This is a genomic window from Algibacillus agarilyticus, assembly GCF_003286125.1.
In the GTDB taxonomy this organism is placed as follows: domain Bacteria; phylum Pseudomonadota; class Gammaproteobacteria; order Enterobacterales; family Alteromonadaceae; genus Algibacillus; species Algibacillus agarilyticus.
Genome location: NZ_QMED01000001.1, coordinates 1 through 57,671 on the forward strand (window position 1 = coordinate 1; position 57,671 = coordinate 57,671).

Below are 57,671 nucleotides of genomic sequence, written 5' to 3' on the forward strand. Positions count from 1 at the left end.
CGCGGGGACTATCAGCGTCGCCGCTAATACGTTTACCGATGCGGCCGGTAATGCTAATACCGTATCAAACACCGATACTTTAACCATTGACACCGTTATTCCGACTATTGCCATTACAAGCTCGGTGCCCGATTTACAATCAGGTGAAACGGCAACCCTGACCTTCACGTTAAGTGAAAGCGCGACGAATTTCACCATTGACGATATCACCGCAACCGGTGGGTCACTCGGTTCATTATCCGGCTCAGGTGCCAGTTACTCTGCCGTATTTACGCCAACAGTATCAAGCACGACCGCCGCGAGTGTGAGTGTTGCAGCTAGTACTTTCAACGATGCTGCCGGTAATGCCAATACCGTATCAAATACATTAGGATTAACGGTTGATACTGAAGTGCCAACCATCGCTATCACCAGCACTAGCAGTGCCCTTAAATCAGGTGAAACAACAACTATCACATTCACCTTGAATGAAACCGGCGCAAGCTTTGCCCAAAGTGACATTACCGTGAGTGGTGGGTCGTTAGGCTCACTTTCTAATTCAGGTAATATTTATACTGCGACCTTTACACCGACCGCCTCAAGCACAACAGCTGGTAGCATTAGCGTGGCCGCTAATACCTTTACGGATGCAGCCGGCAATGCCAATACCGTTTCAAATACCTTAGGGTTAACCATTGATACCGTCGTTCCTACTATTTCGATTGTTAGTTCAGATTCAACCTTGCAATCAGGTGAGACATCGACCCTGACCTTCACGCTCAGTGAAAGTGCAACTGATTTTACTATCGGGGATATCACGGTAACTGGGGGCACATTAGGCAGTTTATCGGGCTCAGGTTCTAGCTATTCAGCCGTCTTTACACCAACGGCGTCAAGCACAACTGCGGGCAGCATTAGCGTTGCGGCTAATACTTTCAACGATGCTGCCGGTAATGCGAACACCGTATCAAATACCGTCGCGTTAACGGTCGATACTTTAGCTCCAACAATTACCATCACAGCTGATGACGCAGCATTAAAAATTGGAGAAGTTGCGAATTTAACATTCACGGCTAGTGAGGATATAACAGGCTTTGATCAAAGTGATATTGCATTCTCGACCGGTAGCTTAAGTAACTTTACCGGTTCAGGTTCTGTATACACCGCTACATTTACCCCAAATGTGACATCGAATACACTTGTTTCTATTAACATCGCTAGCAACACTTATCATGATGGCTTTAATAATGCGAATACAGATAGCGCTGATTTGACAATATCTGTCAACACGTCAATTCCGACGATCTCTATCTCATCTAATGATTTACAGCTGGTTATTGGTGACACAGCCACCTTAACTTTCACTTTAAGTGAAAATAGTACTGATTTTACAGCTTCAGATATCACTGTAACTGGCGGCACCCTGAGCAACTTTTCAGGCTCAGACACGAGTTATACCGCATCATTCGAGCCAAGTGCTAATAGCACGACAAGTGCAACAATCAATGTATCGGCAAATGTATTTACCGATAGCGCGAGCAATAATAATAGCGCGGCGACTGAGTTAAGCTTAGCGGTAGAAACTACGATCCCAACCGTGACTATTACAACTAATGATAGTGCCTTAAAAACAAACGAAACAGCGACTTTAACTTTCACATTGAGTGAATCAAGTAGTGACTTTACAAATAGTGACATTGTCGTTACGGGTGGCGAATTATCAAGCTTTAGCGGTTCAGAAAATACATACACGGCTATATTTACGCCTAGCTTAGCGAGTGTCGAAAATGCGACGGTAAACGTTGCAGCAAATTTATTTACCGATCAAGCGGGTAATCAAAACAGTGCAGCCAATGAATTATCATTTAATGTCGATACGATAATACCGACTATCGCCATTACAACGACTAGCACCGACTTGAAAATAGATAGCACATCAACACTTACATTCACTTTAAGTGAAGATAGTAGCGACTTCATTAGTTCGGATATCACCGTGACAGGCGGTACAATTTCGGATCTTACCGGTTCAGGTGCTAGCTACACCGCAATTTTCACACCGACTCTATCAAGCACGACTTCAGGTGAAATAACGGTTAACGCGAGTCAATTCACCGATGCAGCGGGTAATGAAAATACGGCATCTAATACGGTCAGTATAAACATTGATACAATTCAACCAACAGTCACCATTACCAGCGATGATGCGGCTTTAATAACTGATGATATAGCAACAATTACCTTTACTTTAAGTGAAGCGAGTACTGACTTCACCGCAGCTGACATAACCGTTGCTGGGGGTACATTATCGAGTTTTGCGGGTTCAGCTACGACCTACACCGCTAGCTTTACACCAACGGCATCAAGCACAACAAATGCCACAATTGATATCGCAGCCAGCCAATTCACGGATGCAGCCGGAAATAATAATGCCGCAGCGTCACAAATAAGCATGACAGTCGATACCATTAAACCAACGATCACGGTTAGCACAGATGACAGCGCGTTAAAAATAGGCGATGTCGCTAATATTACCTTCACGTTAAGTGAAGCAAGCACCGATTTTGTTGAAGCCGACATCACGACTACAGGTGGAACGCTGACTGACTTTACTGGGTCAGGAACTAGCTATACCGCTAGCTTCACACCAACAACAGACAGTACGGTAGATGCAACTATCGATATTGCCGTTAATACATTTACTGATGCAGCAGGAAACGATAATACAGCAGCAACGACTTTAAACATGGTGGTTGATACGCTCGCACCGACTATCTCAGTTACAACCAATGACACCGCATTAAAAACAGATGATGTAGCAACATTGACGTTCACTTTAAGTGAAACAAGCACGGACTTTACTGAAAACGATATTACGGTGACGGGTGGCACATTATCAGCCTTTACAGGAACTGATAACATTTACACCGCTAGTTTTACACCAACCGCATCAAGTGTTGTAAGTGCAACAATTGATGTGGCTGCCAGTGTATTCACTGATGCAGCAGGTAATGATAATTCAGCGGCTGCACAATTAAACTTAGGCGTGGATACCACTACACCGTCAGTATTAATAACCTCAAATGACAATGAACTAAATGCGAATGAAGTCGCCACATTAACCTTTACGTTAAGCGAAATAACGACCGACTTTACCGCGGAAGACATCACCGTAACAGGTGGGGAACTCTCATCATTTAATGGTTCAGGTATCGATTACACGGCGACCTTTACCCCAGCAGAATCAAGCAATGAAAATGGGACTATAAATGTGGCTGCCAATACTTTTGTAGATGCGGCAGGTAACGGTAATTCAGCCGCGACAACCTTGAGCTTAACCATTGATACGATCGCACCTACTGTTACGATTAGCTCAAACAATACCGCTTTAAAATCGGGTGAAGTCGCAACACTAACCTTTACGTTAAGTGAAGAAAGTACGAATTTTGTTGGTACAGACATCACCTTTACAGGCGGTACGTTGTCTGACTTTACGGGTTCTGGTAGCAGCTATTCGGCTAATTTCACCCCTACAACATCAAGTGTAGTCAGTGCAACCATTGATATTGCCGCTAACACCTTTACCGATGCGGCAGGCAATAACAATACCGCGGCAACACAATTCAATCTAGGGATTGATACCACAGCGCCTACGGTTGCTATTACCACTAACGACAACGCTTTAAAAATAGGTGATGTTGCGAGCTTAACCTTTACATTAAGTGAAACAAGCACCGACTTCACTGAAGCCGACATCACAACGTCTGGCGGTTCATTATCCGCATTCAGCGGCTCAGGCGTTAATTACACGGCAAGCTTTACGCCGTCAGAAAACAGCACTGAAACAGCGATAATCAATGTTTCCGCTACTTTATTTACAGATACAGCCGGTAACAGCAATACAACAGCAGCTCAACTAAGCTTATCTGTTGATACACTTGCACCGACTATTACGGTTACCTCAGATGATGACGCTTTAAAAACGGGGGATGTTGCGACCTTGACCTTTACATTAAGTGAAGGCAGCTCAAATTTTGTAGAAACCGATATTAACGTTACCGGTGGTGTTCTATCCGACTTTGCTGGTTCTGATTCACTATACACCGCTAGCTTTACACCTACTGAATCTAGCATTGTGAATGCAACTATTGATATTGCAGCGAACGCCTTTACTGATGCAGCTGACAATAACAATACCGCGGCAACCCAATTAAGTATTAATGTTGATACAGTAGCTCCTACTTTAACTAGTAGCTCACCACAGCATCAAGTAACAGCAATAAATGTTAACAGTTTTAAAGCCACGTTAACCTTTAATGAAGATGTGCAACTAGCGCAAACAAGCGACATCATCAGCTTAATATTACTATCCGATAGCTCGACGGTTGAATCAATAAGTTCAGATGCCATCTCGATTAATGGCTCGGAAGTGCTTGCCACATTCAGTCAAACACTACTACCTAATGTGTCTTATGGCTTATTAATCAGTAATTCTGTTATCACCGATTTAAGCGGCAATGCATTTGCCGGTATCGCGAGTAATGAACTTAACTTCTCGACCTCAAATGAAGCGCCAATCGCGACAGCAGATAGCACGACAACTGCTGAAGATAATGCAATACAAATAGATGTTCTGGCTAACGATAATGATCAAGAAGGTTTCTTACAAGCGGCAAGCGTTACGTTAGTGACGGAACCAACTAAAGGCTCAACAAGTATTAACACCGCCAACGGGGTTATTACCTATACACCATTTAGCAATCAAACGGGTTCAGACAGCTTTACCTATACCGTAGCTGATCAGCAAGGCAGCGTGTCAAATGAGACGAACGTTGCCATCACGATTACAGCAGTGAATGATTTACCGATCGCCAATAACGACACAGCATCAACCGCCGAAGATACCGCCGTTATAATCGATGTAACTGCAGATGACACAGATGTGGAAGATGCAAAACCAACAGGCGAAATTACGATCACAGTCGATGCAGCCAATGGTTCAGCTACAGTTGTCGATGGTCAAATCACTTACACACCAAACGCCAACTTTAATGGTTCTGATACCTTCAACTACCAAGTTGCCGACAGTGAAGGTGGCGTTTCTAATGCGGCCCTTGTTACTGTTTCAGTGTCTAGTAGTAATGATGTTCCAGTCGCAGTGAACGACACCGCGACAACGGATGAAGATACAGCGGTGACCTTTACGGTATTAAATAACGATACCGATATTGAAGATATGAGTTTTGATGCAACTCAACTCACGGTCGTAAATACCCCAACCAACGGCACTGTTGTCATTAATACTGACTCGACATTAACCTACACCCCCACCGCAAATACCAATGGTACTGATACATTCACCTATACAATCACCGATAGTGATTCAGGGGTATCAAACGAAGCATCCGTGACTATTACCATTAATGCAGTAAACGATGCGCCTATAGCGGTCGACAATAGCGTATCAAACGTCAGTGAAGACACCGTTTACATCATAAATGTATTAGGAAATGATTCAGATATAGATAGTGAACTATTACCTGAAAGCGTCACCATAAAAACAGCACCTGAGAATGGAACGGCTACGGTTAATAGCGATGGTCATATTGAATACTTACCAAGCAACAATTATAGCGGTAACGATGTACTTACCTACACGATAAAAGACAGCGACGATTTAGAGTCTAATATCGCGACGGTCAATCTAACCGTATTAGCGGTTAACGATGCACCACTCGCTAATAACGATGGTCCAATAACACTCAATGAAGATGGCGTTGTGACGATAGATGTATTGAGTAATGACTCTGACGTTGACGGCACACTTGATGAAACACAAGTTACCATTACAACCGCACCATTATTTGGAACAGCGGTTGTTAATAGCGATGGAACCGTCACCTATACACCAAATAAAAATGTTAATGGTTCAGACTCGTTCACCTATTCAGTGGTTGATGACCAAGGTTTAGCGGTTGAAAATGATGCGACGGTAGAAATTCAAATTACACCGGTTAACGATGCACCTACAGCAACAAATGACACTGATATCCTATTCGATGAAGACACAGTTGCTATCATTAATTTAATCAACAATGACTCTGATATTGATAGTAATCTTGATAACACCTCAATAAAAATCGTGACTCAAGCTCAATTAGGTGTTGTTACAATTAACGATGATGGAACAATAACTTATACACCAGACTCCAATGAGAATGGAGCCGATACCTTTACTTATACAGTGCAAGACGAAGAAGGGTTAGCATCGGCGGCCGCGACTGTTTCATTAACGATTGCAGCTGTAAATGATGCCCCAACCATTGCAGGCACCGCTAATACCAGCGTAAACGAAGATACTCTATACACCTTTACCCCAACCGGTTCAGATATTGATAGTGAAAACCTGTCATACAAAGTAGAAAATCTACCGAGTTGGGCAATATTTGATACAAACACAGGTCAAATAACTGGCACACCGGGTAACGATAATGTAGGTAATTTCACCGACATCACCATATCAATTAACGACGATGAACTAACCACAACATTAACGCCGTTTACTATAGCCGTTAACAATGTAAACGATGCCCCTTTTATTTCCGCTAAATTAGATAATATATCGAGCACAGAAGATGATGCATTTACCTATACATTTGATTCTGGTTTATTTAGTGACGTAGATACGAATGATCAATTAACCGTTAGCGTAACTAATTTACCGAGCTGGTTAAACTTTGATAGCAGTTCATTAACGTTCTCTGGTACGCCAAATAACGATAACGTCGGCACACAAACATTAAATGTGAGCGTGTCAGATTTATCCGGCGTGGCGGTTAACGATGAAATCACGCTTACCGTAACCAATACTAATGATACGCCTATTGCTAATGCCGATACTTTTACCTTAGATGAAGGTGCTAGTGTAATCATTACACCTGATATGGGTGTGTTAGTTAACGATAATGATGTAGATAGCCAAGACACACTCAGTGCTGTTTTACTTTCTCAACCAGCCTTTGCAAGTGACTTTATATTTAACAGCAATGGTAGCTTTAGTTACACACACAATGGCTCAGAAATAAATACAGATAGCTTTACTTATCAAGCGACAGACGGCACCGCAAGCAGTGATATAGTGACGGTTAGTATCAATCTAAATGATGTAAATGATCAACCTACATTCACTAGCACACTGAATAACTTAGAGTATCTACAAGGTAGCCGTATTAGTTACTCTGTTTCTACTTTTGATGCGGATAATCAAGTTGCCCTAACCTTACAATCAGCACCTGACTGGCTAACACTTAGTACCTCAAATCAACTGTCTGGTGACGTGCCATTTAATTTTGTTGGTGATACTCAAGTAAGCTTATTAGCGTCAGATGGTGAGTTAGAAACTGAACAAAACTTCACGATAACCGTTGTTGAAGGTACTTTAGCAACAGTTGCATTAACAACGGCTTGGGATCTAACTTCGGCTATTGTAGAAGAACCCGTGACCTTAACATTAAGCACCCAGTTAAATACCGCCATAGAGTTAAGCGATGGAACCGTAATCACCCAGTTAAACGGTAATGTTTCAATCAATAGCCTGCCCGAAAACTGTACCGCTGCCGAAAGTGTTATCTCTTGTTCACTTTCGCTTTTAACCAGTGAGCAAAATAATATTGATATCACTGTGACACCAAATGCAATTGGCGATTTATTAGCGACCATTTCGGTATTAGACAATGAATCAAATAACACATTAACGATTCAAAGCACGGATATAAATGTTAGTGTAATTGCGATTAACGTCAGTAATGAAGCGTTTGCTTTAGAAGATGCAACCAGTATCGCGGTGGCAGATATCATATCGACCAGTGAAAACAGTGAGTTTGTAGCAGGTACGAGTCTTGAGCAGCCTATTCAAATATTGTCATCAGAGACTGACAACATTAACAATGTATTGGCAACGATTGATAATCTAGGTAATACAATCAAAATTTTTGCTCATGACTTTGACAACGACTCAATTATTGATGTGCTAGCGATAAACGATTCAGGTGAAGATTCAGCTCATTACCGCAACAATAGTGACGGAACGTTTACACTTGTAACGAGTACACCGCTGGGCACATCAATTGGCGCTTATATTGTAGATTTCAATGCTGATGGATTCACCGACTTAGTTACCTTCACGGAAGGTCAAATTAACTTCTTTAGAAATAATGCAGGTAGCTTCTCTACTATCCCCAGTATCGTAAACTGGAATGATTCAATCATAAAAGAAGTTGTACTGAGTGACATAAACAACGACAACATTGATGACTTAATTATAGGTATGGGTGAAAAGCTTCAAACATTATTTGGCTTTGGCACATTGCTATCAAGTTCAACACAAGCAAGACCCGTTCACGAAGTTAGAGCAGCGGCACATATTCAAACCTCAATACTTGATATTAGTAGCTTGTTATCTACTGAAATTGCAGTCGATAGCCTCAATGATTTGAAAGTTGCAGATATAGACAATGATGGTGTTAATGACATTGTGATAGTAAATAACACTCAAGTTTCTGATTCACAAGTGATCGAGGTTGCAGCCGTTAATATTATTACTTACCAGCAAGCGGAAGATAAGTTGTCGGTCATTGAATCTTTCGGTACGGCCGATTCACATAGTGTTGAGATATCTGATTTAAATAATGATGGTTCTCTTGATTTACTTGTTGGTAATGCAAATGGTGTATACCAAATTTATAAACGAAATGAGCAATCTTCGGAACAAAGCTACGATTTAGCTGACGAAGTTATTTCAGAATCAGGCTCAATCGTCATAACAGCCGATATTGATGGAGATAACATTAGTGACGTTGTCGCTTATAATGAGTCGACTAGCCAACTCAATTTGTATGTTTCAACTGATGGTAACTTTATTAGCTTGAGTGATATAAACTTAGCGTTAACTAAATCAAACATCGCGCTGGAAGTGAATTCAGCCGCAATCAATAACCAAGTAACCGTTTTAAATAACGGCCCACTCAAAGCAACGAATGTCGTCGTGAGCTTCAACTATGAAGGTAGCGCGGTTCAATTAACATTTGATGATGAGCATTGTAGCTATACATCAATACATCAAGCTGACTGTATTTTTGCAACACTCGCCAACCAACAAAGTATAGAAATTGATTACACCGTGTTTGCTAATGCAACAACGGATCAAGATGTCATCGTAACCGTTACTCAAGATCAAGTTGATTCAACATTAACCGACAATACTGCGAATCTAATACTGGATATCAACAACAAGCCAATCGCGATAGAAGATGTTGCAACAACAAACAACAGAACGTCTATCACCGTTGATGTGTTAAGTAACGACTCAGATAGCGACAATGACAACATAGTCTTAGAGTCAGCGGTTGCAAATAGCGGCAGTGTAAGCATAACGAGTGATAATCGATTAACGTACACTCCAGACCCAAGCTTTATAGGCCAAGCAACCATCACCTATATTATCAATGATGGTAGAGGCGGTCAGGATCATAATACAGTTGCAGTAACGGTTGAACGCTACGAAGAAGTAAATGTTAAAAGTGGCGGTTCAACCTCTTGGTTTATATTATATTTATTGATGCTTAGTTTATTAATTAGGAATAGAACATTGAGCGTAATACGATAAAAAGCAGCTCAACGGGTTACCACTAACATCTAGAGCTAAGGGACTTAAGCTACATCTCATCTAATCACTTCTAAGGGGCTTCCCCTTAGAATTGATTAAATGATTAGCAATAAAAAAGTTATACCACTACCCTTTATTACTTATACATTAACCTATGGTAAAACGCCCAAATAATAACTACTATGTTAAAATAATAAATAGAATTCAATCGGTTAGATTGATTCAATGACATAGGCTCGCAGCATGCTCAATGAGAAATACTTAGTCCCTTGTGCAACGTCTATTATTCCTGGTAATAATTGGTTAGTCATAGCCCCACATCAAGATGATGAACTTATTGGAATGGGAGGCACAATACTAAAGCATAGGTCTAAGCTGCAAAATATAACGATTGTTTATGTAACCGATGGTTCAAAAGGTGGGAAAGAAGCAATTCGTAATGCAGAAGCAGTTACAGTCTGTGGACATCTCAACGCCAAGCCAATTTTTTTAGAATTCGGCGATCGAAGTTTACCTGCCAAAGAATTAAAATTAGCTATATTAGCGCAAATAGAGCAACACAAACCCGATACTGTTTTTGTTCCCTCACCTTTAGATTATCATCCTGATCACAGAGAAATAACAGCATGTGTTTGGGATATTGCTAAAGAAAGCACCACTATCTTCAACTTGATTAGCTATGAAATAAGCAATCAAGGAATGAGTAACATCTTAGTCAACATAACTGATGAGATTGAAGAAAAACAAAACCTCATATCTATTTACGAATCTCAACTTCTTAATCAACCTTATGCCGAATATTCACAAATTGGTAACCGATTACGCTCATTGACATTAGGTCCAGATATTCGTTTTGCTGAATCATTTTACCAATTCGAAAATGTATCAGGTGATATAGCAAATGCAGTCACTCAATACTTTAATAATTTTACGTTTGGTGCAACGGATGCAAACTATGTGGAAGTTACGCTTTTTTTTATAATCAATACAAAAAATGAAATTAATAAAAATTCAACCTTAGAGTCGTTATCACGTTTAAATTACCCAAACTTGAATTTACAAATATTATCCCAAAATGCACAAAACATAGATACTGATTGGCTTTTGAGTAAATTTAACCGAATAGATAAAATTGACATTATGCCATCGGAAAGTTGTTATACAATTCTTAATCAGCAATTGGAAAATATTGAAAGTGATTATTGCTTATTCCTAAAAGATGACGACCCAATAGAGACTGACCATATAAAAACGTTAGCAAAAGATGCAAATAATCATGAAAGCCACAAATTATATTGTTCAAACAAACCGTCAACTCAATTCAATATCACAAATGACGTAAATATACCTGACTTTTATTATGATCAAATACTGCCGTTATTTACATTACTCATTCCACGAAGAATATACTCTGTCATCAAATTTGATACTCAACTACCTAATGCAGCAGAATGGGACTATTGTCTGCAGTTAATCCAATCTAATCAATTTCATTTCATTGAACAAAATGGTGCTTTAGATGAAAAAAATAAAACGCAATTAACACAATCAATAAAAAGCCGCTTACAGATCAAATGGTTATCTACCCTAGCGAATTTAGTGCTTAATAAATTTGATAATTCAAGCGCCCTGCTTGAACTATGTAATTTATGTGTAAATCTTGATCAAATTAAAGCTTCTATACAAATATGTGAATATGCAAAAAATACCAAAATAACTGATGAAGTCTGCGATGAGTTATTAGCTCAATTGAAACCAAGACTTAATGATAATTTACAGCACACTAAAAATAACTAATTCACGTTTATCACAACATAAAAACCCAGCGTTTTTAAACTAGTCATGTCCAGATCGAATAACTCAGATAAAGCATTGAACCGATCGGGTAAACTTGTTTGTTGTGCGGGATGCACTTCAACATCATCAAAGCCCATTTGACTAAACCATTCTACGATTGTTTTTTTAGTAAAAAATCGAACATGAGTCACACATAACAATCCGATAGGCACATAGTCCCAACGTCCAGCCAGTAAACTTTCAATAATAGAATGGTGACCAATATTGGGTAGGGATAATAAAACGCGGCCGTTTTTATTTGTCAACGATACCATTTTTCTTAAAAAATCATGAATATTAACTTGATGTTCCACTACATCAGCAGCGATAACAACATCAAACTTTTCTTCAATCGAACAATCTTCAAAATTACCTACATAAACATGGTCTAAAGACTTCTCAGCTATAAGAGCAACATCCGGATTAATTTCAACACCAAAAATTTTACAATTTAATTTATTACGAAAAATACGACCAGAGCTACCTTCGGCACAGCCAATATCCAATATTGATGCTGTATTTTGGGGTATATAAGGTAATAAGTCATGTCTTTCACTCCCATAATAATCAAAAGAAAGATAAAGCCCGGTAGCAAGAATTCGTTTAGGTAATGAAGGTAAAGGGTTTATATGCCATTCTTGTAATTTAATGCTCTCGCGATCAATCTTAGGTAAATCTAATAGAGAAATGACTGCTATCTTTTTATTTTCAGGCACAGAAAAAGCGATCCCAGAATTGAGGATCTCTCGCTCACAGTCTTCATAATTTTTTAAAGAGTGGATAGCAGTAATACATTCAGTTGGCACATCTTGTAAGGCAGTCAAGTAACAAATATTTGCATTGTGACGAAGCATATTAATAAAAACAGTTCGTAAACTAAGCTCAGACAAATATATTTGCTCATGTTCTAGCATTAATAAATAGTCAGCATTGGCAACACCTTGCTGATCTTCCAGCCATACGACATTACCGAAAACTTTACGCATATTATACATAAGTTGTTGTCTTGCTAATTGAACTTCTTCAGAGTTATCAATCTTAGACGAAGCGTTTAAATATATACCAATTGTTAGATGTCTTGCCGAATATGTATAATCGACTAAATTTTGAAATGCGACTTGAAGGCGGGCTTTAGCGTTTTTATGCTTAAAACGTTCAGCTAACGCCAATCCGAGTTGTTTAGCTTTATTCCATTTATCTGGGTTTGTTAATAAATTTAATGCCGTATTGGCAAATTGTTCAGGAGCAGTTGGATCGCACAACGGGTGTAAGTTGTTTGTCATATATCTTACAGAAGGTATATCGCATGCAGCAGCTGGTATTCCACTAGCCATTGCTTCGAGAAGCGGCAATCCAAAACCTTCAGCGTCAATTGACGAGAACAGGATTAAATCACACTCTCTTATTGCATCCGCAACTTCATCCGGCACTATATTATGTAAATATTTGTCAGGAACGAGTAATTTTTTTTCATCATCGGAGAGTGGGTAAGCAGAAATACGAAGAACCCTACATTTAAACCCACGAGCCCTAATTAGATTGATAGCTTGTAGTGCGATAGGGATATTTTTAAAAGGTGCCTCAAAAATACCTGACACGCAAATCCAAGGTTCGTCGCTAGGTAAAACTTTATCATTAGCGCTGAATGAGGCGTCAACCATTGGTGGTAATAAAAAAGCATCCCGATTATAGCGTTTTTTAAGGTCACTCTGTAAATGTGGCGTAATGGTAAGTGTCGGTAATTTTAATTGATAAAATTCATCAATAGTTTTTAATTCATGCTGTAAATGTTCAAAGTCAGCCTCTATTCCTTGGCAGTAATGTACAACAGGGCCAATATTCAATAATTTTGAAAAAGGATACGTTGTATAGTAAGTACAAATAACGAGGTCTTGACGAGGGATAACAGGGGATTCATTTTTGTAATCAACATAAGGCCCTTCATAGTTTGACCATTCAGGTTGCTTACCTTTGGCGAGAATACTTACATTTTGCCCTTGGTTTCTCAACATTTCTGCATATTGAAATACTACTTTTACACCGCCATATAAACCAGGTTCATCAAGCACAAAACAAATATTCATGGCTGCTCACCTGTTTTAGCAAAAGAACACTTTCGACATATATAATCATCTGGAGCTTCATCGACCCCATCGGTCCAGCGCCTTATTTGCTCAAACTTCTCTGAATGTAAAACATCAGCAACAGATTGAGAGGTTAAATTACCAATGACATATTTCTCGTCGTAATCTTGGCAGCAAATAACACATTTACCTTCTGCAGTAATGTGCAAATGGTTAAGTGTTCTAGAGCCCATCTGTTCACATCCACGTAAGGATTTATGATGAAGCTGACCCCCGTTTTCGTTATCAAAATAGTGTGCACGATCTGAAGCGGTATGTTGTTCAACCTCAAACAAACTGTCTTTATATTTTTCTTTGATCGCTCGATAATTAGATTCATGAATCAAGTCATCTTGTCCCAATACGACTATTTTCATAATGCCTGCAACCCGTTTATTTTGCATATAGTCAATATTTTTAATCACCTGTGTTAAATGGTTTTTACCCCTATCCTCTATATATTGCTGCTGATCTAATGTTGATAAATTGATGGTTAATAACCCCAACCCTCCTACTTTTAACAATTGTTCAACCTTCCTAGGGGTCAATCCAGAGCCATTACTTAGTACAGCAGGAACTAAACCATGTTGCTTTATTAAATCCACTTGCTGAATAAAATGCTTATCAATGCTAGGTTCATTATACTGGTTCATGAAAACAGCATCTAAAGTGCTCCGATAGTTAGCAAGCTGCTCTATAATATTTCGGTATAGGTTCATATCCATAACAACTGGTTTGCGTGGTGCAACAGAAACGGGACAAAAATAGCAAGCTTGATTGCAGGATGAATGAGATTCTAAAGAAACATATCGGAGTAACTTGTCGTCATAAGTACTAGTTTTCATTGTCATCATTATAAAAAGTCCGCATCACCAAACGTTAAAAATAAATTTTGATACAGAGAATTATAAACCTCTTTCATTTCAGGCGCGCTCATACTCGTTAATCCAGAACCAGCAGCTGGCGCAGGACTGCTTTGTGAAATAACAACAGCTGGGTTCATTTGTATTATATCGGTTGAAAATTGCTTTGTTATCCCCATTTTTACCACTTCACATTGGTTTTCATCCAATAGCTTATCGGCACAGCAATGAACAACAGTCCCAAAATAATCGTGTGAGCAGATAACATCCATTATCAACACTTCATTATTCATTTTTTTGATAACAACATAAGCGATATTACCGGTTATGACATGGTCGACTCTTAAAAGCTCATATTTTATTTGTGGATGAGCAACATATCGCTGACGTATAAAATTAGCATCACGTATCCCGATATAACTATGCTTATAAGCTTTACACATATTTGACCAACACTGGTTGAGCAAATTCAATTGCGCATGATCAAATGGAACGTAGCTAACTTGATAACTTTTAACTAATTTATGATTGAATTTTTCTCGCCATTCAAGCCAATAGAACTCATCGATTAATGTATAACCAGAAGTCCGTTTTCCTAACTTCATCGCTCGCTGATTCGGGAAACCAAAAAAGAGATGGCAAGCCTCAACATTTTTTTGAAAGTATTCAATATAATTATTAAATATTTTATTAAACATACTATGTGTTAATCGGCCTCGCATGTGTGGCGCGACCATAACATCACAGGATTGTAAGCCATTCAGTATTCGGTTTTTATAAGTAAAGTTACGTTGCATAAAACCATAAAAACCAACCAGTTGCTCATCTATTACCGCACTGTTTAATATTGAAAGGCTATTTGAAAATTTCCAACGGAACATATTGATATCAGTTTCATGTTCAAAAACTTGCAAAAATAATGATAAATATTGTGATTCGTAATTTTCAATACTAGTAAGTGGTTTAATATTTGGAGTTATCAATTTTGGTAGTCTCAGTTAACCTATTAACAGAATAAATAATGTTTTTCTTAGCATTAAGTTCTCGAATTCACGATAAACGATATTAAAAATAGAATATCAATAATATGTATCAATGACAGCCGAACCAAACAAAACTTGAAGGTTGAACCGATCCAAATACACCGTTAATAATAGTGTGGATTTTATAAATAAACATAAATAGAGGCGGTATATTTATAAATAGTCTATAATATTCATATAGATAAGATATTATAAAGTAAAAAATGTTCAACATGCCAAACGAGTACGTTCATAAATGTGCTCATAATGCCGTAGAAAACGCTATTTTTATTATAGGCACGATGAGAAGTGGTACAGGCTTTTTAGGCTTAAGGCTGAATGAATCATCATCCATTATAGGTTGCCCTTTTGAACTTCGTAGGATTTGGAGCAATGTGGGTAATGTAGCAATTGCGTCAGATGTACAGGGCACCGAATGCCCTTCACTCAACCAAAATAATATAAACCAAGTCCCTATCCCCTCTCTAAAACACGCATTCTCAGAAGAAATTATAAAAAATATAGGATCCAAACCAGTCAATGAAAAAATCCGTTTTCTCAATAAAAACCCTCATTTGTGTAACAAAATAAATTTAGTCGCCGCTTTATTTCCAAAAGCCAAGTTTATTTGGACAATCAGGTCGCTTGATAAAGTAGTCTGCAGTTTAAAGAACTTATTTGAACGACCAGGAATGCAGCAAAGGGGGATTCAGCATGTGTGGCCTAAAACAAACGGAGATAAACAGGCTCGATGTTTTAATGTAAATAAAAATGCATTGAAATCACCACAAACGGGAGAGCGAGTATTCCCCGGCGGCAACATTCGCTATTTAGCCGAATACTGGCTAGAAAGTAATTGCTCTATGATGAATTTTGCAAACCAGCAAGCAGATCGTATTTTGATTGTTCCACAAGATAAGCTATTTACAGAAACAAGAAGAACAACTAAAAAGATAGAATCATTTTTAAACTTAATGGACAATTCATTGTTGAATTTGGAAAATAAGATTGAATACGATTCGATTGAAAATTGGCCATCTCCGTTAAATTTATCAGAGCAGAACACACTAAATGACTTTATGGTTCAAAACGCTTACGAACTAAATCGCATACAAAATTTAATCAACAAAGAGTACACATAATTGATTGTCTCATTAAGAGAGTTCTTTCTCGTCAATAACTTACGTCAAGCAATTGAGTCAGGTGATCTAAAAGACATTAAGCAAGCGAGAGAAATCATACGAGAAATAAAATTATTACAGCTTGAAATTAAAGCCATTCCTAATGATGCTCAAATGCTTCAACTATTAGAATGTATGCATTCCGCAAAGAAAAAAGAGCTAAAAAGCATAGAACAACTTATATCGCAAGCTCAAATGATAGAGAGCACTAAAGAAGAATGAAACTGGCTTTTGTATTCGTCTGCCAAGGAGGAGAGCTAGCGCCTCAAGCTTCTTTATTAGCGGCTTCATTAGATTACTTCCTTCGCATCGATGCTGAAGTTATCGCCGCAGTCCCTAATTACCCCGAAGTATTCCCACCTTCAAAGCAAGTCATTCAATTCTTGAAAAAACTCAATGTTCGGATTGAATATATAGATAACCACATAGACCGAAGATATTTAATTGCCAATAAACTCTCGTGTTTTAATATACAAACGGAAGCAGAACAGCTGATATTTTTAGATTCAGATATTATGTGTATGCGTGAATTTCGTGAAGAAACAAAAATAACCAATGCAGACTTTGCTGCGAGGTTAACTGACTTATCTGACCTAACTCAACTAGAGTGGCAAAAAATATATCAGTACTGTCATTCGGATCTTCCACATTTTAGTTTTAAATCAAGTATTTCCAATGAGGATATGCCTTTATGTTTTAATTCAGGGATTATTGTTACGACAAAAGCTAAACAGCTTTATGCCAAATGGGTAGCTTATGCCAAACATTTAAATAAACCGAGCCTTTTTCCCAAATGCAGGCCTTTCTTAGATCAAATTTCTCTCCCCTTTGCCGTATCATCTTTAGGGTTAAGTTGTCATTTATTAAATCAAGACTTCCACTGGTCTTTACCTTTGCTACCTATTAATAGTCACAAACTGCCACAATTTGTACATTACCATGAACCCATACACTTGCTAGGCGATGATGCATCAACAGGTATAGCAAGGTTATTAATCAAAACATACCCAGAATTAAAGTCTATAATTAGTTGTGATCCCATTTTGTCTTTACTCAATAAACCGAACATAGATTAAAAAATGCAGCCTAAATATAGTTTTAGATTTGTTTGCCAAGGTGGCGGATTAGATATTAAGTCCGCTGTTTTAGCTGCATCTTTGAAACAATACTTACGGTGTTCATATGAAATCATTGCCTGTATCCCCCAAGGTGAACATGTAGCACCTCCACAACCCCGTATATTGAATTTTTTCTACTCTCTAGGAATCAAATGCCAACCAATTGCCAATCCATTAGCAGAAGATTATTTGATAGGCCATAAATTAGCTTGCTTAGCCGTCGCCACTAATTGCTCATGGAAAGTTTTTTTAGATTCAGATATTGTCTGTTTAAAAAACATTGACTCTTTTCATGTTGATGAGAATGTTGACGTTTTTGCTAAATTAGAAGATATGGATCATCATAGTAATGATGAATGGCAAACACTATATACAAAGCTTGAACTTGGACCCCCAGATAAAAAATATAGATCAACGGTGCTCAATCAAGCCATGCCGTTATATTTTAATTGCGGGGTATTAGCAATCAAAAATGTAGTCAACAATTTTGCAGAAGACTGGATAGCTTTAGCTAGAAAAATAGACTTATTTGATAATTTACCTCGGAAACGCCCTAATCTAGATCAAATGTCCTTTGCTACACTAATTATCAAAAATAAAATTAAACACGCACTTTTAACAGAAGCGTTCAACTTTCCAGGCGAATTAAGAACAATAGATCCGATAAATAAACCTTACATTTGTCATTATCACAATCCTATATATTTATTAGCCGATGAAGGCATAGCTAATGTTGTTTTTTCACTATGTGAAGAATATGGCGAGCTAAAAAATATACTAGAAAAATCTGACTTTTGGGTATGGAAACAACTAGCAAAGTAGCCTTATTAAATTAATTAACTAGATTGCCATTTGATGCCCTTTGATGTCATTTCGATGTTTTTATGATAAGCATTTAAAACAAAATCAATGCTATGTTTTAAAGGAATGCAGGGACTCTCCGAATGTTCCCAAGTTGCCTCATATTGATAATTTAAGATAAATGGCTGCATAAAAGGCTTTAAATGCGTGACGTCACTTGATAGAAACCAATTTTTCCAATCACCTGATTTAACTCGTCGCTTACCATAGGCATGTTTCTCTGGAATACTATACTGCCCATGACTATTTAACCCTAACTGGTCACGTAAATCTTCAATACTATTTTGTATAAACATCTCATATTTAATGCAAATACAGCGTTTAGAGAAACACAATACTTCATCAACTAATTTAAGGTCCGTGCTAACCTGCTTGCATACTTTTTCAACCGTCCAGCCAGGGTAAATATTAGCAATCAGATCAAGAAAAGGGGTTTCAATTGGGCTCTCTGACTTTTGTTTTAAATGGTGCAAACGCCTATCTAATTCTTCTTTATCAACACCGTGCATTGCGAACAACATAGAACTAACTAAACGATCTCTCGGATCCCGCACTAAAACGATCACATGATCAAATTTTTCAATCAGAGGGGATAAGCTTTCCATACGAGAAGAGTCAATTATAACCTTTGCTATACATTGGGAAGGTAAGTCTTTTAGTTTTAATAAATCAATTGAAGGTTCAAAAATTTCGAGCGTGCTCTTAGGCATCTCAGCTAAGATTTGATAATACAAAGCCGTACTACCACTGCGGCTTAATGATAAAATTAAAATTCGCATATTGTTACTTTCCCTAATGACATAGCTAAATTCAACAAATACAGTAAATTCGCATACCAAATAAATTGATATATTAAAAATATTAAACTAAGTTTCAATAACTTACAAAAAATAAAACGGCGTTTAAGTTTAGCTGGTTATTGATATTTTTATCAAAAATATGCTTATGAAACGTCCATATAACAGCTCTAATAAAGAGCATGCTTATATACCCTAGTGACTTTAAAAACTATCGATTAATTACAATGATAAATAAAAAAAATAATAAAACACATTTACCCATGCTTACAGGCCAGCGATGGCTGATTATCTTCAATAATTACAGTCATTTATTTCAAATAATGGGTGGAACATTGCTGCATAATCAAGAATTTTTAGACGAACTGCATTTAGTCTTTTTATTTGATGAAACCAATAAAACGACGACAGAAAGTTTTAACATCGAAGAAATTAAAAAACATTTACAAGCTGAAATTCATTGTTTATATACTTGCATGGGTGAAAAATGGACCAAGCCTATTCAGAAAAATTTAATTGATTTAATTAATTCAAAGCAAATTGATACGATTTTTACTCCTGCATTAATAAGCTCTCATAATCAAGAGAAAACAGTAACGATAAACACTTGGCAGTTAATCAAGCAGCATAAGATCCAGTTAAGTCTGTATGCTTATATGGAAAAACATCAGGGAATAAACAATAAACTAGTTGATATTACGCCTACCTTTGAATTGAAACAGAAACTCATAAACCAAAGCTTATTGGACCTAAAGCATCCGCGGTGTGTTAATGATGCCCCTATTATCAATACAAATAAACTTAGAAATCATGCCGATATAACCGATGTTCACAGCGAATCATTTTTTCTTTTTCCGAGTCATGTTGACGATATAAGAGAAATTTTTGATCGTGAAGCGTTCAAACATTTAATGAAAGTTGAGGCGATAGCGCTCCCGCTTGTGTCAGTTTTGATCAGAACAAAACAGCGACCATCACTTTTAATTAGAGCGATTCAATCAGTCGTTAATCAACGGTATCAAAATATAGAACTCATTATCGTTAATGACGACGAAAATGAACTCAACATTGATTGGAGACAGGTTGAAGGCCGCTTTAAAGCAATCAAACAAATAGAGCATCAAAAAACTAAAGGAAGAGCGGCAGCGGCAAACAGCTTACTTCAAAGCGCCCAAGGTGAATATTGCATATATCTAGATGATGATGATGAATTCGACCCTGACCATATAGAAAGTCTAGTCAATGAAACGCTATTCTATAATAAAAGTCGAATTTGTTACGCTGGGGTCAGATATATTCAAAATAATACAACGATAAAACATTTTACCGACCCATTTGATAAATGCCGATTTTATACAGGAAACTTCATTCCAATTCACGCTGTATTATTTCCTCGCCTTCCGACTGTATATCGTTGCAAATTTGATATAAATTTAGATCAATTAGAAGATTGGGATTTTTGGTTACAGCTTTCAAGTATGTATCCTTTCCATTACACAGGAAAAACATCTGCTAGTTATCATGCGGAAGGTAATTCGGGCTGTGCACCTCAAGCACCTATAACACAATACAGAGTAGATACTCACCATAGCGTGATTTTACGCTGGTTAAATGAGTTTTATCTGTGGGTTACGGCCTTACCGACAACGTCCAATGTATCGTCACTGATTGAAACATTCAACCTTGTAGGGCAAGTACAAAACGCTGAAAAGCTTTTTAATAAATACGTTAATGTATTTAGCGGTGTCGAACTACCGGCTCTTTGGATTAAGATATTACTGTCAAAAAATGAGCTTAATAAAGCGGAAGAAATAGCGGATCAGTACTTAACCATTTCAGACTCTTTTGAGGCACTATTAGTACAAGGCGAATTAAAACTAGCTCAAAACAAAAAGCAAAATGCGCTACAGTATTTTCAACAAGCAAAGCAAGTAGCTCCTCATAATTTAGATATTTCACTTAAGCTTTGTAACCTATATGCGAATTTAGGTTTATTTAGTCAAGCATTACATGAAAGTGAATTCGCGTTACAAAATACATCAACTAATTCAAGTCTTTATAAATTTGCAGGCCAACTCTCATTAGAGCTAAAAAATAATGAAAAAGCATTAAATTATTTGGAATGTGCTTTTTTATTGAATAACGAATTAGAAGATCTTCATTATCATTTAGGTTTATTATTACAAAAAAAACAACGCCCCTTTAAAGCACTGTATTGCTTATATATTGGTGCACATAAATACCCCAACAATTCGCAAGTTCAACAAAGCTTAGATACTCAGCTCAAATATTTAAATAGCATACCGACCATAAAACCAAAGGTCGAGGCCACCACAGCCATAGTGATAGTCAATTACTATGCACAGGCACTTCTACTCGATTTACTTGACAACATTCAAGAACAAATTGACGAATTAGAGACTCAAGTAGAAGTCATTATCGTCGACAATGGAAGCACCCGAACCGAGCAAACATTATTTAAACAGTTGCCAGTAAAATACATATTCAGTAAAACTAATATCGGCTACGCTGGTGGCGTTAACCTTGGTGTGAAACATACACAAGCTGATTATATATTTTTAATGAACCCAGATTTAAAATTAACACCCAACTGTCTTAAAACACTGCTTAAGCATTTACAAAACGGCGCGGCTACCGTTGCGCCCAAGCTATTTTGGGACGATGAAAAAACGGTTATTTGTGCACCAACACCAAAGAGAACATTTGCTTGTGAATTACTCGCAGCCAATTGGAACACGAATAAAAAAATAAACAGCTTTAATCAAATCATGTGGCGGCAACATGCTTATCGTTTTTGGCAAGCTAAAGAACCAATAATAGGCTTTGAGCTATGTGGCGCTTTTCTCGGAATACGCAGAGATGTATGGAATAAAGTTGGAGCGTTTGATGAAAAATATCAGCTTTATTTTGAAGAGACCGAATGGCTTCAACGCTTAAAAAATCATGGGTTCAATGCTTATTACGTTCCACAAGCGGAAGCTATCCATTACTATAATCAAAGTTCGCGAAAACAACCTAAAGCCGCTCTTTGGTTCGCTGAATCAGCTAAGCGTTATTATGAACAGCAATTCGGTCCATACGGTCAACCCATTTTATCGGCTAAACCGAAAGTCCCTCAACAGCTCAAGTTAACTTTTAATCGTATTGGCAGTGAGCTACCTTGTATCGATCTTACGCTTTACTCAGAATCCGCTCATTGGCTTGAAGTATCACAATCGCCATCAGGAGTCACATCTAGTGCTATCAATATTAAAAATTTACAAAAATGGTCATTACCTAAATCGATGTGGGACAAACTAACTGATGGGCAATATTACTTGTTCTTATTGAATGAGAGTAAACAGGAGTTGGCTCGTTTTGTGTTTGAAAAGCAAATCACTGTTCAGTCATGATCTTAACCCCCCCTCCGAAGGTATTTAATCATAAATGAAGATTCATATTATTCAGCATGGGTTAAAAGATAAATCGGCACATGAGTTCCCTGAACTTATAGGTTGGAAGCAATTGTTTTTTGACCAAAAACAAGAACATTATATTTATTGCCACTCTTCAGCGCCAACTGAATGGCAAGAAAAATATGATGTAATTCCATCTTTTAATTTAATTCCTGAGCACACATTCGCCGCACCAGAAGGGCTAACCGAGCTTTATGATTTTTGTGAAAAATCAAGACATTTTGGTTTGGCTTGCCAAAATATTGATGGGAAAAATTTGCAAGCAGATGACTTAATCATCGTGAGCTACGCGCTTGAAGCTGAAATTTACGGCGTTGCACAATGGTTACAGACTTTACCCAAAAACAAACAGCCTTTCGTCGCATTTATTATCCATAGACAACATTTTGCTACTAAATTGTCAGAAGATAAAAAAAGCATTTCTGTACCAGAAGGTTATTATAACCTCGCCGCTAATGCATTAAGAGAAGCATATTCAGAATTCAAAACGGCTGTTTTCACATTAAATAACAACCGATTAGCACAATACATCCATCAGACGACTCAGTTACCCTGTTACCCTATTCCTTATCATATAGAAAGCCACAAGCTACAAAGTAGAAAGGCCATACCGACGATTTATGATATTAGTTTCATCGGACAATATCGACCAGAAAGAGGAACTCAATTAATACCTCAAATTATTAATCAGCTTTTAACTGTTTTGCCAACAAAAAAAATATTTTTACAAGTTACAGAGGCTTATGAATACGAAAACGTGGCCGCTTGGTTTTTTAAAATAGGTTCACCAAAAAATTTGATCATTCATTATGGTTCATTAGAAAGACAATCATTTATCGAAATTATCCAGCAGAGTAAATTGATTGTATTAGCATACTATTGGCAGCGATATTTAATGCGCAGTTCAGGTGTATTTGCAGACGCGGTCTCTTTAGCAAAACCGACAGTGATCCCAGCACAATCTCTAATGGTGGACCAAATCAAAGCAGTTAAAGGCGCTGCAGTTGCATTTAATAGTTTCTCAGAAGCAAGTATTACTCAAGCTATAATTCAAGCTATATCTCAAATAGAACAATTAACAATACAAGCCCAAATAGCCTCTCAAAACTGGCAAAAAGAAAACTCACCTAATCAAGCAATAAATGTCATAAAAGCTAAATTAGGCATGTGAAATTTTACTCTCCTTTAACCTCGTTAGATTCATTGAAAATGAGAATCAAAAATTGGGTATATTTCATTTTAATCCAGGTAGTACGCTAAATAGATGAAAGTTTGCTTTAATACTTTTAGAAAAAGCGGTTAAGGCTAAGCTTGTCAAAAGTATGACCAATGTAAAATCCATTAAAATAGCTCAATACTCGCTCCTCGCTATACATCCGGTATATTCAGTTTTACACTGCAGATTATTTGAAAATATTAGCGTCAAGAAATCTAATTAAAGAAAGCAATTAGATTTGATTCTCACAAACGGCTTTCTAACAATTTCTAATTACGCACACAACTTGGCACTGGGTATTGAAGTTCTTCTGGGAACAGGCACATTTTGTCGTCACAGGCTTGGACCTTAAGCACGATCAACGTTCGGTCAATTAAGTATGGAAGCTCACCGTTAATGACTAACTCACCTTCGTACAAGCTTAATTCTTCGGCTGAAAACCCGACACGCAGGTTTGAACCGATTGGGTATTCAATATTTACACGCTGAGCCTCAGCATTTTTTAGTTGAATACGCTCCACTAACGTCGCTTTAAGATGTGATTGTATGGGTTGATGCGAGTTGATATGCCAACCTTCCTCAAGCTTAATATGAATTGCCAAGTCCATATCTCCTTTACAGTGATGACCACTCGATATATCAAAAGTTACCTTACCGGCTCCACCCGCAAAGTATTGAACAGCTTGCATAGATTGAGTATCCAGTGCCAATAAGCTTTTTGCAACGCCACCGGCACTGCCAATATCTTGTTGCGTAAATTGAGATTGAATGCCTTTTTGAATTTTGTGCAAATGATGCTGCCAGTCTGTTGCACCACCAAAAGCAGAGTTATTGGTCATTGTTCGGATCCGCGTTAATAACTGCAAAACTGCCGAATTAGCTGAAAGCGTTTCACCATCAACTAACACATTTTGTTCACGCAGATTTGTCGCTTTTACTTGCCGTTTATCAAGAGAAAGATAAACCCCGGCTTCGGTATCGAATTGATTCACAATAATATTGGCTAGCTGTAAAGCGGTTGTTTTCCAATACACATTACCGGTAATATTATACAAATCTAAAATAGCATTCGCGGTAAAAGCATAATCATCCAATCGGCCTAGTGTTGAAAATTGCCCGCCTACCGCATTTCGATATAACGTTTTGTTTTTAAGATCATAATGACGGGCTAATAAACTTTGCATGCCATCTTTCGCCATGTCTAAAGTTGTTTGATCATGAGTAATATTATAAGCAGCGACCAAACCACTGATCATTAAAGCATTCCAAGATGCGATCACTTTTTTATCGATAAATGGTTTTGGCCAATGATGTCGAGCGTCTAACAACGCTTTTTGCGCATTGTTATTAGCAACTGAAAAAGGGGTTTTAAATGTTACACCAAATAATGTATCAGAGAATCGATAAGGCTTAAGTACATCCGCTAGCGTGTTGGTGTTGGTGTTGGTGTTGGTGTTGGTGTTGGTTAATAACGTAGACTCTAACTCTTGAGCTTGCCAAAGGTAAAAACCGCCTTCTTGCGCTTTATATACCGCGTCAACTGCGCTACCAAACCCTATATTCGGTTGATAAAACCAATGGCGTACAAAATCCACGACATGTTGCAACAACGCTTTATATTTAGGATCACCAAAAATAGAATAGGCTTGGCTATAAACAGATAACATTAGCCCTTGGTTGTATAACATTTTTTCATAATGCGGGACTTGCCAACGAGCATCTGTTGAATAACGATGAAAACCACCATTAACATGATCGTACAAACCATGAGTCATCATTTGATCAAGCTGTAATTTGACCAACTTGGCTAAATCTGGCATATCATTACGTGCAAGAAACGCCAGCTGAAATAATAAAGAAGCCTCAGTCGGAAATTTATTCAAACCTTTAAATCCGCCAAATTGCGGATCTAATCTCGATACTAAGGTTTTCATCGCCCCAGTTAATAGGATCTTGTCCCACACTAAATCATCCGCATGCTGGGTAGTGGCATTATTTGTGTTAGCACGAGCAGAAGTGATCAAACTCACTAATTGCTTAGCGCTCATGTTTAACATACTTGGGTTTTGTTGCCATACCCGTTGTGTGTTATCCAACAGTAAGCTCAATTTTTCTCTTGTTAAATATGAGCCAATAAATATAGGCTCACCGGCTGCATTCAATATAGCGGTAATTGGCCACCCTGCTCGACCCGTTAAAGCCTCTAAAATTTGCTTATAATGCTGATCAATAATAGGCGAAAGCTCTCGGTCGACTTTAACCGAAATATAATGTTCGCCAAGTTGCTGAGCAATGCCTAAATCAACAAAGCTTTCGGCTTCCATTACATGGCACCAGTGGCAGGTAGAGTAACCAATTGAGAGAAAGACTAACTTACCGGTCTTTTTAGCGTCTTCAAATACAGCAGGACGCCAAGCCTGCCAATTGATAGGATTAGTCGCGTGCCGAAATAAATACGGCGATTCTTGTTCTACTAAGGCGTTTAAGTATGCTGGGGGATTGTGCTGACTTGGATCACCCAGTGAAAAACGTGGGTATTTGTTAATGTAACTTTTTTGCCAATCAGCAAATGTTGCTTTGGAAATATTTGCGCCTATCGACGGTGATGATCGCGTATCCGCAGCATAAGCAGCCGAATCAACAAAACTGTTAATAATCGTAGCCAGCATCAATGCAATGAGACACCTAGCCGGTGTGATAAACACTCGAACGTTAAAAAAAAGATAACCCAATCTATTTACCCTTAATGCGCTTCAGTAGGATCATATTGAATCGTTAAACGTTGATTAACCGCGCGCGTTTTTACCTGTTGCTCACGTCCATTTGGCCAAATCACTTTAATAGACAATCCTTTGGCTTTACCCAAACCAACATGCTGAACTTTTGGATGAACCGACATATAGCCAATAGAGCCATGCACTTCACGCCAAACGGTATTGCCTTGCTCTGTTGTTATTTCAAGTCGCGCACCGATGGCATCTAAGTTCACTCCGGCACTTGGCTTACCCACGAGCTTAATTTCAAGCCAATTATGCCCCAGTGCCTCACTGTTGTTACGTAGCACAACAGCCGCTTCATGGTAGTTATTAAGGATCACATCTTGATCGCCATCACCATCATAATCAAGATACACCGCACTACGTGAATTACTTAATAAATCCGTACCACTTTCACGTGAAGCATTAACTAAACGCCCACCTTGATTAGTAAAAAACACATTAGTCTCTTTAAAAGAAACGGGCATTAAAATATCTTTTTTCTCGTTGCTTAACGGGTCAGTGTAATAAGGGTTTTTACTACTATAAAGGTTGAACTCATTCATGCCATTGAGTACATAAAGATCATCATCACCGTCATTATCAAAATCAAAAAAGTCAGCATCCCACGACCAACCTGTAGAAGAGTAACCCCGGCCAACTAAATCGCTCAACGAATATTGTGGTAATCCCGCTGACATGTTTTCAGAATCAACAGATGACGAAGACAAAAATAAATCATTGGCCTCAACCACTCGCATATTTGCTAGCTTTTCAGGGTTAAACTTCATTCGAGTATCTTCGCTTGGCAACACATACTTTTCATCTTTATTCATCGTTACAATATTCGAGATATAAATATCGGGCTTAAAATCACCATTTAAATCCGTTAAACCAATATTCATGGTGTAAGAAGGCTTATCGGTCCCGAGTATGGCAGATACATCTTTAAACTTTCCTGCACCTTGATTTAAATAGTAAGCATTCACGCCAAAATCATTACCCACAATTAAATCTTGTAAGCCATCGGTATTAAAATCGGTATGTGTGACGGCTTGTCCCCAACCTGTATTATCTAAACCACTTTGCTCGGTCACATCTTTAAAAACAAAACCACCCTGATTTTTGAATAATTTATTAGCAATACCATTGGTATTACGACGTTTTAAGCTAGGTAGTTGCCCATTAATATAATCACCAAAATAAGTAATATAAATATCCAATAATCCATCGTTGTCATAATCAAATACAGTAGCTGGACCACCCACTAAATTAACACCGCCCAAGCCACTTTGTGCCGTTACATCCGCAAACGTACCATCGCCCAAATTTTTATAAACGCGATGAGCATCATTCACATAAGTAATTATAATGTCTTGCCAGCCGTCATTGTTAACATCAGCAATAAGAGGTTGGCGTGGCTCACCGGGCGTTTTACTATCGGCTCTGCGCCATTTATCAATACCCGACTTTTGAGTAATGTCGATAAAACGGCCATGTTCATTTTGATAAAGCCGATTGCCTGCCCCGCTCAAAATTAACACATCGGGTAAACCATCATTATTAATATCGCCAGCCGCAACTCCGCCACCACCAAATGCAGGCGGAATAGTCGTCACGCCGGTGTTTTCTCCGGTTGGTAAATAACTCCTTAATAAACGATTTAACCAATCAGATGTTCGATGCTCTATCTTTATCCCTGTTTGCGCTGTCACATCGGTAAAGTAAACATCATCAAAAGTAGACGCTAACGCAGATGAGGCTATATTTTGCGAAGTGGTTACCTCACCGGTTTTTTGACGTTGTTTACTCACAGCCGAATGATTGTCTATTCTTGTTTGTATAAGCGATAAAGCAGAAATAAAATGTGAGTAACTGAGTCGGTCTTTATTCTGTTCGATGGCTAATGTACCGGCTGTACGCCACAACAACACACCAAACTGTGCAATATTTTCAGCTAATAATTCAGCAGAAAACGGGCTAGGCTCCAAAACAGGAATGAATTTTTTATCTTCAATGGCAAATTGTAAATAACGCCAATGCACACCACTGTCTCTAAATGCATCCATATCATAAGCTTCTATCACGACTCGTGACGATCTAGGTAGGTTTGGAAAAAAAATAGCATCTTCATATTCATTAATGGTGTGCGGAATAAATTGCTGTACAGCTTGGTTAACATCAGACTCGGTGATCACTGCATGTCCGTTAGCTAAGGCGTTATTTTGCGATGCTAAATATAAATCACTCGCAAACCCAATTAGCACCTCGGTAAATGAACCTTTTAGTTTTTTACCTTCGGCAGGATCTTGTGGCCAACTCACTCGCGCAAAATACACCTGTAAATTTCTAAAAAACAATTGATTGTTAATGTCATTATAGGCTTCATATGATTTAAGTTTTTGAGCGATGGTTTTCTTTAAAATAACCAGTTCGGCAGGTTGCGTGGGGCGACTTTTTTTAGCGATTTCAGCATCGGTTTTATCCTTATCAGCTTGTGCAAGTTTTTCGAAAAAAGGCTGATTTAAACCAAACCAAATCGATTTTAAATCAGTTGCCCCCACTTGATACTCATTATTCATTCTCGCTTTATTATCTGCCACTTTTAATACCGCTAACGTGTATAAATTAACAACATGCTTAAGGTATTGAATAGCCGGTTGAGACAATAATTTTAACTGCGGTGAAGATAATAATAATTGCTCTTGTTGCACCGCTAACAAAGCACGTAATGAATAAGCAATACTATCGTATTGACGTAAATCACGTTGATGGATGGTAATTTGCGTTTGCCCTGCCAAGTTAACAAGCCAATGCCCTTCTTTATTTTGTGAAAAAGAAAGGTGTGCATGAATAGCTTGCTTTATATCATCAGCACTCATTGCGGATACCGCTAATAGTTCTGCACTGGCTTTTTGCCAAACCAGTCGCGCTAATTGCTTTTGTAAATCATTCTTAATAAAACGAGCTTCATCCGTCAGCGGAGTGCCAAACATGAAATCTTCTAACCGTGAAGCCGTCGCATAACATTTGGGGTCACTTTTAGATTCAAGCGATTCAATTTCAGCGAGGATATTTTGTAAAGATTGAGAATATACCGATGATGAAAATACCGTAATAAACGTCAAAACAACCCACATCGCTGTATATATTTTTTTTGCGGTTTTTAAACACTTCAAATGACCCACTCCTGATAAAGAAAAATTTCACGTTTTAGTTAACGCCAAGCACTTAATATTCTGATGGCTAAACAATCATTTACATGAGCCATTGTAGTATTTGTTAAGGCCGCTTGCCAAGCGTTGTCATGCTAAAGCGCATGTTTAAAAAGCGAGTTAAACATGGGTTAGACTATTTTGTCTTTTTTCTTATATACTAATTTGTATACGCACAATAATAACAATTAAAGCATGGAGCCATATCAGTGCCATTGGAAACAATCCAGCAAGCCGAAATCGCCATTCAAAACAACCAATACCAAACCGCTTTAGACTATTTTAAACAAGCGCATGATAAAGGGGCAACCGAACAACAAACTTTAAAAGGTATTAGTTTTGCCTTGTTTGGCTTAGGTGATGCACAAGGCGCGATAAATCAATTAAACAAATACGTAACGCTGATGCCTAAAGACGGTGAAGCGTGGCGCAATTTAGCCGTTATATTGCTCAAACAAAAACAAGACGATAAAGCCGTTATAGCGCTAACCAATGCGATAAACAATAAAAAAGGCGACCCATTTTGTTGGCTTAATTTAATTCAATGCCATTACCGCTTAACACAATACAGCGATGCATTATTAATATTACATCAAGCTAAAAAAGCGTTACCTAATGAATTACAAATAGGCAAAATTGAGTTTGAAATACAATGTGCGATCGACTCTTTAACGCTATCGCAAACCATAGACCCTCAACCTCTACAAAGACTCACTAAGCTTGCTGAAGAATGGAGCGAGAGCAACCCTTCTGCGGGTATTATTTTAGCATTTAAAGTTTTGCAAAGTGCAGTCACGAGCACACCAGAAACATTGCAAATATTACTTGAGTTGTTTTCAAAGTTTGCTTTTTATTATACCAACATTAACTTATCGTCTTACGGTTATGCTTTTGCCCTGCATTTAAATAAAGAATACGATAAAAGTGTACAGTGGTATTACACCGCAACAGTAACCAACCCCAAAAACGATCAATTATATTTAAATTTAGGGATTGTGCTTCGCCAATTAAACCGACAAGACGAAGCCATTAGCGCTTTAGAGAAATCAGCACAACTCGGTAACCAAAGCGCAAAATTGCATGAAAACCTAGCCATTGCCTATACCGGTGTTGGACGCTTAACAACCGCTATTCAACACTACAAAATCGCTGCCGAGCAAATGGCACACGAACCCAAAGTACGTTTTTCATACGGAATTGTACTCTTACTTAATGGGCAGTTTGATCAGGGTTGGGCAGAATATCAACATAGAATTAATGCCCTTAAATTAGCGCATAAACCGGCTAATACAACAAACTGGACAGGACAATCACTGACCAATAAGCACCTCATTGTGATCCACGAGCAAGGCTTAGGCGACACAATCAACTTTGCACGATACATTCCTCTTCTCACGAGAAGCGCGGCAAAAATCACTTTAAAAGTACAAGCGCCCTTAGTTAATCAATTAAAAAACCTCGTCGGCGCGGGTGACAATTTAACGGTAATTTCAACAAATGAAGTAACAGAGCCCAGTGATTATTTCTGTACTTTAATGGACTTGCCTGGGTTATTTAAAGCCAATATCGCCAATATTCCAACAACCATGCCTTACTTGGCACCAATCGCTGAAAAAGTTAAATTTTGGCAACAAAAATTAAGTACGATCAAAATTAAAAAAGTAGGTTTGGTTTGGGCCGGAAACCCCGGCCATGCCCGCGATAAAGAAAGAAGCCTATCATTAACGCATTTTTCTGCCTTGTTTAATGAAGACAACGTGCAATTTATTAGCTTGCAAATGGGTGAGCCACTCAAGCAACTCGATGAAGCCACCAATAACAATGTGCTCGACTTCAGTGAAGACATTAATGATTTTTCAGATACCGCCGCCCTAATAAGCCAATTAGATTTAGTGATCACTATCGATACGTCAGTGGCGCATATGGCAGGCGCACTTAATATCCCAACTTGGGTACTGATTAATTTTGTTCCTGATTGGCGCTGGTTAATGCAAGGTCGAAGCTCAATTTGGTATCCAAGCATCAGGTTATTCAGAGAACAAAATTTACACGATTGGAGCGCCGCATTAGCCCAATTACATCATGAATTTGGTTTATGGTTACATGGTGACAATTGGCTCGAAAATGAGCAATTATTTAAAGGTGTTGAGCAAAAAGAATATAACCTTGTTAGAAAAGCCACATTAGCGCGCTTAAAACACAACCCAGAAGATACCGAAGCACTTAGGGCTTTAGCTATGGTTGCAGATAAACAAGAGCAAACATCATTTGCTATTCAGCAGCTCGAAACCTTACTTTATTGGCAACCCTTTGACCTAGATGCCCATATTCGCATTGGCCAGCTGTATCAAAAACAACAAAAATTCGAGCAAGCCTTAACACACTTTTTGACCGCACTGCCGTTGCAAACACATAACCTTAATTTGTATATATTAACCGCACAATGCTTTCACCGATCTCACCGCCAATACGAAGCGATCGCTTTGTATCACAAAGTATTAGAACAACAGCCCAATAATATTGATGCGTTAAGTGAATTAGGCAGCAGTTACAAACAAATAGGACAACATCAAAAAGCCCTTGATGTGTGGCTGCAAGCACAAAAAGTAGCCCCAGATCATATACAAACGCTGATCAGGTTAGGCATGCAACAGCTATTACTGGGTCACTTTAAAGCGGGTTGGCGCCATTACAATGAGCGCTGGAAGACAGACCAATACAGCAAAGACCACATTTATAATACCTGCCCGGTATGGCAAGGTGAAAACGTTGACACCTTACTGATTTATGACGAACAAGGCTTGGGCGATACCTTACAATTTTTACGCTACGTTTGGCCTGCGGCGCAAAAAGCACAAACAATACATTTATTAATTAAAGACAAGTTACACTGTTTATTAAACCCCAATACGAGCTTATTACCTACTAACGTAAACTTAGTGCAAGGCATGACATTTCAAGGGGCTACTGATGCTCATTGCCCTTTGATGGCGCTACCTATCGTCTTAGGCATGGAATCAAACCCACTAGCCGAACAAGTCCCTTATTTACAATCTTCATCGTTACCAAGCTCGACTAACGCGGCATTAACAAACAAACCGCTTATCAAACATAAAACGAACAGCAAAAACACAAATACCACAAATAACACAGAGACAAACGTAAAAGTCGGTTTAGTCTGGGCTGGCAACCCAGAACATTTAAAAGATCAATATCGCAGCATTCCTTTACCCCAATTAAGCCCTTTGTTTGAAACGCCCAACATTAATTGGTACTCGATACAAATGGGAGCCGCAACGGCAGAATTAGCCGAAACAACATTACCGATAACACGGTTAGACGATCAAATAAACGACTTTTCAGACACCGCAAACATAATGCATGAACTTGATTTAGTCATCACTGTTGATACCTCGGTAGCGCATTTGGCCGGCGCACTTAATATACCTTGCTGGGTACTCATTTCTGCCGACCCAGATTGGCGATGGTTACTCAATACAACTAAAAGTCATTGGTATCCTAATATGCGTTTATTCCGACAATCGCACATCTACCAATGGTCGCATGCCATACAAGCAGTAAAAGATGCGTTAGTTGAATTGGCATTAAAGCACAGCCAACATAAGGCCCAAAACGGTGACCAAAACCGTAAACATAACCCTAAAAGTATGAATAAAAAGCACAGCAAACAGGAAAGCCGATATGAGCATTAATACCGAGCAGCAATTTGCCCAAGCCGAATCGCATTTAATGCAAGGTCGCTTCACCCAAGCGCTGACTACTTTTTCGCCTTTAGCGGCAATATATAAACAAAATCCACAATATTTTAAAGCGGTTGCAACCTGCTATTTTGGTTTAAAAGAGTATCAACAAGCTGTTAACGCTTTTGAGCAGGCTTATCAATTAGACCCTAACGATGCCAGTTTATTATCGGGCTATGGCACCGCGTTATATCAAAATAGACAAATTCAAGATGCCGTTGATAAGTTTTGTGTTGCGCTTAATCTGCAACCCGAATCCATCGACACACGCATAAAACTTATCGCCTTGCTTAAAGAATGTGATCATATTCAACAAGCACTCGTGGTTTTGCGAGATGGGTTAAAACATACCCCAAATGACACCACGCTCAATCAATTAAAAATAGAACTATCCGGCGTTGTATCATCAATAGAGCCGCCACCAACCCAGCAAAAGCCACTTAGCAATAATCAACAGCTTGAACAACTTTGGCAAAACCGAAAATTAGATCAATTGTTAGAAGCCGCCATAGAACAGCTCAATCAAGAATTAACGACTGAAACAGCTGATGAGTTAATCGTTTACCTCAATAAAGTAAGCGAAGTACAACCTTTTTGGTGGCAAATTTGGCTAACCAAAGCCATGTGTTTACATAAAACCAACCGGGTTAAACAATCACTGGCTTTTTATCGTCAAGCGCTCGAAATCGATAACACGCAGTATGATTTATTACTTAATGCAGCAGTTGCATTTAACAGCCAATTTGAATTTAAAGCCGGCCAATATTGCTTAGATCGAATGCAGTATTTAGGTTTTGCGTTACCGATAAAAGCGTTAACCAGTTTGGGATTTTCTTTATTAGAAACTGGTCAATACGATAAAGCACTCAACGCTTATCAAACTGCACTCGCCAAAAAACCAGATGAAAACTCAGCCGCGTTCTCAATCAGTTTAATCCATCTAACGCAAGGTGACTTCTTAAAAGGTTGGCAAGCATATCGTTTACGTTTACCCAATATATCGCAATACAACCGAGCACTAAAACACAATATTCCGGTTTGGCAAGGCGAATCACTCAGCGAAAAAACATTAGCGATAGTGTATGAGCAAGGTCATGGCGACACCATTCAATTTATGCGTTTTATTCCGCAGCTTTGCCAACAAGCAAAACGGGTTATTTTTCAAGTAAACCCACTGATAGCCAATTTGATTGAACATTTTGTTCGTGATGTTCCTAATATCGACATCATAACCAGCAATGTAAACACTGGAGATTATTTGGTAAGTTTAATGGAACTAGGCCAAATATTGTCGCTCGATCAACATAAAATAGCGCGTTCATGCTCGACTTATCTCGATGCCCCACAAGCAAAAATAAACCAATGGCAAAAACGATTTAACCAAACGGATAAAATTAAAATAGGCATTGCATGGTCGGGCAACCCCGATAATAAACGTGATCTTATTCGCAGCATTTCATTTGAAAATATCGCCCCGTTGTTGGCGCTTAATGGCGTGCAATTTTATTCTTTACAAATCGACAATGCGATCCCTGCCCCATTTGATGAGTTCATTATAGATTTATCGGCTGAAATAAATGACTTCACCGACACGGCCGCTATTATTCAGCATCTTGATCTGGTGATCTCAGTCGATACAGGCGTCGCGCATTTAGCCGCAGCCATGGGAAAACCCGTATGGATGATGATAAGTTATGTGCCCGATTGGCGTTGGTTACTCGATCGTAACGATAGCATTTGGTATCCGAGTGTGACTTTGTATCGACAAACACAAAACCAACATTGGCAGCCAGTAATCAAACAACTCCATGATGATTTAATCAGTCGCTTCAATATACAATCAACAACAGAACACCACCTTAGCTTGTTACTATCGCAACAACATCATCGTTATGCATTAACACAAATACACAACCACGAAATGAGTCAAGCTGACTTAACAACTGAAATGTACTATCAAAAAGTACAAGCATTAGTCGGTACAAATCAACATGAAGCCGCGCTTGAACTCGCACTTCAAATTACGCAAGCCACCATACCTAAAGCTCATAATGTGTATTACCAAGGTGTTGTCGCCACACAAACACACGATTATAAACAATCGTTTGATTGGTTAGCCCAAGCTTTTGCGTTAATGCCCACTAACATAGACTGGTTACTCAACTTAACAAAATGTGCAACCAAATTAGGACGCACAGGTTTTGCACTTGAACTTATCGCGATCGCCGAAAAAAGTGTGGGTTACCATCATCAGCTCATACTACAAAAAGCCTATGTGCATATGTGTAATCATGAGTTAGACCAAGCCGAAATAGTGCTGCAAAAAGGCTTAATTCAAGATCCACAATTTCAAGGTTACCAATTTGCGCTTTCGCAGTTGCATTTATTTCAACAAAATTTCACCACGGCTTGGCGTTGGTTTGAACAGCGCCCGATTGATAAAAAAACAGCCCAAATAAAAAACAACGCCATATTGCCTGAATGGCGAGGTAATAAAGTACAAACAGCCGAGCACAAAAAATGTTTATTCGTTTATGGTGAACAAGGCATAGGTGACCAAATTATGTGCCTGCGCTATTTACCTTTATTGCTAACCTATTTTGACAAGATCAATTTACACATTCATGCCTCTTTGCCAACATTGATCAAAAACAGTTTAAGCCCAGCACACCAACAACAGGTTAATTTTGTGACCGGAGAGACGATCCCTGCCGATGCTGATTTTTGTATATCGCTGTATAGCTTGCCTTATAAGTTGCAAAATAATTGGCACTATTCCAACTTTGGTCAAGCGTATTTAACCAGCAAACCGACACACAAGCGTCAAATTTCGCAATGGGTAACAACCAACCAAAATAAACTAAAAATAGGCTTAGTCTGGCAAGGCAGTAAACAGCATGAACGCGACGATGAAAGAAGTATTTCTCTTGAAAATTTCTTACCCATACTCGATTTAGAAGCCTGTGCATTTTGCAGTTTACAAATAGATAATCACGACTTAACACAACAAAAAACAAACCACGCCATGGGTAAAATAGCTGATTTCTCTGCGGGTATTCAAAACATGAATGATACAGCCAGTTTAATCAATCAACTGGATTTAGTCATTTCGATTGACTCAGCCGTTGCCCACCTTGCGGGCGCACTCGGTGTACCTTGTTGGTTATTAGTGTCATACCTACCCAACCCAAGATGGCTAATCACCGGAGAAAAAAGCAACTGGTACAATAGCATCACGTTATTTAGGCAGCCTCAAATAGGCGATTGGGAAGCCGTGATAAAACAAGTCGCTCAACAACTTAAAACGACCAAACTCGCAGTCCAGAATTAATCATTTAAAAAGCTTACACGACAAAAAATGGGTCACTTTAACCTTGACCCTGCTCGGTTATTTTAGCTTACCAGCCGAAAAACCGCTGACAGGGTCGGACAAATGAGCCAAACCTATTTATTTAACTTTGACTTCAAAAATTTAAATAACATTCGAACGTTACCTAATCCAATAGGTATTTATTTAGCGAGCGCTTTAGCTGCGCTTCTATTCTATCTTCACCACAGGGTGACGCCCCACTCCACTGATCAATTTTTTCACCATTAGGTAATGTCATGGTTTGAACGTCGTAACACAACCCATCAACTTCAACTAACGCATTTTGATCGGTTATTTTCATATATTCATTTGATTGTAATTGCGTAGGCTGATTAGCTTTTATCGCCCTTCGCTTAGGCAACATAACAGATAGTCCACGTTGTTCACCAATACGGGTAGGCCGCTTTATTGTGCCTAGCCATTTATCTTCATCTTTTTGCAATTGCTTAGTGATCCGTTGCTGCCAATACAGAGTTGATTTAGGTTTTGATTGAGAAGATGATTTAGGTAGTGATTTTGGTTTTGAGACGGTAGCTGGCTTGACAGAAAGATCACTCACAGAAAGCTGAGAGCTAACAGTCGCGGTTGTACTTTTGGCAGGGTTGACGGGAGTTGAATCAACCCATGATTTCATCTTTGCTTTTAATGCTGGTTTTTCTGGTTTTGGTTTGTCTAGTTTTGGTTTATCTCTTTTTAACTTGGGTTTTGACTTAGATTGTATCTTTGGTTTTGCTACCACCTTAACCGATGGCTTTGAAGCGATAACTCGCGGTAATATCGAAACACGAATAGGCGCTCGAATTGGGCCTGCCACCGAATTAGATGACCATACCGATGTATGCTTTGACGAAGCAGAATAGAGTATTTTTTCAGGTTTATCTATTTCCATCAGCACAATAAATAAACTAAACAAAGTAACAACCGCGACCTGATACCGTATCGGTAAACTAAACATCCCTATCTGCCAAAACTCATCTATTAAAAATCAAAAACTATCAGACTCACATAAACTCGTCAGGTTCCTCAGTAAACAAGATAAATATAACAAGAAGCCAAGCCTTTAACATTGAAGAAGGCAAACTAAGCCATCTCTTTCAAATTAACATGCCCATGCTGATTAAATGCTTTTTTAACTATTTGTGGCTTAGCTTTTTCAGTAAATTTGTAACTCATTTTTATTAACTGCTACTAAAAAGTTAGAAGCAACAACAACCCTGATACAACTGATCACCAAATAACGTCGTATAACTACTTAGGCCGACAAGAGGTCGTAAAATTGAACCTGCATTATCGCGTTAACCTTAAATAATAACGATACCAAAACCCAACTGCACGTTAGGTATTCTTTTGTTTTCAAGATATTCACGTATTAACCATTAATGATGATCAAGAATGGGGCGTCAATATCGAAGAAATAAATAGCATTATCATTCATTGCATCGGCAGCATCTATCAAAAAATTCATCCCTAAAAATCCTGCAGAATGTCGGCTAAATCATAGTGTTAATGATAATTTGCTCACCATTTTGGTCACCAATCATGTTTTTATAAGACAAGGTGTTTTTTAAAGCGATAAATAAACGTATTTGTATTGTTTTTGAATGAGCCAGTTGCGGGATATTAGATGAGGGTAAGAAGACAATTTAACCTTTAGCCATAAGGGTATACCGGCGTGATTTGGTCACAATTGGGTCACAAATAGCTAAAACAGTGAGTTAATATTTTTCAAGCTTTAAGGTAAGTATTTGATAGGTAACAAGAAGAAATGGCGGAGTGGACGGGACTCGAACCCGCGACCCCCGGCGTGACAGGCCGGTATTCTAACCAACTGAACTACCACTCCGCGTGGTTGCTTATGCAGGGAAAAATCAATAAACGTGCGTTTAATGAAATGGCGGAGTGGACGGGACTCGAACCCGCGACCCCCGGCGTGACAGGCCGGTATTCTAACCAACTGAACTACCACTCCGCGTGGTTGCATAAAGCATAAAAGTTCTAATTTACTATTTCGATGTTGGCGGAGTGGACGGGACTCGAACCCGCGACCCCCGGCGTGACAGGCCGGTATTCTAACCAACTGAACTACCACTCCGCATATATCGAAATGTAAATTGTTATTAAGCATTGGCGGAGTGGACGGGACTCGAACCCGCGACCCCCGGCGTGACAGGCCGGTATTCTAACCAACTGAACTACCACTCCATTATGCTTAATGGTGAGCCCTAAGACTCGTGCTACTGACGGGGTCTGTCAGAAGCGGGCTGAATATTAAGGTCAGATGGCCGATGAGTCAACCGCTTTTTTACATTTTTTTTAATTATCTTTCATCTGGTAAAGATAGGTCTATTATATCGTCAGATTCTGTTGATTTTTCAGCCCCACCATCCAATGTTAGCTCGTCTTTAGGCTTTTTCTTCGGTAATTTAAATTTTGGAATTTTAAATTTAATCTTTTTACCTGAGCGAAAAAACCAAATAACTAAGATTGAAAGCAACAAAGCAGCAATATTTACGCTAATTAATATGATTAACGCTTTTTCTTCTTTGGCTTTTTGTGCATCTAATGCTTTTTGTGCTTCAATGGCTGCCAAAGCGTCTTGTTTTGCTAGTCGTTCTGCTTCTAATTGTGCAAGCTCTTCTGCTGTGGGTTCTGGTATTGGGGGTGGATCAGCCATAAAAATAAAGGTAGGTGCTTTGATGATCACGTCTCGATCATTTATATCTTTACCAAAACCACTTATTTCAACTTTGTATTCACCATCTTCATAATTCATTAAGGGTTTAACCCGAGGCTCTATCGTTTCATCACCAAGTGAAAATAATTCGATTTCACCATTTGGGAAATACGCTTTACCGTTAAAAACAAATGTCTCAAATTTAATTTTATCGGTTTTAGGGCTAATTTTTAAATGATGAAAGTCGCCATTAACAACCGTTTGATTTACGCTGATCTCAAAAGGTATTGGCTCTAACATAATAGGGTCGAGTGTCACTTCTCGATTAAACAGCGCTAAGTCAAGATACATAGTGGGGATCCATTCACCCCAGGGTAAAGCAAAGCTATATTCCCCTGTAAAGACTCCATCTTTAGGGTATTCATCAAAACCTTTGCCATCGTCATAAAATGTGCCGACTACTTTTGTATCAGCACCAAAATTTTCATATTCACTGTTATTTGTACTAGCAAACGTAACGTCTAAGGCGACGACATCACTAAAGCTTTTATAATCGATTGGCTTACCATTACTGGTTAAGTTGGCATTGAGTTTGAGCGTTTCACCTTGAAAGATTAATGCCGGTAAAGGATCGGCGTGTAATTCAATATCTGATAACACCATCACTTTGTTGTTTGGTTGCATTTTGCCTACAACTTGCCAAGGCCCGATCATTGGGTTGGTTAAATGCACCATATCGAATGTATCAGAATCATACCAGTGGCCTTCGGAATCAGGCATGGTAGCAGCATAGAGTTTGCTGCCATCGGGTCGGATCAATATAACGGGGACAGAGCCGTATTTACGGAAAAAAATAAAGGTCGCTTCTTCAACGGCATAATCAATTCTAAACCGATTTTCAAGCAATTTAATACCATTAAATTGCCCTTCAACATCGAGTAATTTAATGGCATCAAGAACCGTTGGATCTTCGCCAGGCCATTCTAGTTTTGGCTTAGCGTTTAATGCCGAGGTTTGACCGACAAAGATAATAAAAGTAATTAAAATAGCCCCAAGGCGGCTCATGTTATGTCCTATATTATTAATTTGGCGCAGTTTAATCGTTTAACCAAAGACAACTGCCCCCTTCTTGTTTTACGATCGCTAAGCGCTCTTCATGTGCTTGTAATTCAGTGTTATTGGCCGCCAGTACTTTTAATGCTGGCCGCTCAGTATTAATGCGCCTAATTTCATCCGCTACGGTGTTCTCACCGCCACCATCTGAAGCCAAATTAAGTGCAGTTTGCCCACCCGTCATTAATAAGTATACGTCAGCTAAAATTTCGGCATCGAGTAATGCGCCGTGTAGTGTACGATGTGAATTATCGATTCCGTAACGCGAACAAAGTACATCTAAGTTATTTCGTTTTCCGGGAAATAACTTTTTAGCCATAGCTAAAGTATCGGTTATACCGCAGATATCTGCAGTTTTTATATCGATTCCGTTCGATCTAAATTCATGATCCATAAAACTAACATCGAACGATGCGTTGTGAATGACGAGATCAGCCCCTCGGATATATTCAATAAATTCATGCGCGATCACATTAAAACTGGGTTTATCCGCTAACATTTCATCGGTAATACCGTGAACTTCAATCGCTTCGGGGTCTACTAAACGATCGGGTTTTATATATATATGATAATTGTTACCTGTTAATTTACGGTCAATCACTTCTACGCAACCGATTTCAATAATACGGTGGCCTTCGTAAATAACGCCATTTTGGTTCATACCGGTTGTCTCGGTATCTAATACTATTTGTCGACTCATGGATCGGTATCTCTAAATCTAAACATTTAATGCGAAATGCGTTGGGTCTCTCACGTCAAAAATGACGAACAAACTTTAACACGCTCATCATTTAACAAGCACTGCTTATACCCAAATCACTTGGGTATAAGTCACTTGGGTATAAGTCACTTGGGCATAAATTAGTCGGTATACTTAAGAATAAGTGTTCAATATACCTTATACTGCGCCACAGTTTAAATTTGTAATTGAAATAATGAAAAAAGTCGATTTATTTACTGATGGTTCATGCCTTGGTAACCCGGGGCCCGGTGGTTTTGGGGCCGTATTACGTTATGGCATCAAAGAAAAAGAATTAAGCCAAGGCTTTAGATTAACAACGAATAATAGAATGGAATTATTAGCCGCTATTGCAGGGTTAGAAGTATTAAAAGAGCCCTGCGAAGTAATATTAACCACCGATAGCCAATATGTAAAAAAGGGGATCACACAATGGATCCATGGTTGGAAAAAACGAGGATGGAAAACTGCAGACAAACAACCGGTTAAAAATATCGACTTATGGCAAAGGCTCGATAAAGCAGTAAATCAACACAGTGTCGACTGGAAATGGGTTAAAGGCCACACAGGCCATGCTGAAAACGAACGCTGTGACGACCTTGCTCGCAACGCAGCTGAGGCAAAAAACTTATTTGAAGATAAAGGTTATCAGCCTAACGTTTAACGACTTACAGCCTGATATTAATTAAGATCGCTGCCGAATTCTTACCGTACCCACTTTTGCGGTTTGTAATTTCGCATTTAACTTCCAGCTCGGTTTAATGGGTGTTAACGGTAATTCTCTTTTTCGAGCGATTAGCATATATATGGTGCCAAAAGGCTGTAGATGTTTATGTACTAAGGTAGTTAGCCTTTTATTACGCAATACCACTTTATTTGTTAATAGCGAACGTTGTACAAAACGCTCTTCATAAACGACCTGACAACCTAATAATTCAAGCCAATCGGTGACTCGATGAGGCGTGAAAAATCGCCCATTCCAAGGGTAACCTCGCTTTTTGTTGGGTAAAAATCGCCCTAACCCGCATAAACTAATCGGGTTAAACCCGGTGATCAGCAAGTATCCATCAGGAATTAATATACGGTGAGCTTCGCGCAATAATTGATGTGGGTCGTAAGAAAAGTCTAAATTATGCGCTAATAAAACCGCATCAATTGAATTTTCACGAAAAGGCAAATGATGCTGATCGGCTCTAACACCTAAATTGTTACCCATCTCAGCCACATTAACCTGATGCTTGATAGGGCTTGCACTACAATCAATTTCACTGCTTAAATTACCTAGCTTAACAAAATGATAGCCAAAAACGCGAGGTAACCAAGCATTTAAATGTCGTTGTGTTTGTTTGCGCAAGAACTCACCTTGCGGTAATGCATGCCAGGAATTAGGTTGGCTACAAAATTTAAACTGTAATGCTCTTTTCATTTATCTCGCTAAAAACTTTTAAAAAGCCTGAGCTTAAGGTAAGTTAACTACGTTAAAAACTTAATATAGCATAACGTCGATGTCAGTCACCCCAATACCCATATTTAACGATAATTACGTATGGAAAATGAGCTCAGCAAATAACGATAATATCATTATTGTTGATCCAGGTTGCGCTAAAAGCGTGTTAGCCGCGCTTAAACCCAACGAAAAAATTTGTGCGATACTTGTTACTCACCATCATTATGATCATATTGATGGCTTAACCGAGTTAAAAGCGGCATTTCCTGATGTGCGTATATATGGGCCCGATACATCAAAAATAATTGAAGTAACCCATCCGGTAACCGAAGGTGATCAAATTAAGATCACCGAACTTAATCTTTCATTTAAGGTTATTGGCGTACCCGGGCATACCCTTGAGCATGTAAGTTATTTTAGTGAACCCCATTTATTTTGTGGCGATACTTTATTCTCAGCCGGTTGCGGTCGCATGTTTGAAGGGACTCCTGAAGTGTTTAGCCATTCCCTTAGTAAGCTTTTAGCCTTACCGAATAACACGCTTGTTTATTGTGCTCACGAATACACCCTCGCTAATTTAGCCTTTGCACAACATATTGAACCGGGTAATACCGATATCAAAGACCATATCGATAAAGTAGAAAAACTGAGAGCAAACCATTTACCCAGCCTGCCCGCTTTACTTGCTACCGAGCAAAAAATAAACCCGTTTTTACGCACTGAATTAAAGAGTATGCAAGAAAGATTAACCCAACTCACTCAAAAACCCGCAACAACCGTTGCTCAAACGTTTGGTTTATTGCGTCAACTGAAAGATAATTTTTAAGTGCTATGCGCTCAAGTCACTTCAATATGCTCGTTCTGCATCTTGAAGTCACTTGAGTATATTAAGCCTTTCATTCAGTTAACATGCCTAAATTAACGTAGTTATAACAATATGCCATATTAAAAGCCTGATCTTATTGATTTAAGCGGTGTAGCCCTTTAACATCGCTTTGAATTTATAAAGTCAGTGTATCAATATGAAATATTTGCTATTAAGCATAAGCCTTACCCTGCTGACTGCATGTCAGCAACTTGACATGTTAACTGGAAGCCCAGTAGCAGAAACCAATAAAGTCGTCGAGCTTAAAGATGAATTTATTGCCGTCGAAATAGATGATGAAGAGTCATTACATTTTTATGATGCCGCACTAGCGCAAGCTTATGTGAACCAACAGCAAGAACCGCAATCAACCAAACCGGTATTTGGTAATATTTGGCAGCGGATCCAAGCAAAATTAACGTTTGATATACCAGAGAATCGTCGAGTTGCCATTCAACGTTCATGGTACGCGCGCCATCCCGATTATTTAAATCGTGTCGCTAAACGAGCAGAACCTTTTCTTTACATGATTGTAGAAGAAATAGAGGCCAGAGGGTTACCGATGGAGCTCGTATTATTACCGATAGTAGAAAGTGCATTTGATCCTTTTGCTTACTCTCATGGCCGCGCTTCAGGCCTATGGCAATTTGTACCACAAACAGGCGATCGTTTTGGATTACATCAAAACTGGTGGTACGACGGCCGAAGAGATGTGCCCGCAGCAACAAAAGCCGCATTAGATTACCTTACCTTTTTGCATAAACGATTTGATGGCGACTGGCTACATGCCTTAGCCTCTTATAACTCAGGTGAAGGCCGAGTTGCCCGCGCTATAAAAGCAAACTACAAATCAGGCGAAAACGTCGATTTTTGGTCTTTAGAATTACCTAAAGAAACAGATGCTTATGTGCCTAAACTATTAGCACTGGCGGACATGATACGTCGCCCACAAGCTTACAATTTAAAAATATACCCCATTGCCAATGTCGAGGTGTTAGAAGAAGTGAATGCACCAGGCCAAATAGACTTAGCTAAAGCAGCTGAACTAGCGGATATGCACGTTAATGAGCTTCACGCTTTAAATCCAGCCTTTAACCGCTGGGCCACACCACCAGAAGGGCCACACCGTTTTATTCTTCCAATTGAAAAAGCGGAATTATTTAATCAAGCGATTAAAGAGTTAAAACCTGAACAGTTAGTCTCATGGAAACGTTATAAAATACAGTCAGGCGACAGCTTGGGTAAAATAGCGAGCCAACACAATGTGACGATTGATAGCATTCGCACTGCTAATAAAATCAAAGGCAATATGATACGTAAAGGTCAGCACTTACTTATCCCAGCAGCTTCACAATCATTAGACAGTTATGATTTAAGCATGAAGAGTCGAACAGAAAAAAAACAAAATATTGAACGCGGGCAAAAAAAGCAAAGCTACGAAGTAAAATCGGGTGATACATTCTGGGATATAAGTCGCGCGAATAAAGTTAATGTTCGCGAGTTAGCCAAATGGAATAATATGGCGCCTACCGATCCTATCTATCCAGGACAAAAACTGGTTATTTGGAAAGATGATGCCGTAGTAATAGGTCAATTAGGCGAAGCGCCGACCGTACGAAAAGTTAAATATAAAGTACGAAATGGGGATTCATTAGCCCGTATTGCTAATAAGTTTAAAGTAACGATTGCCGACATAGAAGGTTGGAATAAACTTAAACGCAGTAAATATTTACAGCCCGGCCAACTATTACAACTCTTTGTTGATGTGACCCGTATCTAGTGTATTAACAACGCGAAAGCACTTGAATCCAGTTTAGCCAAGTTTATACACAAGTTACTTGGGTTAAATAGACCAATAGACGTAATTATTTTGCTGACGATATAAAAAGCCGCAACCTAAATAGTTTGCGGCTTTTTACTGTTTAACGTTAAGTTGTTTATGCCGTTATAACCTGATGAAGATGCCCAATCATCAAAATTCAAATGATTAAGCAATCACCTTTATTATTATTTATAAAAAGTTATAAAGCGTTATAACGAGGCACTAAACGCTTTAATAGCACGTGTTAGCAGCTCAGGATGACTTGAGCGCCCCATAGCTAACCATTGCTTAAATAACGACTCAGGGCTTTGTAAATCGCCATCATTATGCTTACTGGCTAACATTTGTACTTGTAATGCCATTCGGCGATTTTTATCTGCGGCAGGCGATTCTTGTTCCGTTGTTAATTCAAGTTTGATCGTTAAATCATATTGACATGCATCATCAGCTGTAGATTGGCTGTATGTCGTTAATAGTTCCTGCCATTGACTCGGTAATTCGGTTAAATCCGTTTCAATTTCATTGGCTATATTATTAACTTGCTCAAATATGAGTTGATACACGGCATGCGACTTATTTTGCTCAAATTTAGATTTTTTATTAATCAAAGCCTCTTGTACCGATAGTTGCACTTGTTGTAACTTTTTCAATTGCCCAGCTGATAACGACTCTTCATCAATCGCTATCGCTTCAAATTCGGCAAATATAGGGCTTAACGTCACCAAGTTGTTACTGTCGTTAATCTGTTGCGATAAAGCAGAATATTGCTGTAAGTAGCTATCAAGTTGCGCACTACGTGCATCTTGCTCAACTTTAGCTTGTTCACTACGTTTAGCAAAAGCATCATCATTAATCTTTCTAAAGGCTTGCCATTGCTTACGATCTTTACCACCGCCAGCAAAACCTATGGTTTTCCATTGTGATTGCAACTGTTTTAATGTTTCAATGGCCTCTGCAAAGTTTTGTTGTTCTTCTGCTGTAGCCACGACTTGCTGTGCTTTATCAATTAACAATTGCTTAGCAGCCGCATTATTTTTATATAATTGATTAAGTTGTTCTTTTAAGGGTTTAAGCAAAGCATAATAAGCATCGTTAACGTCGTTAAAAACATCACGGTTAACATGCCCTATTTTACTCCAACGGTTTTGTATATTGGTTAGATCTTTACCAATATCCATCAGCGCTTTTTCTTCACTTGCCACCGCTTCTTTTAAACAGGTTAACTCTTGAATAATACCTTGTTTTAATTCAAGGTTTTCAGCCCTAATTTTATCTTGCAGCGCATAATGCTCTCGGCAAGGCGTAAATGCTTTTTCACTGGCTTCATCAAATGCACTATTAAGTGCTTTATCTTCGTCGGTATTAACCGAACCCAGTAACAGCCATACTTTGCGTAATTGTTTTACTTCGCTGGCTTGTTTTGTCGGATCAGCGAGCGGCGTGTCAACGAGTGCATTGATTTCAAGCAACAATTCACGTTTGCGTGGGATGGCGATATATTCTTTTAAATCGGCGAGGTCGTCGATTTTTTCTTGCAGCTTAGTAAAATCGCGCGCTATCTTTTCTTGGTTTTTAAGGGTTAATTCTTCATGCCAAGCGCTGACTTTACGAAACAATCCAAACGCCGCATTGTATTTACCGTTTACAATCAGTTTATCGAGCTCACGCAATTTACTGCTGATTTTATCTAATATTTTCTTTTGTGGTGCTTGTAGTTGCGTTATCGCATCTTGCCATTGCCTATTAACCGTTTTATAAGTATCGGTTAGCGTAGCCGGTAAAGGTAATAACAACTGACGAGCTTGTGTTTTCCAGCTTTGTTGCCATTCGCGATAAACATCAATCGTTTCGTCTAGCATTTCGAGTGTTTCTGGAATGGATACTTGGGCAATTTGAGTGAGCAGCTTCGTCATCGCAACAAGCTGTTCAGCAAACGCAGGTAATTTGTTAAGTGTTGCTTCTAACTTAGCTATTTGATTAAACAAACTTTCGACATCTGCACCGCTAATTTGTGCGGCCACTAATGATTGTTTAATTTTTTGTACACTATCATTTAATTCGTCAACATTAACATCACTGTCACCTGCCGCTGCGACGGCTATTTTTTCTTTTATAGTCGCGATTTCTGTTTGAGTGGCTAGCACTTGTTCTTGATGCGCAATTAAACGTTGTTTTTCTGCTTCGATTGCAAACCATTCATCTTTTAAGCGTTTTGTCGCCGCATCAATGCGCTGACATATTGCTTGGTATTTATCGGCATATTCATTTTGTTCGAGTTCAGGTAAACAAGGTAAGTCTGCACTGACTTCACTCCATTCTTCAACTAAAGCTTCACCTTCAGACTTAATTTGTCCGTAATCTTTTTTCTCTTTTAGTGCTAACAACTTACTCAATATCAAATTAAGTTGTTTACGTAATATTTTAGGTTTTTCTGCTTGCTCGGCAATGGCTGTTAATTGCTCATTGGCTTTGTTTTTAACTGCAGTTGATTTAGCTTTCGCCACTAATCGCTCTAACGTTTTGATCTCAGGCGTCAAACGTGAAAAACAAAATAAAGCAATTTCATCTTCACTCGAGCGTAAAGCATACTCTAAGTTGAGCTTGTCTTTGTTAAGGCGCGTGATGATTGAACAAACTAGCGAAGTGGATAATTCATGCACAAGTAAACTTTCTACCAATGATGCATGTTTATAGCTGCTAATAAACATTTGTTTTTGTTCGTCAGACAAGGCATAAGCATTGTCTGCGCTAAACGCATTCACTAAACGGCTTTGGGCTGTTTTTTTAACGCTAGCATCTGAATCGTCTTCGCTTGCGGTCCGCCATAAATCAAATTGATTAAGCGATTCGAGTGCTATTAATCTAATTTTGGCAACCGGGTCGGTCGTGGCGATCGATATTAAAACATCGCGATTAGCGTCAAGGTCAAGCTTAGCAATTGCCGCTTGACGGATCACAGCATCTGTATGCTGCCATTTAGGTTTGAAAAGAGATTTAAAGATCATCGTGGGTTATTCGCACTATTTCGTTTTCGTTGTTGTTTTCAGCAAATTGCTTACGTAATTCTGCTTTACGTTTTTCGATCAACTGACCATCTGAACCAATTGTATAATGTTCGTCTGAGTTTAAATGTTTAGCTTGCCAAGCTAAAACCGTTTGGATTGTTTGTTCTTTCTGCTGTTCAGTTAATGGATTACCATCTTCCCACTTACCAAGCTCGACGGCTTGTCGCAAAGCCAAATAAACCGATTCTGGCATGGTTTCAACCATAGATAAAAAATTCATTAATCTTTCTCTTTTTTAAACAACATAATTTGGACACGCAAAACGATGTACCAAATAAAACCAACCCCTGACACTATCTGTGAACCCCATTTATCCCAGGAGGCTCCTGTTTCTGCATACATACCACTATAAGCGATGCCTGCAATAAACATGATGAGCGCAAAGAAAGAATACGTCATTAAGCGAGCCGACTTTTCAATACGCTTAATACGTGCACCCGTTCGAATTTTTTCAGGGTCACCCACGAGAACTTCATGGCAATGTTGACACGATTCAGCTTTATCTGAAATTCGTTTTCTACATTTAGGGCAAGCGATTAATGCCATTTATTTTCCTCTGTCTTTGTGGATATAGTCTTTTACTGTATTTTTCATATCTTTACGCAGCAGCAATATACCAATTAAGTTAGGGATCGTCATTAACACAATGGTAACAGCCGCTAGATTCCAGATAACAGCGGTATCTTCAACTGCCGCCCACATAAATCCAGCAACATAAACGACGCGATAAGGCATCACCGATTTAGGCCCCAGTAAATAAGTCATTGCACGGTCACCGTAATAGCTCCACGCAATGGCCGTTGAAAACGCAAAAAGTAATAAACCTATTGTAACTACATACTCGCCATATTCCCCCATAAAGCCACGAGTAAACGCTTTAGCGGTCAGTTGAGTCGAATGGATAAGCGATTTGCCGACCACAACAATGCCTTTATTTTTAATCCGGCCATTTTCAATGTTTAATACGCCATCAAAAACATGTTCACCTTCTAATTCAAAACGAACATCTTCAGCCACTGAACGGGCATTAATAATGGTCACTAATTCAGGCTGGGTTAATTGACCTTGCTTAACAATAAGCGGTCCAGTATAAGGTTCGACTTTGGTATCTTGCTTCATCAAGTAATTAAATAACTCACTTCGGTTAGCGGCCGATTCTTCGTTATATTGACCTGCGATGATGGTCATTTCAGATTTAGGAAAGGTGTTTTCAAATTTTTCATGCCAAACACCAGAAGATAAAATAACCAATCCGGTGATCGTACACAATATAATGGTATCGATAAATGGCTCTAAAATAGACACCATCCCTTCAGATACAGGCTCATCTGCTTTAGCGGATGCATGCGCAATTGGAGCCGAACCTAACCCAGCTTCGTTAGAGAACAAACCACGATTAACCCCACGACTGAATGCATAAGCAAAACTGGCGCCCAAAAAACCACCCGCGGCGGCTGAACCCGTAAAAGCATCAGCAAATATCGACATAAACGAAGGCAAAACATTATCAATATTATAAAAAATAACGGTTAATGCGCCCAAAATGTAAAGCCCAGCCATTAACGGAACAACTTTAGCCGTAACAGCCGCTATTCGGCTTATGCCCCCAATAATGACAAAGGCTAATAAAATAGATAAAACCGCGCCGGTTATCCAAGGCTCAATACCAAAAGAGCTTTGCATACCCGAGGCAATGTTATTAATTTGTGGCATATTACCTGAGCCAAAAGAACTTAACACCGTCGCAATAGCAAAGGTAATGGCTAACCATTTTGCATTTAACTTCCGCTCCATATAATACATGGGGCCGCCAGCCATTGTGCCATCTTGCGTTTTAACTCGATATTTGTGAGACAGGGTCACTTCGACAAATTTGGTTGTCATGCCAACAAAAGCCGTCATCCACATCCAAAATAAAGCAGCGGGCCCGCCCAAGAAAATAGCAAAAGCAACACCACCAATATTACCGGTTCCTACCGTTCCCGATAACGCAGTCGCTAACGCTTGAAAATGTGAGGTGTCGCCTTCTAAATTCGATTTATCTTTTTTGCCAGAGACTATTTTGCACGCTTGTTTAAAATATCGAATCTGCGGAAACCCCAGATAAAGGGTAAAAAAGATACCCACACCTAATAACAGATAGGGAAACCACCAAGCGCTACCGAGAAAACTGTCGATAAAAAGTAAAAAATCATTAAGTGCATTCACATTATTTGCCTTTTATTTATTGTTATTATTGGTTGTTTAATTTTGAATTCGCTTTTATTTATCTATAAGCAATAAAAACCGTTCCAATCATTTGTGGTGCTAAGATGGATCAGGTTTAGCCTCACCCATTAACGTATTCACGATAAGCCCCATGCTCGTGGTGTAACCAACAGCTGAATGACTAATTGTTCCATCTGCATTAAGTACATAATAAGTTGGAAAAACATCGACTTTAAACTCAGCAGCCAATGTTTCTGAACCTAAATAAGCCGGTAATTTAAAATCGCGCGCTTGTAAAAAATCATTTACGCTGGCGATATTTTCATAACTTAATGCAATTGGCACGACGTTGATGTCATCTTTATAAACATTTTTAAGTGTTTCTAGATTATTAATTGATAATTTACAGACGTGACACCAAGGTGCAAAAAAATACAATACGGTAACTTTACCTTCAATAGGCAGTTGGATAAGGCGATTCGTTGGCTCAGCGAGTGTATTAACACTGATAAAACTGACTTGTTTAGTATCCCTATCGGTTAATAAATTGCGAGCTTGGAACCACGATAGCAGCCAAAAAACCATGAGCACTACCGCAATATGCAGCGCATATCGTAAAATTTTTTTAGCCATTAATTCACTTCTTAACCTATTTTTATGCGTTCTTATTTTGCAGCGCCGTATTGTATGCAAATTAACCTCAAATTAAAACAATCAGTCACTTGTGACTTGATAATATAACGGTTTATTTTTAGATCATTAAAGTAGGTTTAATATCGAATTAATTTTTAATACTTATGAATCATATTCACCACACAAAACAGATTCAGGTATGTATAATTAAATCAGGAATAGATCGAAAAATTAGGAAGAATATGTTGCGCTATACTCCATTCACCTTTTTTATAACGGTGTCATTATCTTTATTTTTAACCGCGTGCGATTCAGGTTTGTCAGTACGCAAAGTTTGTAAAGAAACACCGCAATTTTGTGAAGATTTAAACACGGACTCTTGGTGTAAAGATGTTAGAGCCGATATAATCATAAACCGCTATTTAGAACATCAAACGCCAACAGACGAGCTGCGCTACAAATTAATGTTAGATTATGAGACTTACAGCGAATGTGTGGAATTGGCATCTCATATTGAACATATTAAATTAAAAGAAAAAAAGACGTCGCGAGTTGATGGTTATGTGACAAGCCAGCGAGAACTTAAACGTTTATCAACCGCGACTCAAGATTCAATGAAACCCGAATTACTTTATTGGCACTGGTCGCGTAATGGTAATGAAGACGCAATGACCAAATTTTTATCATTAAAAGATTCAGGCCAGCTTGAAACCCCCGAATTGCAATTTAAAATGGCAACGTATTGGAGTAAAATTGACCGTAATCGAACGATAGATATTTTGTATCATGCATTATCTCTTTATAAACCAGGCGCGGATATTAACCCTGAAATATTAAAAGCCTTGAGCACGTTATTCACTAAAGAAGAAAAACTTAAACACGCCTATGTCTGGGGGCGAATAGCTAAAGATTATGGACTTTCTGATATTGATTTAGCGCCAATGAAAGCCGTATTGTCTAATCAAGGCGTTAACAGCGATAAACTGGATGATTTAGCTGACGATTTTAAATCGGCGATTGAAGCAGGTGAATTTATTCCACCAAACCGTTAAAACAGTAGTACTAAAGTTTTATACCCAAGTGATTTGGGTATAATGACTCAAAACAAGAAGCTGTAAATTTATTCGTTTGAATTAAAACTTAACGATAAAGAATTAACACAAAAACGCTTACCTGTTGGCTTAGGTCCATCATCAAAAATATGCCCAAGGTGAGCGTCACATTCTGCACAACGAATTTCAGTTCGTTTCATGCCATGAGAGTTATCTTCAATAAACGTAATTAATTGCCAGTCGATCGCATCGTGAAATGCCGGCCAACCACAGCCCGAATCAAATTTATGCTGATGGGTAAACAGCGGGGTTTCGCAGCAGACGCATAGGTATTCGCCTGATTTTTTATTATGTAACAATTTACCCGTGAAAGGATACTCTGTACCGCCTTCACGAGTAACATGGTAGGTATCAGCATCAAGCTTTTCGAGCCAATATTGATTGTCTTTACTTGATGCCATATAACGACCTCTTAAATTTAAACCATAAACCATTAACGATTAGCTAATTTTAACTAATGGACGCTCAGGTAAACTCCATTCTAAATGATACTTTTCGCCTGCTGGCTTATCAGTGCGCTCAAACGTATGTGCACCAAAAAAGTCACGCTGACCTTGCAATAGATTAGCAGGTAATACCGCCGTACGGAAAGAATCATAATAAGATAATGATGAGTTAATGGCAGGCATTGGGATACCGGCTTTTATAGAACCTATAATAGCTTCACGCCATGAACCTTCAAATTTAGAAATTTGCTCAGCAAAGAAGCCATCAAGTAATAAATTTTCAAGCTCGGCATCACGTTGATAAGCTTCGGTGATCGACTGCAAGAAGACAGCTCGGATAATACAACCCGCACGCCAAATTTTAGCTATTTTAGCGTAATCTAATGTCCAACCTTGCTCTTTAGCTGCCATCTTCATTAGATCAAAACCTTGTGCATATGCACAAATTTTTGCGCAATATAATGCATCATGCAGATGCTTAATTTGCTCTTGCTTTTCTTCTTCAGAAAAACTAGCTTTTGCTGGCGCCTTATATATTTTGCTTGCGGCAACACGTTGCGTTTTGATTGAAGATAAGGCACGTGAAAATACAGCTTGAGCAATCGCGGTAGCCGCAGAGCCTACTTGTAAACTACTCACGGCAGTCCATAAACCGGTGCCTTTTTGGCCCGCTTTATCAACAATAACGTCAACAATTGGCTTACCTGTTTCGGGGTCATATTGCTCTAAAACCTCAGCCGAAATTTCGATTAAATAACTATTTAATTCGCCTTTATTCCATTCACGCAATACAGCTGCAATTTCTTTAGGCTGCATAGACAATGCATTACGCATATAATCATACGCTTCGCATATCAATTGCATGTCGGCGTATTCAATACCATTGTGCACCATTTTAACGTAATGACCCGCACCGGCAGGGCCAATATAGGTTACACAAGGCTCACCTTCTTTAACAGGGTTACCCGGTTCATTATTAACTAAAGGTAAACCCGTTTTAGCATCAACTTTAGCCGAAATAGCTTCTAATACAGGCGCTAAACGAGCCCATGCTGTTTCGTCGCCACTTGGCATTAATGACGGACCAAAACGAGCGCCAACTTCACCGCCCGAAACAGCACAACTAAAGAAGACAAATTTACCTTGATAACTGGCTTCACGCTCAACAGTATCAGACCAGAGGCTGTTACCCGTATCGACAACAATATCGTCTAAATTTAAACCGAGTGCTAATAGCTGACTGCAAACAGAATCAACCGGTTTACCCGCTGGGATAGAAAGAATGATAATACGAGATTGCTTGGTTTTACTGAGCAAGTCTTCAAATGATTGGCATGGGACTAAACGAGGGTCTTGAGAACCACGTTCGGCTTCATCTTGTGCAACAGCCGCATTAACACGACCTGCATCGAGATCGAATGCAGCAACAGAATAGCCGTTATCAGCAAGATTTAATGCTAAATTTTTTCCCATTACTCCTAAGCCAATAAGGCCTATATCGCATAATTTAGTTAAGTCGGACATGTGTGTGTGTTCCTTTATACTTTAATTTAGGCAGTAAATAGTGACCGCGATTATACGGACACTACTAACCTAAAAACACATTTCCGAGGTTTATTTAAAGAATACTAAGTATTGATTTTAACTATAATCTGGCATATTGGGAAAATGGTATGACCAAATAAAACAGTGAGCTTAAGCTCACCATTTTCTCATTAACAACACCAAGCTTTGCGACTCTACCGCGTATTTTTTAGTAACCCCACCTAGACGCCGAGGTTTACCATTATCAAAACGAGTATCAAATAAAATTGACCATTTCGTTTTTTCGGGTAACGTAAAATTGACATCATGAGTAGCCGCATTAATACAAACAAAGAGCGTTTCATCACCTTTATTTGAACCTGCTTTCATCTCAACCGCGATGATTTGAGTGTCAGGGTTATGCCACTCCTCAGTCGACATTAACTCACCATTTGCATTAAACCAATTAACTTCATGTGTGTTGTTATAACCAAAGTAACCATCATCTTTTAACGATAAAGAATGTAAAAGCGGACTTGAATGACGGGTTTTAATCAGGTTTCGCACAAACTCAAGTTGCTTTTTATGCACCGATTTTAATTGCCAATTTAACCAGCTAATACTGTTATCTTGGCAATAAGCATTATTATTACCTAACTGAGTGCGGCCTATTTCATCACCCGCCAATAAATGCGGCGTGCCTTGTGAAATAAAGAGTGTCGCTAATAAATTACGCTTTTGTTTTTGACGTAACTTATTAATCGCTTTATCCGTTGTGGGGCCTTCAATACCATAATTATAAGACAGGTTATGCCCGTGCCCATCACGGTTTTGCTCACAGTTAGCTTCATTATGCTTGTGGTTATAACTCACTAAATCTTCTAACGAAAAACCATCATGATAAGCAATGTAATTAACACTCGTGTTAATCGTACGCAAATCTTTATGGAAAACATCACGGCTTCCCATAAAACGGGTGGCGAAATCACCAATTAATCCACGGTCACCCTTCCAAAAGCCTTTGACCGTATCACGAAACTTATCGTTACATTCATGCCAATTTTCAGGGAACTGCCCTAATCGATAACCACCGTAACCAATATCCCATGGCTCAGCTATCAACTTAGTTTGGCTTAACACCGGATCTTGGAACAACACCTTAAAGAAAGCAGAATAGTTATCAAATTCATTACCTTCTCGCGCTAAGCTCACCGCTAAATCAAAGCGGAAACCATCTACATGCATTTCTTCAACCCAGTAACGTAGCGATTGGGTAACAAGCTGTAATACATAAGGGTTATCTAAATTAATACTGTTACCGCAACCTGTATTATTTACATAATGACGATAAATGCTTTGCCCATGTTCATCGGCATCAAACAAATAAAAATTTCGGTTATCAAGTCCGCGGAAAGACAAGATAGGGCCATCCCCTCCACCTTCAGCACTGTGGTTAAACACAACATCCAAGATAACCTCAATGCCTGCTTTGTGTAATTCACGCACCATGGTCTTAAATTCGTTAACCGCATTGCTACCACAGCTACTATAGCGCGGTTCAGGGCTAAAGAAGTTAATCGGGTTATAACCCCAATAGTTAGTCAAACCTAACGCCGTTAAGCGAGGTTCAGACATAAAGGCAGCAACAGGCATCAATTGTAAAGTGGTTACGCCAAGTTCTTGCAAATATTTAACGACTTTTGGATGAGCAAGCCCCAAGTATGTCCCTTGAATATCATCAGGTACATCGGGGTGCATTTGAGTAAAACCTTTAACGTGCATTTCATATACGACGGTATCTGAATCAGGTACATAAGGACGTTCAGCATCTTGCCAATCAAATTCAGGGTCAACAACAACTGATTTAGAAATCATTTGCTGAGAATCACCTGCATATAAACGTTCATTCCACACCAGTGGTCGGCTTAGCGCCTTGGCATAAGGGTCGATTAACAACTTTTCGTGATCGAATACTAAGCCTTCATCTAAGTTATAATCGCCATAGACTCTGTAACCATAGAGCTGCCCTGGCACTATATTCGTGACAAAACCATGCCAGACTCGACCTTTTTTAGCTGGTAGTTCGATCGCACAAATTTGCGCTTCAGTTTGCTGATCAAATAAACACAATTCGACTTTATGTGCTTGAGGGCAATAAATAGCAAAATTAACCCCAAGCCCTTTAACAATAGTGGGTCCTAATTTTTTGGCCGACCCCGCGTAAACATCGAATTTATTAACAGAAAATAACTTGGATTGCTTTGATAAATTGATCATAACCGTCCCTTGTGTATGCATTTGAAATGTAAGTAAGGAACTTACGAATGTAAGTTCCTAAGATAGTTTGATATTAACGGTTTTCTAGTAGGATTGTCGATAAAGGTGGCAGGTTAATTAATATAGAATATTCTTGACCATGCCAAGGCGTTGCATCCGCAGTGACTTTAGTAATAACGTCATAACCGCTACCCCAATACTTTTCATCATCACTGTTTAAAATTAGCGAGTATTGGCCAGGCTCAGCAACACCTAAACGGTATTCATTACGCGGGATTGGCGTAAAGTTACTAATCGAATAAACTTTAGCATCGGTGGTTTCAGCTTTACGCATAAACGCTAAAATACTGTTCGCTGAATCTTGATGTTCTAACCATTCAAAACCTTGGTAGTCGTGATCTAATTCATAAAGTGCAGGGTAATTTTTATACACATTATTTAAATCACGATATAAATTTTGAATACCTTTATGTTTATCATACTCGGTTAAATGCCAATCTAATGAGTT

Annotated in this window: 33 protein-coding genes and 4 tRNA genes (1 of these 37 running past the window's edge); 14 read left to right on the top strand and 23 right to left on the bottom strand. The window is 38.7% G+C overall.

The annotated features are described in order from the left end of the window. Positions 1–97: 97 nt before the first annotated feature. Together DPX34_RS00005 and DPX34_RS00010 are read left to right on the top strand one after the other, a co-directional pair. The gene (locus DPX34_RS00005; RefSeq protein ID WP_269815496.1) at positions 98–9,643 is read left to right on the top strand and encodes an Ig-like domain-containing protein; all 9,546 of its coding nucleotides are present in this window, start codon (positions 98–100) and stop codon (positions 9,641–9,643) included. Between the two features lie 243 nt (positions 9,644–9,886). Further along, positions 9,887–11,440 (top strand): PIG-L deacetylase family protein, encoded by a 1,554-nt coding sequence (locus DPX34_RS00010; RefSeq protein WP_111976367.1) that lies wholly within the window; start codon positions 9,887–9,889, stop codon positions 11,438–11,440. Here the strand turns inward: DPX34_RS00010 and DPX34_RS00015 are convergent. Genes DPX34_RS00015 through DPX34_RS00025 form a run of 3 tightly spaced genes read right to left on the bottom strand, consistent with a single transcriptional unit; the run spans position 11,437 to position 15,448 of the window. Continuing rightward, positions 11,437–13,563 (bottom strand): methyltransferase domain-containing protein, encoded by a 2,127-nt coding sequence (locus tag DPX34_RS00015; protein ID WP_111976368.1) that lies wholly within the window; start codon positions 13,561–13,563, stop codon positions 11,437–11,439. The two genes, DPX34_RS00010 and DPX34_RS00015, sit on opposite strands and share 4 nt — an antisense overlap. Further along, a complete protein-coding gene (locus DPX34_RS00020) occupies positions 13,560–14,456 on the bottom strand; it encodes a radical SAM/SPASM domain-containing protein (protein ID WP_111976369.1) in 897 nt (298 codons plus the stop codon). The genes DPX34_RS00015 and DPX34_RS00020 overlap by 4 nt, the downstream gene beginning before the upstream one ends. Further along, complete coding sequence (locus DPX34_RS00025) at positions 14,456–15,448, bottom strand: GNAT family protein (protein WP_157964570.1); 993 nt, start codon at positions 15,446–15,448, stop codon at positions 14,456–14,458. The genes DPX34_RS00020 and DPX34_RS00025 overlap by 1 nt, the downstream gene beginning before the upstream one ends. Before the next feature lie 263 nt (positions 15,449–15,711). Between DPX34_RS00025 and DPX34_RS00030 the strand changes: the two genes are divergently transcribed. Genes DPX34_RS00030 through DPX34_RS00045 form a run of 4 tightly spaced genes read left to right on the top strand, consistent with a single transcriptional unit; the run spans position 15,712 to position 18,608 of the window. Continuing rightward, positions 15,712–16,629 carry a sulfotransferase gene (locus DPX34_RS00030; RefSeq protein ID WP_111976371.1) on the top strand — a complete coding sequence of 306 codons (918 nt, stop codon included), beginning with the start codon at positions 15,712–15,714 and terminating at the stop codon, positions 16,627–16,629. Continuing rightward, positions 16,630–16,890 carry a hypothetical protein gene (locus DPX34_RS00035; protein WP_111976372.1) on the top strand — a complete coding sequence of 87 codons (261 nt, stop codon included), beginning with the start codon at positions 16,630–16,632 and terminating at the stop codon, positions 16,888–16,890. Beyond that, complete coding sequence (locus tag DPX34_RS00040; protein WP_111976373.1) at positions 16,887–17,744, top strand: GT-B fold glycosyltransferase domain-containing protein; 858 nt, start codon at positions 16,887–16,889, stop codon at positions 17,742–17,744. Before DPX34_RS00035 ends, DPX34_RS00040 begins: the two co-directional genes overlap by 4 nt. Positions 17,745–17,747: 3 nt before the next feature. Continuing rightward, entirely contained in the window at positions 17,748–18,608 is an 861-nt protein-coding gene (locus tag DPX34_RS00045; RefSeq protein WP_111976374.1) for a GT-B fold glycosyltransferase domain-containing protein, read from the top strand. 14 nt (positions 18,609–18,622) lie between these two features. Here the strand turns inward: DPX34_RS00045 and DPX34_RS00050 are convergent, their stop codons facing one another. Next, positions 18,623–19,426, bottom strand: a complete 804-nt coding sequence (locus DPX34_RS00050) for a sulfotransferase family protein (protein WP_111976375.1) — start codon at positions 19,424–19,426, stop codon at positions 18,623–18,625. 245 nt (positions 19,427–19,671) lie between these two features. On the opposite strand from DPX34_RS00050, the gene DPX34_RS00055 reads away from it, so the two are divergent. Both DPX34_RS00055 and DPX34_RS00060 read left to right on the top strand, forming a co-directional pair. Then, on the top strand, positions 19,672–22,857 hold the full coding sequence (locus tag DPX34_RS00055) for a glycosyltransferase (RefSeq protein ID WP_198673587.1): 3,186 nt from the start codon (positions 19,672–19,674) through the stop codon (positions 22,855–22,857). Between the two features lie 34 nt (positions 22,858–22,891). After that, on the top strand, positions 22,892–24,091 hold the full coding sequence (locus DPX34_RS00060) for a hypothetical protein (protein WP_111976377.1): 1,200 nt from the start codon (positions 22,892–22,894) through the stop codon (positions 24,089–24,091). A gap of 314 nt (positions 24,092–24,405) precedes the next feature. Here DPX34_RS00060 and DPX34_RS00065 read toward each other — a convergent pair whose 3' ends face one another. Both DPX34_RS00065 and DPX34_RS00070 read right to left on the bottom strand, forming a co-directional pair. After that, entirely contained in the window at positions 24,406–26,805 is a 2,400-nt protein-coding gene (locus DPX34_RS00065; RefSeq protein WP_111976378.1) for a thioredoxin domain-containing protein, read from the bottom strand. A gap of 74 nt (positions 26,806–26,879) precedes the next feature. After that, positions 26,880–30,071, bottom strand: a complete 3,192-nt coding sequence (locus tag DPX34_RS00070) for a CRTAC1 family protein (RefSeq protein ID WP_111976379.1) — start codon at positions 30,069–30,071, stop codon at positions 26,880–26,882. Between the two features lie 245 nt (positions 30,072–30,316). Here DPX34_RS00070 and DPX34_RS00075 point away from each other — a divergent pair, with 245 nt between their 5' ends. Next, entirely contained in the window at positions 30,317–33,820 is a 3,504-nt protein-coding gene (locus tag DPX34_RS00075; RefSeq protein WP_111976380.1) for a tetratricopeptide repeat protein, read from the top strand. After that, entirely contained in the window at positions 33,810–37,199 is a 3,390-nt protein-coding gene (locus DPX34_RS00080) for a tetratricopeptide repeat protein (RefSeq protein ID WP_111976381.1), read from the top strand. Before DPX34_RS00075 ends, DPX34_RS00080 begins: the two co-directional genes overlap by 11 nt. Before the next feature lie 163 nt (positions 37,200–37,362). Here DPX34_RS00080 and DPX34_RS21655 read toward each other — a convergent pair whose 3' ends face one another. From DPX34_RS21655 to dnaQ, 7 genes are all read right to left on the bottom strand, one after another. After that, positions 37,363–38,193 carry a hypothetical protein gene (locus DPX34_RS21655; RefSeq protein WP_157964572.1) on the bottom strand — a complete coding sequence of 277 codons (831 nt, stop codon included), beginning with the start codon at positions 38,191–38,193 and terminating at the stop codon, positions 37,363–37,365. A gap of 811 nt (positions 38,194–39,004) precedes the next feature. Then, positions 39,005–39,081: transfer RNA gene (locus tag DPX34_RS00095), tRNA-Asp, on the bottom strand. Positions 39,082–39,130: 49 nt separating this feature from the next. Then, positions 39,131–39,207, bottom strand: a tRNA-Asp gene (locus tag DPX34_RS00100). Between the two features lie 46 nt (positions 39,208–39,253). After that, positions 39,254–39,330: transfer RNA gene (locus DPX34_RS00105), tRNA-Asp, on the bottom strand. 33 nt (positions 39,331–39,363) lie between these two features. Then, positions 39,364–39,440 (bottom strand) — tRNA-Asp (locus DPX34_RS00110). Between the two features lie 115 nt (positions 39,441–39,555). Further along, positions 39,556–40,977 (bottom strand): TIGR03503 family protein, encoded by a 1,422-nt coding sequence (locus tag DPX34_RS00115; RefSeq protein WP_111976384.1) that lies wholly within the window; start codon positions 40,975–40,977, stop codon positions 39,556–39,558. A gap of 31 nt (positions 40,978–41,008) precedes the next feature. Continuing rightward, positions 41,009–41,725 carry a DNA polymerase III subunit epsilon gene (gene dnaQ / locus DPX34_RS00120; protein ID WP_111976385.1) on the bottom strand — a complete coding sequence of 239 codons (717 nt, stop codon included), beginning with the start codon at positions 41,723–41,725 and terminating at the stop codon, positions 41,009–41,011. 235 nt (positions 41,726–41,960) lie between these two features. Here dnaQ and rnhA point away from each other — a divergent pair, with 235 nt between their 5' ends. Further along, positions 41,961–42,428, top strand: coding sequence for a ribonuclease HI (gene rnhA, locus DPX34_RS00125; protein WP_438938505.1), 468 nt, complete (start codon positions 41,961–41,963; stop codon positions 42,426–42,428). Between the two features lie 21 nt (positions 42,429–42,449). Here the strand turns inward: rnhA and DPX34_RS00130 are convergent, their stop codons facing one another. Continuing rightward, positions 42,450–43,190: a class I SAM-dependent methyltransferase gene (locus DPX34_RS00130; protein WP_111976386.1), complete on the bottom strand. Its 741-nt coding sequence runs from the start codon at positions 43,188–43,190 to the stop codon at positions 42,450–42,452. 79 nt (positions 43,191–43,269) lie between these two features. On the opposite strand from DPX34_RS00130, the gene gloB reads away from it, so the two are divergent. Continuing rightward, the gene (gloB, locus tag DPX34_RS00135) at positions 43,270–44,037 is read left to right on the top strand and encodes a hydroxyacylglutathione hydrolase (RefSeq protein ID WP_111976387.1); all 768 of its coding nucleotides are present in this window, start codon (positions 43,270–43,272) and stop codon (positions 44,035–44,037) included. Between the two features lie 256 nt (positions 44,038–44,293). Beyond that, positions 44,294–45,856: a LysM peptidoglycan-binding domain-containing protein gene (locus DPX34_RS00140; protein ID WP_232824612.1), complete on the top strand. Its 1,563-nt coding sequence runs from the start codon at positions 44,294–44,296 to the stop codon at positions 45,854–45,856. 251 nt (positions 45,857–46,107) lie between these two features. Here DPX34_RS00140 and DPX34_RS00145 read toward each other — a convergent pair whose 3' ends face one another. The 5 genes from DPX34_RS00145 to DPX34_RS00165 all read right to left on the bottom strand — a co-directional run bounded on the left by DPX34_RS00145 (position 46,108) and on the right by DPX34_RS00165 (position 51,804). After that, on the bottom strand, positions 46,108–48,903 hold the full coding sequence (locus DPX34_RS00145; RefSeq protein ID WP_111976389.1) for a DUF349 domain-containing protein: 2,796 nt from the start codon (positions 48,901–48,903) through the stop codon (positions 46,108–46,110). Beyond that, positions 48,893–49,183 carry a YeaC family protein gene (locus DPX34_RS00150; protein WP_111976390.1) on the bottom strand — a complete coding sequence of 97 codons (291 nt, stop codon included), beginning with the start codon at positions 49,181–49,183 and terminating at the stop codon, positions 48,893–48,895. The genes DPX34_RS00145 and DPX34_RS00150 overlap by 11 nt, the downstream gene beginning before the upstream one ends. Next, positions 49,183–49,509: a zinc ribbon domain-containing protein gene (locus tag DPX34_RS00155; protein ID WP_111976391.1), complete on the bottom strand. Its 327-nt coding sequence runs from the start codon at positions 49,507–49,509 to the stop codon at positions 49,183–49,185. The genes DPX34_RS00150 and DPX34_RS00155 overlap by 1 nt, the downstream gene beginning before the upstream one ends. Next, positions 49,510–51,171, bottom strand: a complete 1,662-nt coding sequence (locus tag DPX34_RS00160) for an alanine/glycine:cation symporter family protein (protein WP_111976392.1) — start codon at positions 51,169–51,171, stop codon at positions 49,510–49,512. It lies immediately after the preceding gene. Positions 51,172–51,270: 99 nt separating this feature from the next. Continuing rightward, positions 51,271–51,804: a TlpA family protein disulfide reductase gene (locus tag DPX34_RS00165; RefSeq protein ID WP_111976393.1), complete on the bottom strand. Its 534-nt coding sequence runs from the start codon at positions 51,802–51,804 to the stop codon at positions 51,271–51,273. A 242-nt stretch (positions 51,805–52,046) separates the two neighbouring features. On the opposite strand from DPX34_RS00165, the gene DPX34_RS00170 reads away from it, so the two are divergent. Beyond that, complete coding sequence (locus tag DPX34_RS00170) at positions 52,047–52,856, top strand: DUF2989 domain-containing protein (protein WP_157964573.1); 810 nt, start codon at positions 52,047–52,049, stop codon at positions 52,854–52,856. A gap of 68 nt (positions 52,857–52,924) precedes the next feature. Here the strand turns inward: DPX34_RS00170 and msrB are convergent, their stop codons facing one another. The 4 genes from msrB to glgB form a co-directional block, all read right to left on the bottom strand. Next, complete coding sequence (gene msrB, locus DPX34_RS00175) at positions 52,925–53,317, bottom strand: peptide-methionine (R)-S-oxide reductase MsrB (protein ID WP_111976733.1); 393 nt, start codon at positions 53,315–53,317, stop codon at positions 52,925–52,927. A 39-nt stretch (positions 53,318–53,356) separates the two neighbouring features. Continuing rightward, on the bottom strand, positions 53,357–54,886 hold the full coding sequence (gene gnd, locus DPX34_RS00180; RefSeq protein WP_111976395.1) for an NADP-dependent phosphogluconate dehydrogenase: 1,530 nt from the start codon (positions 54,884–54,886) through the stop codon (positions 53,357–53,359). Positions 54,887–55,063: 177 nt separating this feature from the next. Beyond that, positions 55,064–57,163 carry a glycogen debranching protein GlgX gene (glgX, locus tag DPX34_RS00185; protein WP_111976734.1) on the bottom strand — a complete coding sequence of 700 codons (2,100 nt, stop codon included), beginning with the start codon at positions 57,161–57,163 and terminating at the stop codon, positions 55,064–55,066. A gap of 73 nt (positions 57,164–57,236) precedes the next feature. Continuing rightward, on the bottom strand, positions 57,237–57,671 hold the end of the coding sequence (gene glgB / locus DPX34_RS00190) for a 1,4-alpha-glucan branching protein GlgB (protein WP_111976396.1). The gene runs 1,752 nt beyond the window's last position; 435 of the gene's 2,187 nt are visible here — the last part of the coding sequence; its start codon lies beyond the right edge, outside the window — the gene reads right to left on this strand; the stop codon is at positions 57,237–57,239.

Excerpts from the sequence above, each read along its gene's own strand:
- DPX34_RS00010 (WP_111976367.1), top strand. The coding sequence starts at position 9,887 with ATGCTCAATGAGAAATACTTAGTCCCTTGTGCAACGTCTATTATTCCT.
- DPX34_RS00015 (WP_111976368.1), bottom strand. The coding sequence starts at position 13,563 with ATGAATATTTGTTTTGTGCTTGATGAACCTGGTTTATATGGCGGTGTA.
- DPX34_RS00020 (WP_111976369.1), bottom strand. The coding sequence starts at position 14,456 with ATGATGACAATGAAAACTAGTACTTATGACGACAAGTTACTCCGATAT.
- DPX34_RS00030 (WP_111976371.1), top strand. The coding sequence starts at position 15,712 with ATGTTCAACATGCCAAACGAGTACGTTCATAAATGTGCTCATAATGCC.
- DPX34_RS00040 (WP_111976373.1), top strand. The coding sequence starts at position 16,887 with ATGAAACTGGCTTTTGTATTCGTCTGCCAAGGAGGAGAGCTAGCGCCT.
- DPX34_RS00045 (WP_111976374.1), top strand. The coding sequence starts at position 17,748 with ATGCAGCCTAAATATAGTTTTAGATTTGTTTGCCAAGGTGGCGGATTA.
- DPX34_RS00050 (WP_111976375.1), bottom strand. The coding sequence starts at position 19,426 with ATGCGAATTTTAATTTTATCATTAAGCCGCAGTGGTAGTACGGCTTTG.
- DPX34_RS00055 (WP_198673587.1), top strand. The coding sequence starts at position 19,672 with ATGATAAATAAAAAAAATAATAAAACACATTTACCCATGCTTACAGGC.
- DPX34_RS00060 (WP_111976377.1), top strand. The coding sequence starts at position 22,892 with ATGAAGATTCATATTATTCAGCATGGGTTAAAAGATAAATCGGCACAT.
- DPX34_RS00065 (WP_111976378.1), bottom strand. The coding sequence starts at position 26,805 with ATGCTGGCTACGATTATTAACAGTTTTGTTGATTCGGCTGCTTATGCT.
- DPX34_RS00080 (WP_111976381.1), top strand. The coding sequence starts at position 33,810 with ATGAGCATTAATACCGAGCAGCAATTTGCCCAAGCCGAATCGCATTTA.
- DPX34_RS21655 (WP_157964572.1), bottom strand. The coding sequence starts at position 38,193 with ATGTTTAGTTTACCGATACGGTATCAGGTCGCGGTTGTTACTTTGTTT.
- DPX34_RS00115 (WP_111976384.1), bottom strand. The coding sequence starts at position 40,977 with ATGAGCCGCCTTGGGGCTATTTTAATTACTTTTATTATCTTTGTCGGT.
- dnaQ (WP_111976385.1), bottom strand. The coding sequence starts at position 41,725 with ATGAGTCGACAAATAGTATTAGATACCGAGACAACCGGTATGAACCAA.
- rnhA (WP_438938505.1), top strand. The coding sequence starts at position 41,961 with ATGAAAAAAGTCGATTTATTTACTGATGGTTCATGCCTTGGTAACCCG.
- DPX34_RS00130 (WP_111976386.1), bottom strand. The coding sequence starts at position 43,190 with ATGAAAAGAGCATTACAGTTTAAATTTTGTAGCCAACCTAATTCCTGG.
- gloB (WP_111976387.1), top strand. The coding sequence starts at position 43,270 with ATGTCAGTCACCCCAATACCCATATTTAACGATAATTACGTATGGAAA.
- DPX34_RS00140 (WP_232824612.1), top strand. The coding sequence starts at position 44,294 with ATGTTAACTGGAAGCCCAGTAGCAGAAACCAATAAAGTCGTCGAGCTT.
- DPX34_RS00145 (WP_111976389.1), bottom strand. The coding sequence starts at position 48,903 with ATGATCTTTAAATCTCTTTTCAAACCTAAATGGCAGCATACAGATGCT.
- DPX34_RS00150 (WP_111976390.1), bottom strand. The coding sequence starts at position 49,183 with ATGAATTTTTTATCTATGGTTGAAACCATGCCAGAATCGGTTTATTTG.
- DPX34_RS00155 (WP_111976391.1), bottom strand. The coding sequence starts at position 49,509 with ATGGCATTAATCGCTTGCCCTAAATGTAGAAAACGAATTTCAGATAAA.
- DPX34_RS00165 (WP_111976393.1), bottom strand. The coding sequence starts at position 51,804 with ATGGCTAAAAAAATTTTACGATATGCGCTGCATATTGCGGTAGTGCTC.
- DPX34_RS00170 (WP_157964573.1), top strand. The coding sequence starts at position 52,047 with ATGTTGCGCTATACTCCATTCACCTTTTTTATAACGGTGTCATTATCT.
- msrB (WP_111976733.1), bottom strand. The coding sequence starts at position 53,317 with ATGGCATCAAGTAAAGACAATCAATATTGGCTCGAAAAGCTTGATGCT.
- gnd (WP_111976395.1), bottom strand. The coding sequence starts at position 54,886 with ATGTCCGACTTAACTAAATTATGCGATATAGGCCTTATTGGCTTAGGA.
- glgX (WP_111976734.1), bottom strand. The coding sequence starts at position 57,163 with ATGATCAATTTATCAAAGCAATCCAAGTTATTTTCTGTTAATAAATTC.